Source organism: Sneathiella sp. (genome assembly GCF_029233945.1).
In the GTDB taxonomy this organism is placed as follows: domain Bacteria; phylum Pseudomonadota; class Alphaproteobacteria; order Sneathiellales; family Sneathiellaceae; genus Sneathiella.
In genome coordinates, this window is sequence record NZ_JARGOQ010000004.1 from 1 (window position 1) to 57671 (window position 57671).

General features: G+C 53.7%; 50 protein-coding genes (1 of these 50 running past the window's edge). 26 read left to right on the forward strand and 24 right to left on the reverse strand.

Annotated features, from left to right (window positions below; genetic code table 11):
• Positions 1-26 precede the first annotated feature (26 nt).
• The 3 genes from P1U71_RS02335 to P1U71_RS02345 all read left to right on the forward strand — a co-directional run bounded on the left by P1U71_RS02335 (position 27) and on the right by P1U71_RS02345 (position 4804).
• Complete coding sequence (locus tag P1U71_RS02335; protein ID WP_301103936.1) at positions 27-1244, forward strand: MFS transporter; 1218 nt, start codon at positions 27-29, stop codon at positions 1242-1244.
• 241 nt (positions 1245-1485) lie between these two features.
• A complete protein-coding gene (locus P1U71_RS02340) occupies positions 1486-4113 on the forward strand; it encodes a VWA domain-containing protein (RefSeq protein WP_301103937.1) in 2628 nt (875 codons plus the stop codon).
• A gap of 145 nt (positions 4114-4258) precedes the next feature.
• On the forward strand, positions 4259-4804 hold the full coding sequence (locus tag P1U71_RS02345; RefSeq protein ID WP_301103938.1) for a hypothetical protein: 546 nt from the start codon (positions 4259-4261) through the stop codon (positions 4802-4804).
• A gap of 14 nt (positions 4805-4818) precedes the next feature.
• Here the strand turns inward: P1U71_RS02345 and P1U71_RS02350 are convergent, their stop codons facing one another.
• Positions 4819-6435 carry a helix-turn-helix transcriptional regulator gene (locus P1U71_RS02350; RefSeq protein ID WP_301103939.1) on the reverse strand — a complete coding sequence of 539 codons (1617 nt, stop codon included), beginning with the start codon at positions 6433-6435 and terminating at the stop codon, positions 4819-4821.
• A 205-nt stretch (positions 6436-6640) separates the two neighbouring features.
• Between P1U71_RS02350 and P1U71_RS02355 the strand changes: the two genes are divergently transcribed.
• The 9 genes from P1U71_RS02355 to P1U71_RS02395 all read left to right on the forward strand — a co-directional run bounded on the left by P1U71_RS02355 (position 6641) and on the right by P1U71_RS02395 (position 17472).
• Positions 6641-7993: an ABC transporter substrate-binding protein gene (locus P1U71_RS02355; RefSeq protein WP_301103940.1), complete on the forward strand. Its 1353-nt coding sequence runs from the start codon at positions 6641-6643 to the stop codon at positions 7991-7993.
• 108 nt (positions 7994-8101) lie between these two features.
• Entirely contained in the window at positions 8102-9118 is a 1017-nt protein-coding gene (locus P1U71_RS02360; protein ID WP_301103941.1) for a branched-chain amino acid ABC transporter permease, read from the forward strand.
• Positions 9111-10268: a branched-chain amino acid ABC transporter permease gene (locus tag P1U71_RS02365; RefSeq protein ID WP_301103942.1), complete on the forward strand. Its 1158-nt coding sequence runs from the start codon at positions 9111-9113 to the stop codon at positions 10266-10268. The genes P1U71_RS02360 and P1U71_RS02365 overlap by 8 nt, the downstream gene beginning before the upstream one ends.
• A gap of 11 nt (positions 10269-10279) precedes the next feature.
• Complete coding sequence (locus tag P1U71_RS02370) at positions 10280-11038, forward strand: ABC transporter ATP-binding protein (protein WP_301103943.1); 759 nt, start codon at positions 10280-10282, stop codon at positions 11036-11038.
• Positions 11038-11763: an ABC transporter ATP-binding protein gene (locus P1U71_RS02375; protein WP_301103944.1), complete on the forward strand. Its 726-nt coding sequence runs from the start codon at positions 11038-11040 to the stop codon at positions 11761-11763. The genes P1U71_RS02370 and P1U71_RS02375 overlap by 1 nt, the downstream gene beginning before the upstream one ends.
• 130 nt (positions 11764-11893) lie before the next feature.
• Complete coding sequence (gene acs, locus P1U71_RS02380) at positions 11894-13834, forward strand: acetate--CoA ligase (RefSeq protein ID WP_301103945.1); 1941 nt, start codon at positions 11894-11896, stop codon at positions 13832-13834.
• Between the two features lie 182 nt (positions 13835-14016).
• Positions 14017-14409 carry a response regulator transcription factor gene (locus tag P1U71_RS02385; RefSeq protein ID WP_301103946.1) on the forward strand — a complete coding sequence of 131 codons (393 nt, stop codon included), beginning with the start codon at positions 14017-14019 and terminating at the stop codon, positions 14407-14409.
• A gap of 40 nt (positions 14410-14449) precedes the next feature.
• Positions 14450-14722 carry a hypothetical protein gene (locus tag P1U71_RS02390; RefSeq protein WP_301103947.1) on the forward strand — a complete coding sequence of 91 codons (273 nt, stop codon included), beginning with the start codon at positions 14450-14452 and terminating at the stop codon, positions 14720-14722.
• On the forward strand, positions 14722-17472 hold the full coding sequence (locus tag P1U71_RS02395) for a sensor histidine kinase (RefSeq protein ID WP_301103948.1): 2751 nt from the start codon (positions 14722-14724) through the stop codon (positions 17470-17472). The genes P1U71_RS02390 and P1U71_RS02395 overlap by 1 nt, the downstream gene beginning before the upstream one ends.
• Before the next feature lie 4 nt (positions 17473-17476).
• Here the strand turns inward: P1U71_RS02395 and P1U71_RS02400 are convergent, their stop codons facing one another.
• Positions 17477-18241 (reverse strand): sulfite exporter TauE/SafE family protein, encoded by a 765-nt coding sequence (locus P1U71_RS02400; RefSeq protein ID WP_301103949.1) that lies wholly within the window; start codon positions 18239-18241, stop codon positions 17477-17479.
• Positions 18242-18386: 145 nt separating this feature from the next.
• Between P1U71_RS02400 and P1U71_RS02405 the strand changes: the two genes are divergently transcribed.
• From P1U71_RS02405 to P1U71_RS02420, 4 genes are all read left to right on the forward strand, one after another.
• Positions 18387-19391, forward strand: coding sequence for an NAD(P)-dependent alcohol dehydrogenase (locus P1U71_RS02405; RefSeq protein ID WP_301103950.1), 1005 nt, complete (start codon positions 18387-18389; stop codon positions 19389-19391).
• A gap of 29 nt (positions 19392-19420) precedes the next feature.
• Positions 19421-20266 carry a fumarylacetoacetate hydrolase family protein gene (locus P1U71_RS02410; RefSeq protein ID WP_301103951.1) on the forward strand — a complete coding sequence of 282 codons (846 nt, stop codon included), beginning with the start codon at positions 19421-19423 and terminating at the stop codon, positions 20264-20266.
• Positions 20267-20298: 32 nt separating this feature from the next.
• Positions 20299-21516 (forward strand): serine hydrolase, encoded by a 1218-nt coding sequence (locus tag P1U71_RS02415; RefSeq protein WP_301103952.1) that lies wholly within the window; start codon positions 20299-20301, stop codon positions 21514-21516.
• Between the two features lie 123 nt (positions 21517-21639).
• Positions 21640-22476: a GNAT family N-acyltransferase gene (locus tag P1U71_RS02420; RefSeq protein WP_301103953.1), complete on the forward strand. Its 837-nt coding sequence runs from the start codon at positions 21640-21642 to the stop codon at positions 22474-22476.
• On the opposite strand, the gene P1U71_RS02425 is transcribed toward P1U71_RS02420, so the two are convergent.
• From P1U71_RS02425 to uraH, 11 genes are all read right to left on the reverse strand, one after another.
• Entirely contained in the window at positions 22473-23672 is a 1200-nt protein-coding gene (locus tag P1U71_RS02425) for a urate hydroxylase PuuD (RefSeq protein WP_301103954.1), read from the reverse strand. The two genes, P1U71_RS02420 and P1U71_RS02425, sit on opposite strands and share 4 nt — an antisense overlap.
• A 9-nt stretch (positions 23673-23681) precedes the next feature.
• Positions 23682-24905: a cysteine desulfurase family protein gene (locus P1U71_RS02430; RefSeq protein ID WP_301103955.1), complete on the reverse strand. Its 1224-nt coding sequence runs from the start codon at positions 24903-24905 to the stop codon at positions 23682-23684.
• 3 nt (positions 24906-24908) lie between these two features.
• Positions 24909-25916: an adenosine deaminase gene (locus P1U71_RS02435; RefSeq protein ID WP_301103956.1), complete on the reverse strand. Its 1008-nt coding sequence runs from the start codon at positions 25914-25916 to the stop codon at positions 24909-24911.
• Between the two features lie 86 nt (positions 25917-26002).
• Positions 26003-27079, reverse strand: a complete 1077-nt coding sequence (locus tag P1U71_RS02440) for a BMP family ABC transporter substrate-binding protein (protein ID WP_301103957.1) — start codon at positions 27077-27079, stop codon at positions 26003-26005.
• Between the two features lie 34 nt (positions 27080-27113).
• Positions 27114-28043 carry an ABC transporter permease gene (locus P1U71_RS02445; protein ID WP_301103958.1) on the reverse strand — a complete coding sequence of 310 codons (930 nt, stop codon included), beginning with the start codon at positions 28041-28043 and terminating at the stop codon, positions 27114-27116.
• Positions 28043-29119: an ABC transporter permease gene (locus P1U71_RS02450; RefSeq protein ID WP_301103959.1), complete on the reverse strand. Its 1077-nt coding sequence runs from the start codon at positions 29117-29119 to the stop codon at positions 28043-28045. Before P1U71_RS02450 ends, P1U71_RS02445 begins: the two co-directional genes overlap by 1 nt.
• A complete protein-coding gene (locus P1U71_RS02455; protein ID WP_301103960.1) occupies positions 29109-30662 on the reverse strand; it encodes an ABC transporter ATP-binding protein in 1554 nt (517 codons plus the stop codon). Before P1U71_RS02455 ends, P1U71_RS02450 begins: the two co-directional genes overlap by 11 nt.
• 77 nt (positions 30663-30739) lie before the next feature.
• Positions 30740-31801 carry a xanthine dehydrogenase accessory protein XdhC gene (gene xdhC / locus P1U71_RS02460; RefSeq protein ID WP_301103961.1) on the reverse strand — a complete coding sequence of 354 codons (1062 nt, stop codon included), beginning with the start codon at positions 31799-31801 and terminating at the stop codon, positions 30740-30742.
• Positions 31798-34152 carry a xanthine dehydrogenase molybdopterin binding subunit gene (gene xdhB / locus P1U71_RS02465; protein ID WP_301103962.1) on the reverse strand — a complete coding sequence of 785 codons (2355 nt, stop codon included), beginning with the start codon at positions 34150-34152 and terminating at the stop codon, positions 31798-31800. Before xdhB ends, xdhC begins: the two co-directional genes overlap by 4 nt.
• Positions 34145-35611, reverse strand: a complete 1467-nt coding sequence (gene xdhA / locus P1U71_RS02470) for a xanthine dehydrogenase small subunit (RefSeq protein ID WP_301103963.1) — start codon at positions 35609-35611, stop codon at positions 34145-34147. Before xdhA ends, xdhB begins: the two co-directional genes overlap by 8 nt.
• A gap of 52 nt (positions 35612-35663) precedes the next feature.
• Positions 35664-36017: a hydroxyisourate hydrolase gene (gene uraH / locus P1U71_RS02475; RefSeq protein ID WP_301103964.1), complete on the reverse strand. Its 354-nt coding sequence runs from the start codon at positions 36015-36017 to the stop codon at positions 35664-35666.
• Positions 36018-36180: 163 nt separating this feature from the next.
• Here uraH and P1U71_RS02480 point away from each other — a divergent pair, with 163 nt between their 5' ends.
• From P1U71_RS02480 to P1U71_RS02500, 5 genes are read left to right on the forward strand one after another with little or no spacing between them, the layout of a single operon-like run.
• The gene (locus P1U71_RS02480; RefSeq protein ID WP_301103965.1) at positions 36181-36936 is read left to right on the forward strand and encodes a GntR family transcriptional regulator; all 756 of its coding nucleotides are present in this window, start codon (positions 36181-36183) and stop codon (positions 36934-36936) included.
• Entirely contained in the window at positions 36933-37859 is a 927-nt protein-coding gene (puuE, locus tag P1U71_RS02485) for an allantoinase PuuE (protein ID WP_301103966.1), read from the forward strand. Before P1U71_RS02480 ends, puuE begins: the two co-directional genes overlap by 4 nt.
• Positions 37860-37891: 32 nt before the next feature.
• Positions 37892-38374, forward strand: coding sequence for a 2-oxo-4-hydroxy-4-carboxy-5-ureidoimidazoline decarboxylase (gene uraD, locus P1U71_RS02490; RefSeq protein WP_367281105.1), 483 nt, complete (start codon positions 37892-37894; stop codon positions 38372-38374).
• A 34-nt stretch (positions 38375-38408) separates the two neighbouring features.
• A complete protein-coding gene (gene alc, locus P1U71_RS02495) occupies positions 38409-39422 on the forward strand; it encodes an allantoicase (protein ID WP_301103968.1) in 1014 nt (337 codons plus the stop codon).
• Positions 39419-39907 (forward strand): ureidoglycolate lyase, encoded by a 489-nt coding sequence (locus tag P1U71_RS02500; RefSeq protein ID WP_301103969.1) that lies wholly within the window; start codon positions 39419-39421, stop codon positions 39905-39907. The genes alc and P1U71_RS02500 overlap by 4 nt, the downstream gene beginning before the upstream one ends.
• On the opposite strand, the gene P1U71_RS02505 is transcribed toward P1U71_RS02500, so the two are convergent.
• Positions 39902-40648: a GNAT family N-acetyltransferase gene (locus P1U71_RS02505; RefSeq protein WP_301103970.1), complete on the reverse strand. Its 747-nt coding sequence runs from the start codon at positions 40646-40648 to the stop codon at positions 39902-39904. The two genes, P1U71_RS02500 and P1U71_RS02505, sit on opposite strands and share 6 nt — an antisense overlap.
• Before the next feature lie 86 nt (positions 40649-40734).
• Between P1U71_RS02505 and P1U71_RS02510 the strand changes: the two genes are divergently transcribed.
• Entirely contained in the window at positions 40735-42858 is a 2124-nt protein-coding gene (locus P1U71_RS02510; RefSeq protein WP_301103971.1) for an MMPL family transporter, read from the forward strand.
• The gene (hrpB, locus tag P1U71_RS02515; RefSeq protein WP_301103972.1) at positions 42855-45374 is read left to right on the forward strand and encodes an ATP-dependent helicase HrpB; all 2520 of its coding nucleotides are present in this window, start codon (positions 42855-42857) and stop codon (positions 45372-45374) included. Before P1U71_RS02510 ends, hrpB begins: the two co-directional genes overlap by 4 nt.
• 13 nt (positions 45375-45387) lie before the next feature.
• Here the strand turns inward: hrpB and cobS are convergent, their stop codons facing one another.
• The 4 genes from cobS to cobA are packed head-to-tail and all read right to left on the reverse strand — an operon-like array spanning position 45388 to position 48815.
• Complete coding sequence (gene cobS, locus P1U71_RS02520; RefSeq protein WP_301103973.1) at positions 45388-46176, reverse strand: adenosylcobinamide-GDP ribazoletransferase; 789 nt, start codon at positions 46174-46176, stop codon at positions 45388-45390.
• A gap of 6 nt (positions 46177-46182) precedes the next feature.
• A complete protein-coding gene (gene cobU / locus P1U71_RS02525) occupies positions 46183-46695 on the reverse strand; it encodes a bifunctional adenosylcobinamide kinase/adenosylcobinamide-phosphate guanylyltransferase (RefSeq protein WP_301103974.1) in 513 nt (170 codons plus the stop codon).
• Position 46696: 1 nt separating this feature from the next.
• Positions 46697-48013 (reverse strand): cobyrinate a,c-diamide synthase, encoded by a 1317-nt coding sequence (locus tag P1U71_RS02530; RefSeq protein WP_301103975.1) that lies wholly within the window; start codon positions 48011-48013, stop codon positions 46697-46699.
• 1 nt (position 48014) lies between these two features.
• Positions 48015-48815, reverse strand: a complete 801-nt coding sequence (gene cobA, locus P1U71_RS02535) for a uroporphyrinogen-III C-methyltransferase (RefSeq protein WP_367281104.1) — start codon at positions 48813-48815, stop codon at positions 48015-48017.
• Between the two features lie 69 nt (positions 48816-48884).
• On the opposite strand from cobA, the gene P1U71_RS02540 reads away from it, so the two are divergent.
• Positions 48885-49970, forward strand: a complete 1086-nt coding sequence (locus P1U71_RS02540) for a cobalt-precorrin-5B (C(1))-methyltransferase (RefSeq protein WP_301103977.1) — start codon at positions 48885-48887, stop codon at positions 49968-49970.
• On the forward strand, positions 49963-50703 hold the full coding sequence (locus P1U71_RS02545; RefSeq protein WP_301103978.1) for a cobalt-precorrin-6A reductase: 741 nt from the start codon (positions 49963-49965) through the stop codon (positions 50701-50703). The genes P1U71_RS02540 and P1U71_RS02545 overlap by 8 nt, the downstream gene beginning before the upstream one ends.
• 9 nt (positions 50704-50712) lie before the next feature.
• Here P1U71_RS02545 and cobM read toward each other — a convergent pair whose 3' ends face one another.
• Genes cobM through P1U71_RS02575 form a run of 6 tightly spaced genes read right to left on the reverse strand, consistent with a single transcriptional unit; the run spans position 50713 to position 56858 of the window.
• Positions 50713-51477, reverse strand: a complete 765-nt coding sequence (gene cobM, locus P1U71_RS02550) for a precorrin-4 C(11)-methyltransferase (protein ID WP_301103979.1) — start codon at positions 51475-51477, stop codon at positions 50713-50715.
• Positions 51474-53309: a precorrin-3B C(17)-methyltransferase gene (cobJ, locus tag P1U71_RS02555; RefSeq protein WP_301103980.1), complete on the reverse strand. Its 1836-nt coding sequence runs from the start codon at positions 53307-53309 to the stop codon at positions 51474-51476. The genes cobM and cobJ overlap by 4 nt, the downstream gene beginning before the upstream one ends.
• Entirely contained in the window at positions 53300-54004 is a 705-nt protein-coding gene (gene cobI / locus P1U71_RS02560) for a precorrin-2 C(20)-methyltransferase (RefSeq protein WP_301103981.1), read from the reverse strand. The genes cobJ and cobI overlap by 10 nt, the downstream gene beginning before the upstream one ends.
• Positions 54001-55206 carry a precorrin-6y C5,15-methyltransferase (decarboxylating) subunit CbiE gene (gene cbiE / locus P1U71_RS02565; RefSeq protein WP_301103982.1) on the reverse strand — a complete coding sequence of 402 codons (1206 nt, stop codon included), beginning with the start codon at positions 55204-55206 and terminating at the stop codon, positions 54001-54003. Before cbiE ends, cobI begins: the two co-directional genes overlap by 4 nt.
• On the reverse strand, positions 55203-55838 hold the full coding sequence (locus P1U71_RS02570; protein ID WP_301103983.1) for a precorrin-8X methylmutase: 636 nt from the start codon (positions 55836-55838) through the stop codon (positions 55203-55205). The genes cbiE and P1U71_RS02570 overlap by 4 nt, the downstream gene beginning before the upstream one ends.
• Before the next feature lie 3 nt (positions 55839-55841).
• Positions 55842-56858, reverse strand: a complete 1017-nt coding sequence (locus P1U71_RS02575; protein ID WP_301103984.1) for a sirohydrochlorin chelatase — start codon at positions 56856-56858, stop codon at positions 55842-55844.
• A gap of 61 nt (positions 56859-56919) precedes the next feature.
• Between P1U71_RS02575 and cbiB the strand changes: the two genes are divergently transcribed.
• A protein-coding gene (gene cbiB, locus P1U71_RS02580) for an adenosylcobinamide-phosphate synthase CbiB (RefSeq protein ID WP_301103985.1) crosses the window boundary here: on the forward strand, positions 56920-57671 show its 5' portion. The gene runs 316 nt beyond the window's last position; only the first 752 of its 1068 coding nucleotides appear in the window; the start codon lies at positions 56920-56922; the stop codon falls past the right edge of the window.

The window sequence follows — 57671 nt, forward strand, 5'->3', positions numbered from 1 at the left end:
TCTAATTGCCAACGCCGGTCTTTGTTATGTTGCGTCTTCACGGCACCCTGCCTTTTGTCCGCCAGGAATGGCGGTTCCTACTTTTCGGCTTGTTGTTAGCCTTCTGGTCCGGTCCCGGCCAGACCTATGTCATTTCAGTTATTGGTGGGCATATCCGTGCTGATTTCAACCTCAGCAATGGTGAGTTTGGCACAATCTATACCGTTGCGACCCTTATCTGTGCGGCTATGCTCTGGAAGGCGGGACCGCTTGTTGACCGGCTGCCACTTAGAAGCTTTGTCGTGAAGGTTGGAATCCTCATGGTCGCGGCGACACTGGCGTTTGGATTCATCCAGGGGCCAGTGACGCTTTTCTTTGGCATTATCGCTGTCCGTTTTATGGGGCAGGGAATGATGACGCATATCGCACTTACTTCGATGGCGCGGCGATATGAGGCCGAGCGTGGTCGTGCCGTTGCTATCGCGGGGCTTGGCTTCCCGCTTGGTGAAGCGTTGTTTCCGCCGTTTATCGTTCTGGCGCTTGGCTTTGTTGACTGGCGATTGATCTGGCCGACGATGGCGGTGCTGGCGGCGTTTACACTATTACCCGTTGCCCCCTTTCTGATCCGTCATACCACTCATCAGGATGGCGCCGGGGCCGCCGTCCTTCAGGCAGCGGATGAGGATGCCAAACACTGGACACGCGCGGAAATGCTTCGGGATAAGAGGTTTTATCTCTTGATGCCGACTTCGATGGCGACGGCGGCCATCATTACCGGCCTCTTTTTCCATCAGGTGTATTTTATTGAACTCAAAGGATGGAGTTTTGAGTTCTGGAGCCTGTCATTCGCAGTGTTTGCGCTGGCGTCATTAATTGGCGGCGTGGTTTCAGGATTTCTCGTGGATTTGTTCCGGGCAAAACGGCTCGTCCCGTTTATTCTGTTCCCCATGTCTGTTAGTCTCCTGATCTTTGCCTACGCGCCATCGCAAATATTTGCCATTGTTGTGATGTTTATCCTTGGGATTGGGGTGGGCGGGACAAATCCGGTTCTGTCGTCACTTTGGCCGGAAATTTACGGAACCCGGCATCTTGGCGCTATTCGCGCTGTGGCAACCGTGGTGATGGTTTTTGGCTCCGCGCTCGGGCCTGTGTTCATGGGGGTTGCTCTGGATGCGTCGATACCTCTTACGGCCATTTCCCTCGCCTGCGTCATTATTATTTTGGTTGCTGCGCTTCTCGCTAAATTGGCGCTTCGTCCAAGATAGACCGGCAATATACCGTATATTGCTAATAAAACCCCCCTTGATTTCCCGTTGCGATAATTAAAATTTTATTAATTTTTTCACTTTATCCCCCGTTTAGGGGATGTGGAGAATGCCGCGAGCATAGTAGGTTTTCCCCAGATTTGAGAAAAATAAAGACAAATTAGCCGATTTTGGCTATTTTTTTAACGGGTTAGCTAAATCAGCTTGGCCACGGTAAAGTAAAGTGAGTGGAGTAGGGCAAATGGCGACGTCAAACGGCAACAACGGTAGCGGCTCTGAAAAAGTAACGGGGGCCGAAGTGATGATTGAGGCAACCCCGGGAAAAACAATCAAGTTACCTTTCGAGTCCCTTGCAAATGTTCAGTTTGTTCAGGATGCAGGAAACTTGCTTGTCGTGCCGGTAGATGGCGGAGACACCTATTTGCTGCAGGACTTCTTGACGTTTGGCACCACCGAAAATCCTCCCCAGATTGAGCTGGAGAATGGCGAAATTGTTGAAGTCGGGGAAATTACGCCGCTCGTTCAAGGTTTTTCGCTCGCGGATATAAATCCGGAGGCGGGTGATGAAAACAGTGATGGCGGCGGCGCGAACTTCCGCCCTTTTACCGAAGGTGACATAGGCGATCCTCTCGAAATTGCTGATCTTCTTCCCGGTACGGAGCTTGCTTTCTCTCGCGATGAAATTGAGGAAATTATCGGAGAGAATGAAGATTTCCCCTCAACCTCAACACCAACGGATGATCCGGGCGGGACCGTTATCCTGACCTTTTCGACGCCTGATGGGTCCACTTCCCCTGCGGCAGGCGGCTATGAAGACTGGCAACCCAATCAGAATGTTGGGAACACCACTGAATTACCCATGCAGATGCTGGTCGAGTTTACTCCCGAAACGGACGAGGAATTGACCTCCATAGATATTTCCGGGTTTCCAGATGGGACGCGTTTCTTCGTTGGCGGAACAACGCCAGGTGATGAAGTGGACGTGACCAGCGGAAATTTTTCGGTTCTCGCTGCGGGTGGGATATTGCCATCTATGTATGTGCTGCCGCCGTTAAATAGCGATTCCGATATTATGCTCACTGTCCTTGCCAATTATGTGAATGGCGGTGGTGATACCGGAACGGCAGAAGATGATGGAATTGCCATCGTTGATGCGGTTGCCGATGCTCCCACGTTATCCGGTGGGGATGCCAGCGGCGATGAGAATACGGCAATCTCTATCCCCGAAATTACGGCTGCGCTTCAGGATACGGACGGCTCTGAAACCCTCGCTGTGTCGATGGGCGGTGTTCCGGTGGGTGCAACTCTCTCTGACGGGGTGAACAGTTTCATCGGCGATGGCTCAGACGTAGACATCTCGGGATGGGATCTTGCCGCATTGACCATCACGCCGCCGACGGATGATGATGCGGATTTCTCGCTAACGGTTACGGCGATTGCCACTGAGACAGCAACGGTTGCCGGAGGCGGTGAACTGACCGACGCGAACAACACAGCAAGCAGCAGCTTCACCATTGATGTGACAGTGGGTGATGTCCCGCCGAATGATGACGGTCCGACGGCAGTTGATGACGGCCCAGTGATTAAGGTAGAGCCGACGGATGTTCATGCCGTCATGGTATTAGATACATCCGGGAGTATGGATCCGGCAGAATTGGCGCTTATGAAAGAGGCGGTGATTAATCTGATAGGGACATTGTTCGAGCAGAATCCGGATGGCACGGCGATTACCTTGATCGAATTTAATGATACAGCCGGATTCATAGGGGGTGGAAATTTTACAACGCTGGAATCTGCTCTGGAGGCGCTGGAACCTTTTGGGGTCTGGTACGATGGAGATACTAACTATGAGGCTGCGCTCAACTTAGCGCGCACTGTGGACTTTGTTCCGGGATATGATCAGGAAATTTATTTCATCTCTGATGGACAGCCGACCATTGGCGATACTCAAACTGGTATTGATGACTTTAATAATTGGGTGACGAATGATCTGAACGGGGCCAAGGTATACGCTGTCGGTCTAGGGGAAGGCGCGGAAAACAGTGCTTATTTGGGCCTGATTGATAATACTTCGGAAGATAATAATGGCGGTTCATATCGATATGTGGACGATGCTGAGGATTTATCCTATAGCCTTGAAACTATTGATGCGTGGGTAACAGGTAATGTTTTGGATAACGACATTGAAGGTTCCGACCCGCTCGCGGATATCCCGATCGTCTCTTTTACTTATAATGGCGTGACATATGATCTGTCTCTACCGGTGAATCCAGATAGCTATGTTGAGGGTACCTTTATAGCCATTGATACTGAGTTTGGTGTTTTTGGGATGGATTTTGAATCTGGTTATTTTACATATTCTGTTGAATCCGATGTCGCCGATTTCGAGACTGATGAAATTTCCTATACTATTGTTGATACGGATGGCTCGATGAGCACGGCTGTTATAACGTTTACTATTGCGCCTGATGATGCCTATACAGGGACCGCAGCGGCAGAGGTAATCGATGGCGGCTCTAGTAACGACTATATTGTCGGAGCTGGTGGGGATGACACGCTTTCTGGTGGAGGCGGTGATGACCGGTTTGTCTATCTGAATGCGAGTTCCGATGGGAACGATATAATTACAGATTTTGGTGCTAACGGAGACGCGGATGTTATCGATCTGACGGCGCTATTCGATGAACTCGGTATTGCAGCGGTTGATCGGCCTGATCATGTTAATTTCTCTGAAACAAGCGGCCATACAACGATTACCGTTACGGATGCAGCGGATGCTGAAATTGCCGGGTTCTCGATTATTGTGGAGAATGCGTCGCTTAATAACTCCGACATTACAAATGGGAAAATAGTCGTCGACGAAAGTTAGTTCGTTGCTGACAGGAGGGAAAAGGCCGCATTTTTGCGGCTTTTTTCTTTTGTCGAGCGGCTTAAATGACTGGAAGCCTTGAGTGGCTTGCCCTACTATGCCTCTACCGATGCGGGATTTGGTTGGGTGAAACAGGGGGCGTACATTGACTAGGGTAAAATATTTTCTGATTGTAATGGCAGTTATGATGACGATGCCCGTCATTGCGAGCGCCAAGGATCTGTCCATTTCTGCATTTAGGGGAGACTGGCGGGGAAATGCCATATCGGAAAGCAACATAAGCGTTAATTTCCCGATTACAAGCCGTGATATCGATGTAAGCATCAAGCCGGATGAGAGCGGCGATTTTACCATCACCTGGCGGACTCTTTTGCGCCAGAAAGGGACTCCTGAAAGCCCCAAAGAATCCCTGAAGGAAACTACCCTTACTTTTGTCAAGACAGACAGTCCGAATATGTGGAAGGATAGCAAAGGCGGAGATGTCTACGCCCGCGAAAGCATTTCCTGGGCGCGGTTAAAAAAGCAGACACTAACAGTCTATGTCATGGCGATCAGCGATGCCGGTGATTATGACATGCAAATCTATAAGCGCACCTTGAATGGTGTCAATATGGAGCTTGATTTCACGGCCATTCGCGATGGCGCAATACGACGGACCGCGAAGGGCCGATTGACCCTCAATAATTACTAAACATTGTCGCTGATCTAGAAATCTCCGATACCGGGCGAGATATTGCGTTTTTGCGGCGTAATCTGGCGGGTTTGCGATGGCGGCGGCGCGGCGCGCTGTGCACAGTTCGCTCGCTCGCATAGCCGGCAGGTTATACCGATAGGCATGACTGTTTTGGGGGCTGCCAGATTGAGGCCATCAGCATAAATCACCCGATGTGCTACCGTAATGTCACAGCCAATACTGATGGCATAATGGCGTTTTGGCTGAGCATACCCCAGGCTTGGCTTGGTAACCGTGCGCGCGATGGAGAAAAACCGCTGACCATCGGGCATTTCGGAAATCTGCGGACAAAGCGTGCCGGGTGTTAAAAACGCCGCATGTAAGACCCAACGCGGACAGGAGTTTCCATAACGCGGAATACGCAAGCCCGATGCACTGAAACGTTTAGAGATATTTCCGGCAATGTCACTTCGGATCAAATGGAAGGGAACGCCACTGCTTCCAGGGCGCATCAATGTTGTCAGGCGATGGCAAATCTGTTCGAAGCTGGCGTCAAACTGCTGCTGCATTAGTTCAATATCGTACCGCAGATCCTCGGCCGACTGAAAAAATATGTCATATGGAAAGAGAAAGGCTCCCGCGAAGTAATTTGCAAGCGCCGCGACGCCCTTCTGCTTCGCGGCTTCAGTCGGAAGCTCGGGGGCGTTCACAAGTTCCTGGAAGAGGTCCGTATATTGAAGCTGCCCGCAAAGGAGCGCGAGATGAAATTTAACGCTCGATTGTGGCAGTGATTTCGAGAGGACGAGGGTGTGATCCATTTCATCATACAAAGTTGCCTCGGTATTGTGGCTGTCCCGCGAGGCAAACTCGATCTGAATGCCGTGTTTATCCTGCAGATAGTCCATCATGACAGGGGCCGATAGAAGGTCGTGATCGTTGAAGGATGCACGAAAATCCGCTGCGGCCTGTTCTATCGGGTCAAAATAATTATTCCGGGCCTGAATAAAGTCGGAGACCGCCTCATTTGGCGATGGCGCCCAGGCTTTGCCGGTCAGGCTGCCGTCGCCGACAACGCCAAGCATCTCATTCACTGTATCATTGAGGGCTTCGCTATCTTTCAGCGCGATCTGAAGAAACTCCTTGCGTTCCTTGGAGCCGAGATCATCATTGTCATGCACGATTTCAGTCGATGACATAATTGATGTCACGAGGGTACGCAGCCGAAAGGAGGAACCGGCGAAAAGAAAATCCTGTGAGAGCCGTTCACTTAATAGCTGCAAATCCGTTTGCGCGGTTTTAAACGCGTCATATGTTTTCTTGAATGCTGAGCTGAGCGCAGGCGCATCTGCCGCCATTTCGGCAATCTCTTCGTCTGTAAACTTATCGTCGGTAAAGAGCGGGTCTTTCAGGGCATCCGTGATCTCTCCGATCAGATGACCTTCCTCCTGCGGGGAAAAGACTTGTGGGTCAACCTTCAGGATCTTGCTTAAATGCAGCAGCAATGGAACCGTAATGCTGCGCCGGTTATGCTCCAGTAAATTCAGATAGCTTGCAGAGATGCCAAGGCGGTCCGCCAGTTCCACCTGGGTCAGTTCTTTTTCTTTGCGCAATCGCCGTAACCGATTGCCAAGTAGAGGTGATTTTGCCATCGCGATATTTGAAGCTTTACAAAAATTTACAGATTTACAAAATAAATTAGTAATTATTTACATAAAAAACTGATGTTTTACAAGGTTTTGATGGGAAAAATGGCAAAAATGTGAAATTTTTACAAGACAGGGAGAAGTTTGAGTTTAAAAATATAACACAGGCATCTTGCCCGGGGACGATCCACTAGAATATGGGAGACAATTCATGAGTGATATCAAGAAATCAGGCGTGTCGCGCCGCGGCCTTCTCAAGGCCGGTGCAGTCGGTGGCCTGGTCGCCGCCACTCCAAGCATCTTTGTTAAGAATGCCTGGGCGGAAGAATTCCGTAATAATCCGGAAAATTCAGGGGAGTTAAAGCTTGGCTTTAACGTACCGCAATCAGGTCCTTATGCGGACGAAGGGGCGGATGAGCTTCGCGCCTATATGCTGGCAGTCAAGCATTTGAACGGTGAAGGCGACGGCGGTATGCTGAATACTTTCAAACCATCCATGCTAAGCGGTAATGGTGTTCTGGGCAAGAAGGTGACCTACTCAACCGGTGATACCCAGACGAAGTCTGACGCCGCACGTGCATCGGCAAAACGCATGATCGAGAAAGATGGTGTGTTGATGATTACCGGTGGGTCTTCTTCCGGTGTGGCTGTCGCCGTGCAGTCGCTCTGTCAGGAGCAGGGTATTATTTTTATGGCAGGTTTGACCCATTCCAATGATACAACGGGTAAAGATAAGCGCCGCTATGGCTTCCGTCATTTCTTCAATGCCTATATGTCAGGCGCGGCACTGGCGCCTGTGCTGAACAAGGAATATGGCTCCGAGCGCCGGGCCTATCATTTGACAGCGGACTACACCTGGGGTTGGACGCAAGAAGAATCCATCAAAAACTCGACTGAGGCCCTTGGCTGGGAGACTGTTAATGCGGTCAAGACGCCGGTTGGTGCGGGTGACTTCTCGCAGTACATCACGCCGGTTCTCAATTCGGGCGCGGATGTTCTTATCCTCAACCATTATGGCAAGGATATGATCAACTCGCTCAGCCAGGCAGTCCAGTTCGGGCTGCGGGACAAGCAGGTCAATGGCAAGAACTTCGAGATTGTTGTGCCACTCTTCTCGCGTCTGATGGCACAGGGTGCTGGCGATGCGATCAAGGGTATTCTGGGTACGACGAACTGGAACTGGTCGCTACAGGATGATGGGTCGAAAGCTTTTGTTCAGTCCTTCGGGGCAGAATATGGCGCGCCGCCATCAATGGCGGCTCATACCTGCTATGTTCAGACGTTGCTTTATGCCAATGCCTGTGAAATGGCCGGCACATTCTATCCGCCGGAAGTCATCAAACAGCTTGAGGGCTTCAATTTTGACGGTATGGGCAACGGCCCGACGCTTTATCGTGCAGAAGATCACCAATGCTTCAAGGATGTCCTTGTGGTGCGCGGTAACGAAAACCCGTCAAGTCAGTTCGACCTCCTGAAGGTGGTCGACGTCACCCCGCGGTCTCAGGTCGAGTATGACTGGACAATCTTTGGCGGCGAACTTGGTCCCTACGAAGTAAAGATGTAAAATCTGTTACAGCGCGCGGGTTGGCGTTTGCCGAGAGGGCGCCAACCCGTGTATCTTTGAGGCGGATTAACCCGCAAAAAAATTGCGCGGTTGTTTGGGGTAGATTTCATGGATGCCATTTTTATTCAAATATTGAATGGTCTGGATAAGGGGGCTGCATATGCCCTGATTGCGCTTGGCCTGACATTGGTTTTCGGAACATTGGGAATTGTTAATTTTGCCCATGGCGCATTGTTTATGCTCGGGGCGTTTTGTGCCGTTACCTTTCAGAAGCTTGTTACTCTATCGGTGAAGGTTCGTGACGAGGGCGTAACTGCTTTCGTTGCCTATAAGGAGCAACCCTATCTCGAAACTTGGTTTGGCGATACGGGCCGGATAATTATTGATTACTCTGTGCCGCTCTCTATTCTGCTCGCCATCCCGTTCATGCTACTGGTCGGCTATGTTATGGAGCGGGGCCTGATCAAGCATTTCTATAAACGCCCCCATGCAGAGCAGATCCTTGTTACCTTCGGCCTTGCCATCGTTATTCAGGAAATCATCAAGGCATATTTCGGCGCTAATCCAATACCTCAGCCTGCTCCTGAAATTTTGGCCGGCAGCGCGAATGTCGGCGCATGGGTCGGATTAGGTAACAATCTCGTCTATCCATGGTGGCGCCTTATTTATCTTTGTTTTTCCGGATTGATAATTTTTTCCGTGTTCGCATTTTTGCAATTCACCACATATGGCATGGTCGTGCGTGCCGGTATGCGTGATCGGGAGACTGTCGGGCTTCTCGGCATTAATATCGAGAGGCGCTTTACCGTTGTTTTTGCGATCGCCGCCATCGTCGCAGGTGTCGCCGGAGTGATGTATACGCCTATCTTGCCGCCTGATTACCATCTCGGCATGGATTTTCTGGTGCTCTCCTTCGTTGTTGTTGTGGTGGGCGGTATGGGCTCACTCGGCGGGGCAGTGCTGGCCGGGTTTTTGCTGGGCATTGTTCAATCTTTCGCCTCAATGAATGAAGTGAAGGAGATTTTTCCCGGGATCGACCAGATTATTCTATATCTCGTCGCTGTTGTAATTTTGCTGGTGTTGCCACGTGGCCTTATGGGCCGGGCTGGAGTGATGGATGACTAATACCAAGAAGCCGCTTCTTAATGACACTTTTGTTGTGATCATTTTTGCCGCCGCCATCTTGGCGATGCCGATCTGGCTTGATCCCATTGGTGGCAACTATCCGGATCTGCTGCAGAAATTTGCCATCTACGGTATTTTTGCCATTGGCTTTAACATCCTCTTTGGATTGACCGGATATCTCTCTTTCGGTCACGCGGCCTTTCTCGGTGTCGGATCCTATGCCGCCGTCTGGTCGTTCAAGCTGCTGACCATGAACGTTCTCCCGGCTGTGATTTTCGGTGTTGTGTTTGCTGGAATACTGGCGGCCATCATCGGCTTTCTGAGTTTGCGCCGGACGGGGATTTACTTCTCGATCCTCACGCTGGCTTTCGCCCAGATGTCTTATAATCTTGCCTATTCAGTGCTGACGCCGATTACTAACGGGGAAACGGGACTGCAACTAGCCCGTTCTGATCCGCGCATCCTTGACAGCCTGTTTTCAGATGGTTCAGTAGGAGCAGGGCTTCCGAGTACGGATCTCTTCGGCGAGACGATGAGTGGCTATCCCGGCTTTTATTTCTGCGCTGTTCTACTCATTATCTGTTTCTATATATCCATGCGGATTTTCCGATCTCCCTTCGGACTGATGCTGAAAGGGATCAAATCAAACCAGAACAGGATGAGATATACGGGTCTGAACACGCGCCCCTATATGCTGACGGCGTTTATCATATCGGGCATGTATGCGGGGCTGGCGGGCAGCCTGCTCGCCGTCACCGACCCTCTGGCGGGGGCTGAGAGAATGCAGTGGACGGCTTCGGGCGAAGTTGTGCTGATGACGATCCTTGGCGGTGCGGGTACGCTTGTCGGGCCAATGCTGGGCGCGGGTTTGATCAAGTATTTTGAGAATATCTTCTCCTCCTTCGATGATAATGTGCTTACGCAGGCTTTCTCCTTCTTGCCTGACAGTGTTGTTGATTTTGTCGTGCCTGTCGTCGGTCTTTTCGTTGGCAGTGGCTGGCATCTGACATTGGGATTATTGTTTATGATCATCGTGATTTTCCTGCCTGGCGGCCTGGTGGAAGGTTTCCGTCGTATCTTCAATTATTTCAGGTCTGGTGGGAAAACAAAGCCACAGTCCGTAGAAGCGCATAATCAGGCTGGCGAGTAAGAGGGTAAATCATGGGCGATCTCGTTCTTCATCTGGACAATATCAATAAAAGCTTTGGCGGGCTCAGCGCTCTTTCCGATGTTAATCTGCATGTGGAGGAAGGAACGACGCATGCGATCATCGGTCCGAACGGCGCAGGTAAGTCGACGCTATTGAATGTTTGTATCGGCCGACTGAAGCCGGATACGGGTAAAGTGACTTTTGCGGGCGAAGTTCTGACCGGCAGACAGCCCCATGAGATTGCCCAGCTTGGCGTTGCGCGGGTTTTTCAAACGCCGGAGATTTTTCAGGAAATGACACTGATTGAGAATGTCATGATTCCGGCTCTTTCCCATCGCGATGGCGCGTTCCGGCTAAACGCTGCTGAACTGTTGAGCCGCCAAGGGGAGGTTCGTGATGAGGCAGAACATATCCTTGAGGATGTTGGTCTAAAAGACATGATGATGGTCGAGGCGGGTAGCCTCAGCCGTGGTGATAAACGCAGGTTGGAGCTTGGTATGTGCCTTATCTTAAGGCCACGGCTTCTATTGCTCGATGAGCCGACTGCGGGCATGGCGCGCCATGATACCAACCAGACGATCGAGCTTTTAAAGAAGATCAAGTCACGCGGTATGACGAAGGTGATTATCGAACATGATATGCATGTTGTCTTCAGCCTGGCGGACAAGGTCAGCGTACTGGCGCGGGGGCAGATCATCGCCGGCGGCGATCCGCAGAGCGTAAGAGAGGACCCAAAGGTCAAGGAAGCGTATTTGGGAGGGGCTCAATAATGTCTGAGACTTCAGAGAAAATGCCCTATTTCAGCGTCAAGGATGTTCATGCCTATTATGGCGAGTCCTATATCGTGCAAGGAGTCTCCTTCGATGTTGAAGAAGGGGATATCGTTGCTTTGCTCGGCCGGAATGGGGCAGGGAAAACGTCCACTCTGAGGGCGCTTGCCCGGGTGGACAGTCCTGCGTTGAAGCGCGGTGAAATATATCTCAATGGTGAAGCAATCCATTCGCTAAAAGCCTACCAGGCAGCGCAGGCAGGTATTCAGCTTGTGCCCGAGGATCGGCGTATAATTGGCGGATTAACGGTGGAGGAGAATCTCGAACTTGCACAGGTGGCGGAACCAAAGGGGTGGGAGATAGAGCGTATCTACGACCATTTTCCGCGTCTTGGTGAACGGCGAAGCCAGGATGCTGTCACCATGTCTGGCGGGGAGCAGCAAATGCTGGCCGTCGCAAGGGCGCTTGCTCGGGATGTGAAACTGCTGTTCCTGGATGAGCCCTATGAGGGGCTTGCGCCGGTTATAGTTCAGGAAATTGAGAAAATCCTGCTTGAAGTTAAAAAGCTCGGGATTACGACCATTATTGTTGAGCAAAATGCTGTTGCGGCACTGCAGCTTGCCGACAAGGCGCTCATCCTGGATATGGGCCAGATTGCCTTCCGCGGCACGGCACAGCAGGTTCTGGACGATCAGGAATTGCGGCATGAGTATCTCGCAATCTGAACGCGGGTATTCAGAATTTTCCGACTTTTAGGTTGTATTTAGATGGAGACGGACGCATAAATGCCCTGTCGATTACTGCCGAATTCGAAACACTGAAAAATCTGTATGTTGGGTGAAAGGACTTAGAAGGATGTCAGCAAAGGATCTATATCCCGTACCTCAGGAACTTGCGAAAACTGCTTGGGCCGACAAGACGAGTTATCAGGCGATGTATCGCGCATCGGTTGAAGATCCCGTCGCCTTCTGGGGCGAGCATGGAAAGCGGATAGACTGGATCAAGCCCTATACGAAAGTAAAAGATGTCTCTTTTGCCAAGGATGATCTGCATATTAAATGGTTCCATGACGGGACATTGAACGTTAGCTACAACTGCCTCGATCGTCATCTGGAAAAACGGGGCGACAGCCCGGCCATTATCTGGGAAGGGGATGATCCGAATGACGATAAAACCCTGACCTACCGCGAACTGCATGCTGAGGTATGTAAGTTCTCAAACGTACTGAAGGCGCAAGGAATCAAGAAGGGCGATCGCGTCACCCTCTATATGCCGATGATCGTCGAAGCGGCAGTCGCCATGCTTGCCTGCACACGCATCGGCGCGATCCATTCCATTGTGTTTGGCGGATTTTCGCCGGATGCTCTGGCCGGGCGAATCCGGGACTGTAAGTCCAACTGTGTGATTACCGCCGACGAAGGGGTTCGCGGCGGGCGGCCAATCCCTCTCAAAGCCAATACAGACGCAGCGCTGGCGGAATGCCCGGACTGCACGACCTGTATTGTCGTCAAGCGCACCGGCGGAGATGTCAAATGGGTTGAAGGCCGCGACGTTTGGTATCACGCGGAAATGGACAAGGTTGATGCGGACTGTCCGCCTGAGGAAATGAACGCGGAAGACCCGCTATTCATTCTGTACACCTCCGGCTCGACAGGCCAGCCAAAGGGTGTGCTGCATACCACCGGCGGCTACATTGTCTATGCGGCGATGACCCACCGCTATGTATTCGACTATCATGATGGCGATATTTACTGGTGCACGGCCGATGTCGGCTGGGTGACGGGGCATAGCTACATCGTTTATGGGCCGCTCGCCAATGGCGCGACGACATTGATGTTTGAAGGTGTGCCTAATTATCCAACTGTCTCGCGCTTTTGGGAAGTATGCGATAAGCATAAGGTCAATATCTTTTATACAGCTCCGACGGCGATCCGTGCATTGATGCGCGACGGCGATGAGCCCGTCAAGAAAACATCGCGCAAGTCGCTGCGTCTTTTGGGATCGGTCGGGGAGCCTATCAACCCGGAAGCCTGGCGCTGGTACAATGACGTTGTCGGGGAGGGGAGATGCCCGATTGTTGATACCTGGTGGCAGACGGAAACGGGCGGTATTCTGATCTCGCCTCTGCCGGGCGCAACAGACCTGAAGCCGGGCTCTGCGACCCTTCCATTCTTTGGAATTGAACCACTTATGGTCGATGGTGATGGCGCTGTTTTGGAGGGGCCCTGCGAGGGCATGCTCTGTATCAAGGATAGCTGGCCCGGCCAGATGCGGACAGTATACGGCGATCATGATCGCTTTATTCAGACCTATTTTTCGAATTTCGATGGACTTTATTTCACGGGTGATGGCGCAAGAAGGGATGACGATGGATATTATTGGATCACCGGCCGCGTTGACGATGTGATCAATGTGTCCGGCCACAGGATGGGAACCGCCGAGGTGGAAAGCGCCCTTGTGGCCCACGAACTTGTGGCCGAAGCCGCCGTTGTCGGATATCCGCATGATATCAAGGGACAGGGCATTTATGCCTATGTCACTTTGACATCGGGGATTGAACCATCGGAGGAATTGCGCGCTGAACTGGTCAAGTGGGTTCGCCATGAAATTGGTCCAATTGCCACACCGGATCTGATCCAGTGGGCGCCGGGATTGCCAAAAACGCGCTCGGGCAAGATTATGCGGCGTATACTGCGTAAAGTGGCTGAAAACGACTACGGTAGCCTCGGGGATACCTCGACATTGGCTGAACCCGCGGTCGTTGAGGATCTGATCGAAAACAGGATGAATAAGTAAGGCCATGCATGCCAAAAAGCCCCTGCAAGATTGATCAATGACAATATCCTAACTAATGGAGTATTATGGGTCTGCAGGGAACCGAAGAGCGAGGTTGCTGATATAAGAGAGCTTCTCCAGAAGCCGGGTAATGTCGTCAATCTCTGTCAGTTCTCGGGATTATCGAGGGAGCATACGGCAGCATGACACATACAGTGCTTGTGGTGGAGGACGAGCCGAATATTGTTTTGTCCTTACAGTTTATTCTAAGGCAGGCCGGATTCACAGTACGGGTGGCGCGGGATGGAGATCAGGCATTGCGTGCCATAGAGGACTATGTGCCCGATCTGGTGATACTGGACATTATGTTGCCCAAGCAGGATGGGTTCTCGGTTTGTGAAGCTATTCGCGCCAATGATGCCTGTGTAAATGTGAAAATCATCATGCTATCGGCAAAGAGCCGGGAGGCGGATAAGGAACGGGCTATTGCGCTTGGCGCGGATGAATTCGTGACGAAGCCGTTCTCCACTCGCGCGCTCGGAAAAATGGTGAAGGAAATTGTTGCTCCGGTGAATTCGTCCCTGCATGCCAAATAGGCGTGAAAGTCGGATGGGCCTATAAGACGGATTTAGTCAGATGATAAGAACAGGACGTAAAAAAGAATGGTCGGTTCTTCTGTTTGTCGCCTGTCTTGTTGCCTTCATGCCTCCCGTCATCGCCCTGTTTGACATTCCTTTTCGTGTATTCGGCATTCCTCTCAGCTTTTTATTCTTGTTTGGGATCTGGGCTTTCGCCATCGCCATGACGGCGCTGGGCGCTAGGCGGGGCCCGGAAAAGGCTATCGGGCCACCTGAGGCCGAACGAGGCGGCGGGGCCAGCACGCCTGACACCGTCCAAGGAAAACAATAATGTCTGGCGGGCTGGTACTGACTGTCTCCATTTTGTATCTGGGTCTCCTGTTCGCCATTGCCCAGTTTGTCGATCTGCAATCCGCCAAGGGCCGTCAGCTCACCAGAAATCCGTTTATCTATACTTTGTCAATCGGCGTTTTCTGCACCTCATGGACATTCTATGGCAGTGTCGGGCTGGCGGCGACGCAAGGCCTGGACTTCCTGCCCATATATCTTGGCCCGACACTCGTTTTTATCCTCTGGTCTGTCGTCTGGGTTAAGATTGTTCGTATTTGCAAAGTGCATCGAATTACCTCGATCGCCGACTTTATCGCGTCGCGCTACGGCAAGCAGGCGCGATTGGGCGGGCTTGTCACGATTATCGCGGTGGTTGGCACGATGCCATACATCTCGTTGCAGCTCAAATCCATCGCAACCAGCTTTCGAATTCTTGTCAGCTCATCGGAGACAGCACTGCTGCATGCACCGAATGAGCCTATTTTCTTCATCGATACAACCTTGATTGTGGCCATTGCGCTGGCACTTTTCGCTATCCTTTTCGGAACGCGCCATATCGACGCGAGCGAGCATCATGAGGGGCTGGTAGCCGCAATCGCATTTGAGTCTGTGGTGAAGCTGGTTACGTTCCTTGCCGTAGGATTCTTTGTGACGTTTGGGCTCTACAACGGATTTTCAGACCTCTTTTCAACCGCCGCAGATAGAGGGTTGGATACGCTCTTCACTGTTTCCGCCGATAATGATTACAGTGTTTGGATGACGATGACGATGCTCTCCATGGCGGCCATTATCTGTTTGCCGAGACAGTTTTATATGACGGCTGTCGAAAATCCCGATGAAGCTTTCCTCCGTAAGGCGACCTGGCTGTTTCCACTCTATCTTCTGGTGATCAATATATTCGTGTTGCCGATTGCGCTCGCAGGCCGTCTGTCTTTTGAGGGTGTCTCCGCCGATGCGGATATGTTCATGCTCACCGTGCCGCTGTTTCATGATCAGGCGTTCCTCGCGTTGATTGCCTTTATCGGGGGATTATCGGCGGCGACATCAATGGTGATTGTCGCCTCGATCGCGCTGGCGACGATGGTCTGTAATGATCTTATTATGCCGCTATTGCTCCGTTGGCGCGGTCTCAACATCAACAAGAATGATGACTTAACGGGGCTTCTGCTCACGATCCGGCGGGTGAGTATTCTTCTGATCTTGATCCTTGGCTATGCCTATTACCTGATTGCGAGCGAGTCATATTCCCTCGTGACCATCGGGCTTGTCTCATTTGCCGCGGCGGCGCAATTCGCACCCGCCATCATCGGGGGTATTTTCTGGAAAGGAGCGTCGTATCGGGGGGCTATGACGGGCTTGGCGCTCGGTTTTGTCGTCTGGCTCTATACGCTTCTCCTTCCCTCATTCGCACAGTCAGGATGGCTGCCGATAAGCTTCATTGAGCAAGGGCCATATGGCCTTACGTTGCTGAAACCATATGCACTGTTCGGCATGGAGGGGTTTGATCGCCTGACCCATGCCCTGTTCTGGAGCATGCTTGTCAATATAGGCGCCTACTGGATTGTCTCGCTTCTCTCGCACCAGACGGCTATCGAGCGTATTCAGGGAACCCTGTTTGTCGATGTGTTCGGCCATACGGATGATGAACGTGATAGCCGCTATTGGCGCGGCTCGGCTACGGTTGCCGATTTGCAGCAGCTTGTTGGCCGGTTTGTCGGTGTTCAGCGGGCGGCGCAGGCGTTTGCTGATTTTGCCGCTGAGCGGGACATAAACCTGCGCAAAAGTCACTCGGCCGATGCCGCTCTGCTCGACTTTGCCGAGAAGATGTTGGCGGGGGCAATCGGTTCTGCAACGGCGCGTGTGATGGTCGGTTCCGTGGTCAAGGGGGAAATTGTTGGTCTTGATGAAGTGTATCGAATTTTGGATGAAACCAGCCAGGTCATTGAATACAGCCATCGGCTGGAGCAAAAATCAGCTGAGTTGGAACAGGCAACGGCGCTGCTTCGCAACGCCAATGAGCGGCTGAAGGAACTGGATTCTCTGAAGGATCATTTTCTTTCTATGGTCAGCCATGAGCTTCGGACACCCCTGACATCACTCCGAGCCTTTGGGGAGATTCTGATCGATAACCCGGAAGTCTCACCGGAGGAACGGGAACGCTTCCTGAATGTCATTATCAAGGAAAGTTCTCGCCTGACCCGGCTAATTGACCAGCTTCTTGACCTTGCCCGCATGGAGGCGGGGCAGATGGATTGGTCGCTGGATACAGTTGATATCGCCGCCACAATACGCGAGGCAATGGCAACGCTTGCCGGCCTTATCAAGGAAAATGAAGTTGAGGTGGAAACGCGCATTCCTGAAAATCTTCCGATGGTGAGGGCGGATCGGGATCAGCTTATTCAGGTGGTTATCAATCTGGTGTCAAACGCCATTAAGTTTTGTGACAAGGAAAAGGGCCATATTGCCCTCAGCGTTTCCGTCGAAGATGACATGCTGGAAGTAAGCGTTGCGGACAATGGAAAGGGGATCCCCATTGATATGATGGAACGGATTTTCGAAAAGTTCCATCAGTCGATTGGCCGGGATGAAGACAAACCACAAGGATCAGGTCTTGGTCTTGCTATCTGCCGGGAGATTGTATCCTTCCTTGGTGGTCATATCTGGGTCACAAACATAGAGAAGAGTGGGGCAACCTTCGCCTTTACAGTTCCTCGTGCCGATCGTCAGGATGTCAGGCTCTCTGCCGAATAGGGGATTAGCTATATGCCCTGTAGATCATGGCAATACCAATAAACGTGACCAGCCCCAGAACAATTTTCTTGAAGGTCTTCTGATCGATAAGGTGTCGTATCTTTGTGCCCAGCCACATCCCCGCAAACAGCGGGCCGAGGCCAATCAGGCTATAGGTAATGTCCGTGGGATTTAGAAAGTTCATGCTTTGCAGGCTGAGCAGCAGGAAGATACTGCCGCCAAAAAGCATGACACTGACCGCGGCAACGAACTTTTCCTTTTCCAGGCCAAGCGCGATAAAGAAGAAAACGGGTAGCGTTCCAAAAAGCGTTGTAATGCCACCGATTATACCTGCGGCGAGGCCCACCGTCGGTCCGGATAACTTTTCATGCGTGCCGAGAAAAGAAAAGGAAATGCCAAAATATTCAAGCCCGGAAATGAGGATCAAAAAGCTGCCGACAGCGATCAGAAGATATTTCGTATCCACGGTCGAAAGCATAAAGACACCAATCGGCAATCCGATAAACAGCCCCAGCAGCAGTAGCCAGTGCCGGGCAATTGATGCCTTGATCTGTCCGGACATGATCATCTGAACAGAGTTGGTGATGACCATCGGTAAGGTCATGATGGCGACAGCAGATGGAAGGTTTATAAAAAAAACAATAATAGGCACTGCAATCGTCGGCAGGCCAAAGGCAGAAATGCCCTTTACGACACCTCCGAGCGCAAAGGCAACGCACACAACGAGTAAATGGAAAAGATTGAATTCGGGGAGATATTGGGTGATCATGGTGGGGCCGCATTCAGAAAAAAACTCCAGCCAGGACGGGAAAATGACCCTGACACTCTTAGAAAACTATGGACCATAAAAAGACACCGCCGCCAACCACTTTATTCAATTGTCGATGATATAAACTCATGTTCGGAGAAGCATATTGAAAGTCTGGGTAATAAACGCAGAGGGTGGCATCGACGGCCTTCAAATGATCGATCGGGATATTCCGAAACCCGGCCCTGGCGAAATTCTGGTGCGCCTGAAGGCGAATTCCATCAACTATCGGGATTTGTCGACCATCAAGAATGCAGCCGCGCGGGGCATAGCAGGAGAACGAATTCCCAATTCGGATGGCGCAGGTATTGTTGAAGACGTTGGCCCGGGCGGGACCGCTTTCAAGAAAAGCGATCGTGTCGTTGGCACCTTTTTTCAAGACTGGCTCAGCGGGAGCATTCATGAGGGCGTAATGGCGAGCGCGCTGGGCGGCCCCATCGACGGGTTGTTGTGCGAATATGCGTTGCTAGAAGAGCGGGGCGCGCTCCACATGCCGGATCATCTTTCCTTTGAAGAGGCGGCGACATTGCCATGTGCGGGCCTGACCGCCTGGCATTGCCTGATAGAGGGCGGCGGCGCGCGCGCCGGGCAGACGGTTCTCCTGCTCGGGACAGGAGGCGTGTCGATTTTTGCGCAGCAAATTGCCAAAGCTTCGGGTATCCGGACGATCCTTACCTCCAGCAGTGACGAAAAACTTGATCGGGCCAAGGCTCTCGGTGCGGATGTGTTGATCAACTACCGGGATTGCCCAAACTGGGAAGAGAAGGTGATGGAGGCAACCGATGGTCGGGGCGTTGATCTGGTGGTTGAGGTTGGCGGCGCGGGAACACTTGAAAAATCAATTGCCTCTGTGCGGGTTGGCGGCCGCATTTCATTAGTGGGCATCCTGACCGGCGGGCAGATGGACCCAACCTCCATCATGCGGAAATCCATCACACTTCAGGGGATTTATGTCGGCCCCCGTGATATGTTCGAGCGGTTTAATGCGGCTCTGCTACAGAATGACATTCATCCCGTCATCGATGCCTCGGTCGAATTTGCGGATGCGAAAGAAGCCTACCGGATGATGGAAAAGGCAGGCCATTTCGGCAAGATTGTTGTAACCATTTAATTGCGCAGAGAACGCAACAGGAGAGTTTAATGAAGCTAGTCAGATATGGCGAAAATGGTGCGGAAAAGCCCGGTATTCTCGATGAACAGGGCAATATCAGGGATCTGTCCACTGTCATTCCGGATATTGCAGGCGATGTCCTGACCGATGAGGGGCTTGCGAAGCTGAAAGCGCTGGATTTGAACGCCTTGCCAATGGTGCAAGGTAACCTGCGAATTGGCGCTTGCGTCGGAAGCATCGGAAAATTTGCCTGTATCGGGCTTAATTATTCCGATCATGCGGCCGAAGCGGGCCAGCCGGTCCCGAGTGAGCCAATTCTCTTTATGAAAGCGACATCGGCGGTCTGCGGGCCGAATGATGATGTCGAGATCCCGCGCAGCTCACAGAAAACGGACTGGGAAGTTGAGCTTGCGGTCGTCATCGGCAAGCGGGCCAAATATGTGACGGAGGAGGAGGCTCTTGACCATGTCGCCGGTTATTGTGTGGCAAACGATGTGTCCGAGCGGGAGTTTCAGTCCGAGCGCGGCGGTCAATGGACGAAGGGGAAAAGCCACGATACCTTCGGTCCTCTCGGTCCGTGGTTGGTGACGCGCGACGAAGTACCGGATCCGCAGGTGCTTAATCTCTGGCTGGACGTGGATGGTGTCCGGCAGCAAGATGGCACCACTGCAACCATGATATTTAGTGTCGCCAAAATTATTTCCTATCTCAGCCAGTTTATGACCCTGAATGTTGGGGATGTTATCTCCACCGGAACGCCTCCTGGCGTTGGCATGGGAAAGAAGCCAAATCCTGTATTCCTCAAACCCGGACAGGAAATGAAACTCGGCGTAGAAGGCCTTGGCGTGCAGCAGCAGACAACTGTTCAAGCATAATTAATTGAAACTCAGGAAAAGGAACGCATGTCGTGAAACCCGTTCATCAACCCGAAAGTCTTGGCTTCGAGCCCAAGCGTCTTGAGTATATTACCGATTGGATGAATAGATATGTCGTCGGCGGAAAGCTCGCTGGGGCGCAAACGCTAATCGCCCGAAGCGGTAAAATCGCCTATTCGAAATCTGTTGGCCAAGCAGATCGAGAAAATGATACTCCCTGGCAGGATGACACGATGGCGCGGTTCTATTCGATGACCAAGCCGATCACGTCGGTTGCCCTGATGATGCTGTATGAAAAGGGGTTGTTCCATCTGGACGATCCGCTGGAAAAATTCATCCCGGCTTTCAAGGATATGCAGGTTCTAAGGCCACAGGCACGCAGTATTGACGATACAGAACCGGCGACCAGCAAAATAACGGTTCACAATCTGCTGACCCATATGTCCGGCATGACCTACGGGTTTAATGAAGGCGTCCTCGGCAAGCATTATGAGGCCAGCAAGATGGACTTCGGAACGACGCGGGGCAGCCTGGAAAGTCAAATTCAGCAGCTGTCGGAAATGCCGCTGCAGTTCAATCCGGGCAGCCGCTGGAACTACGGGGTGTCGACCGATGTCATTGGCCGCCTGGTAGAGATTATCTCGGGGCAGGATCTAAAATCGTATTTCCATGAGCATATTTTCAAACCGCTTGGAATGGTGGATACGGATTTCGGAATACCGGAAGAGAAAATCGGTCGCTATGCCACCGCCTATGGCGCGGATGAGGCAGGGGCCATGATGGTACTCGATCCGCCGGAAAAAAGTGCATTCCGGATGGAAAAGGTCGCCTGTTATTCCGGTGGCGGAGGGCTGATCTCTACGGCATCGGATTATCTCAAATTCGCCGAGATGCTTCGGTGCCGCGGCGCTTATGACGGTGGGCAGCTTCTGGGGCCGCGCACGGTGGATTTCATGATGGAAAACCATCTGGATGGCGATCTGGCGCAGTATGGCCAGGCGGTTTTCTCCGAAGTTTCCTTTGTGGGTGTTGGTTTCGGTCTTGGCGGATGGGTCATGTTGGACCCACCCTTGTCACAGATGATGGGCTCCCCCGGCGATTTTGGCTGGGGTGGTATGGCAAGTACCGTCTTCTGGGTTGACCCGATGGAAGATATGACGGTTTTGTTCCTGACTCAGTTCATACCGAGCAGTTATTACCCGCTGCGCAAGGAACTCAGGGCGCTGGTTTATCAAGCGATGGTGGATTGATGCCGGAGTGTCGTAATTCTGACATAAAATAGCAAATTTTACGTCACTGATCGGACATCTACCTGCAACAATCATTTGAGATGTTCTCCTTTAGTCTCTCGTAAGAGTATTTAGGAGTTTGTCTTGGAACCGTTACGATTTAACAATCTGGAACTTCGTTTGGCCCACAGCGTCGCTGATCTGGACGCGGCGCAGGCATTGCGCTATCGCATTTTTTATGAAGAAATGGGCGCTCAGCCGTCATCGCTATGTCAGGAACAATCCCGGGATGTAGATCGGTACGATGAGTTTTGCGATCATCTGCTCGTAATCGATCTTGAAAAGGGGACAGAGGCGGTCCCTTATGTTGTTGGTACATATCGCTTCCTCCGCAGTAGCGTTGCGCAAAAGCACGGCGGCTTCTACTCGGAATCGGAATTTGATCTCTGCAATCTTAAGGTTTTTCCCGGCGAGATCATGGAACTCGGTCGCTCTTGCATCGATGCGGCCTATCGCCGTCGCGGGGCGATGCAGCTTCTCTGGCGCGGCATCGCGGCCTATATTCATATTCACGATGTTCAGATCATGTTTGGCTGTGGCAGCATCCATGGCACAGATCTGAAAGAGCAAGCGCGGGTGCTTTCCTATCTGCATCATTTCCACAAAGCACCGGGACATCTTCGCCCTCGGGCGCTGGAAGAGCACTACATCCCGATGAAGATGTTGAAGCGCAAGGAAGTGGATATTGAGCTGGCGCAGCGTGAACTGCCGCCGCTTTTGAAAGGCTACCTGCGCCTCGGGGGCTATATCGGCGATGGCGCGGTGATTGATCATCAGTTCAATACCATCGACGTATGTGTCATCGTGGAAACGGAAAATGTGACGAGCAAATATATCCGTCACTTTTCACGGGACAGACGGGAAAAGAAAAAGGTGCTGGCCCCTGTGGCAACGGGAAATCCGGTTCAGATTTATTCCTAATCCGTTGACGCACCCTGTGAAATCCACCAGCCGAGAATCTTTCGCTCCTCATCCGTCATCTGGGTGAGGTTGCCAAGCGGCATGGTTTTTGTGTCAATGGTCTGCTGTTTGATGCGGGTTTTCTCCCGGGCGATTTGTGCGGGCGTTTCAAGCCGGACACCTTTGGGCGGGCTTTCGAAATCCGTATTCGAAGGCTTGGCGGCGTGGCAACTGGTGCAACGCTCATGAACAATGGCCTCAACCGTTGAGAAGGATATCTTTTCGGTTGGGACGCCTTCCGGTTTTGGCGCAGCCGCATAGGCAATGGCAAAGAAAAGAACGAAGGCAATAGGCAGGAGGATGAACCCCTGTTTTGCACGGCCCTGATTTTTCATATTGAAAAAATGCCGGACCAGTATTCCGACAAGGGAGATCCCCGCCAGTAACAACCAACCATAGGAGTTGCCGTAAGTCATCGGGTAATGATTGCTGATCATGATGAACAGGACAGGCAGGGTGAAATAGTTGTTATGCAGCGATCTCTGCTTCGCCCGGAGGCCGTAGACAGGATCGGGGGCCTCTCCTTTTTTCGCGGCAGAAACAAGGGCAGTCTGTCCCGGAATGATAATCATCAGGACATTCGCGACCATGATCGTGCCCATAATCGCGCCGATATGGATATAGGCACCACGGCCGCTGAATACCTGCGATAGTCCAAAGGCCGCAAGGGTAAGTAAGGCGAACAGGACAAGGCCGAAAACCATCTGATTGTTGATCAACGGGGACTTGCAAAGCTGATCATAGATGATCCAGCCCCCGGCAATGGAGCCAACCCCGATCAGGATGGCCGCATCCGTGGAAATATCTGCAACGCTCCTGTCGATGAGATAGATATCCGCCCCGAAGTAATAGAGGATTGTCAGCAGGATAAATCCGCTGATCCAGGTGAAATAGGCCTCATATTTGAACCAGTGAAGCGTTTGTGGAATTTCAGGAGGTGCCAGACGATATTTTTGCACTTCGTAAAACCCGCCCCCATGCACGGCCCAAAGCTCGCCGCCCACGCCTGCCTTGTCCTTGTACCCGTCTTTCTCCGGTGGGGTGAGATTCATATCGAGCCAGACAAAATAGAAAGACGCCCCGATCCAGGCGATGCCGGTGATCATATGGATCCAGCGGATGGCGAGTTGAAACCATTCCATAAATTCAAACTCCATCAACTCCCCCTATGACATTCCGTTGCGATGTTTACGGGTCTCATGATTTCCATCCGTTCTGTCATCGGCGCGAAGGCGTAAGTATGCGGCAACGATCTGATCGGCGGCATAATCTATCTCGACCGCAGTCGTGGGTCGCCCGATCCCGAGCCGGACCGCCCTGGCGATCTCGATGGAGTTTCGGCCCATCGCCTTCAAGACATGGGATGGCTCCCCTGACATTGAACTGCAGGCCGATCCCGTACTGAGCGCTAGATCGGGTAACTCATACAGCAGGTCTTCCGCCTCGATACCTTCGAAAGTAATGCTGAGGCAGCCTGGTATATGCGGCGCCTCCTCACCGTTTATCTCAACGGGATTTCCCAACCCGGATTTGAGGCGCTGTGTCAGCATTGCGCGAAGGTTTTGGAGATGATCCCGTTCATCCGATCGATTTTCGTTGATTACTCGGCACGCCTCCCCGAGCCCAACGCAAAGAGCCGTAGGGAGCGTGCCCGGACGGATCGATCGTTGCTGCGCTCCTCCGCGCATGAGCGGTGCTATATCCGTTCCCTCCCGCACATAAAGTGCGCCAACGCCCATTGGGCCATAGAGCTTATGACCGGACAGGCTGAGGAGAGAGATATTCTGCTCGGCAACGTCTATGCTCTCTGTGGTGAGGGTCTGAACTGCATCCGTATGAAAGAGAATGCTTCGTTCGGCGCATATCTGGCCAATGGCGGAAATATTCTGACAGACGCCGGTTTCGTTATTGGCAGCCATAACCGACACCAAGATTGTCTCCGGCTGTATGGCGGACGTCAACTCACCGAGGTCGATCAATCCGTTCTTATCGACCTGCAGCAAAGTCACCTCGATGCCTTCATGCGTTGCGAGATAATCAAGTGGTTGCAGGATCGATTCATGTTCCGTCTGAACGGAAATAATATGGCGCGGCCCTGTGTGAGCGCGCGCAATACCCAGAAGCGCAAGATTGTTGGCTTCTGTCGCGCCAGACGTAAAAATGATTTCAGGCGGCCGCGCGTTGATCAGGGTCGCTATATGACCTTGTGCTTTATCAATCGCGTGCCGTGCCCGATGCCCGAAGCGGTGGGTGCTGCTATGTGGGTTGCCGATGTATTCTTGCAGGCAGTCTGCCATGACCTTCTCCACCCGATGGTCAAGCGGTGTGGAGGCCTGGTAATCCAGATAGATGGGACGGGTTGGCGAACCTGATATCGTCTGGTTGGCCATGGTTCAGGCTCCATACGCCTCAAGCCGGTCAAGCATGGCTCGTTTTTCGTCGTTGCTGCAGAAGCTTGCTTCGAACCCATTGCGAGCGAGAGTGAGAATCTCTGTTTTTGTTAGCTGGAGGCTTTCTGCGATGGCTTCGTAGTTTTCGTTTATATAACCGCCGAAATAGGCGGGATCATCGGAATTGACAGTCGCTTTCAGGCCATGCGCCAGCATTTTCTTTATGGGATGTGCACGCATATCCTTGACCCCGGCAAGTTTGTAATTTGATAGCGGGCAGACCGTGAGGGCAATTTGGCTCTCCGCCAACCGCGTCACCAGTGCCGCATCTTCCAGTGCACGATTACCATGGTCCAGCCGATCAACCTTCAGCAGATTGAGGGCTTCGGAGACATATTCCGGCGGCCCTTCTTCTCCGGCATGAGCCACGGCAAGAAATCCTTCCGCTTTTGCCTTTTCGAAAACGCGCGCAAATTTGGACGGGGGATGCCCCATCTCTGATGAATCAAGTCCGACGGCGATGATCCGGTCCCGATAGGGAAGCGCCTCGGCAAGGGTGGCAAATGCGGCGTCTTCGCTTAGGTGCCGTAGAAAGCACATGATCAGCTTTGAGGTGATGCCGTATTTTTCAAGCCCGTCGTTCAGTGCCCGGGTGATGCCATCGATGACCGTTGCGAAAGGAACACCGCGATCCGTATGGCCTTGCGGATCAAAGAATATCTCCACATGGATGACATTCTGTTCCTGCATTTTTGTGAGATAAGCAAACGTCAGGTCATAAAAATCCTGCTCTTTCAGCAAGACACTCATGCCCTGATAATAAATATCCAGAAAATCCTGCAAATTCGAGAATTGATAGGCAGCACGGACTTCCTCTACCGTTGCGAATGGGATCTCTACCTTGTTGCGCCTGGCGAGTGCAAACATCAGTTCCGGCTCCAGACTGCCCTCTATATGAAGATGCAGTTCAGCTTTCGGCATGTTCCGAATGAATTTTCTCAGGTCATCCATGGATGGATCCATTCAAATCATATAGTGATGATATACCCCCGCCGAGGTTGTCAATTCCGGCGGAGATATGCGCTTGATGACTCAGTTTATTTTGGTAGCTGTCCTTCGACGCCTTCTACATACCAGTTCATGCCGAGAAGGACACCATCGTCAAGTGCCTCGCCGTCCTTCGCACCGACCGAGCCATCCTGTTTGTTAAAGGGACCGGTGAAGGGCAATACAGAGCCATCCTCAATACCTTTTCGTGTTTCTTCCGCCAACGCAACAACGTCAGCAGGAATAGCGTTGTTATAGGGGGCGAGTTCGACCATTCCGGATTTGAGGCCACCCCAAGTGTCCTCAGACTTCCAGCTTCCGTCGAGGACCGCTTTTGTCCGCGCGACATAATATCCGTCCCAGTTATCGATGATGGCGGTAAGTTGAGCCTTGGGGGCGAATTTCGTCATATCCGAAGCCTGACCCACGGCCCAGACACCGCGGCTTTCGGCAACCTGAAGAGGAGCGGGGCTATCCGTGTGCTGTAGGATGATATCGGCACCCTGATCGATAAGGGCCTTGGCCGCATCGCCTTCCTTGCCCGGATCGTACCAGGTATTCACCCAGGCAACCTTCACCGTAACATCAGGATTAACGCTGCGGGCGGCAAGGGTCATCGCATTGATACCACGAACCACTTCCGGGATCGGGAAGGAACCGATATATCCGATGACGTTTGATTTCGTCATTTTTCCGGCAATTTTTCCGACGACATAGCGACCTTCATAAAACCGCGAGGAATAGGTGCTGACGTTGTCCGCCCGCTTGTAGCCGGTGGCATGCTCGAACTTTACATCCGGGAACTGCTTGGCGACTTTCAGAGTTGGGTTCATGAAGCCAAAGGAGGTTGTGAAAATCAGCTTATAGCCGTCTGCCGCCATTTGCCGGATGACCGGCTCGCTGCTTGATTCCTTGACGCTTTCGACATAGGTCGTTTTGACTTTGTCGCCGAATTCATTCTGAACAGCCTGCCGACCTAATTCATGGCGATAGGTCCAGCCGTGATCGCCAATCGGGCCGACATAGATAAAGCCGACTTTGTCTTCTGCTGACGCCGTTCCACCCATAAGCAATCCACCAGCCAATGCGATGGCGCCAATGAGGCCTGAGAGTTGTTTTCGTGTCATTACTTTCTCCTTCTTAAACAGAAAATTTCCGGGCTCATGCCGCCGGATGAAAAATCTTGCCTATGCAAGCTGGTGCATGTTTTCGAATTCGGGATTCATCTTTCGATATCAGGACGAGCACTAATATGGTCGCCAGATACGGCAACATCGAAAGGACTTGTGAGGGTACGTTAAGTCCGGCGGCCTGTGCGTGCAACTGTAAAATGGTAATGCCACCAAACATATAGGCGCCGACCAGTACCAAACCTGGCTTCCATGTTGCAAAGACGATAAGCGCGAGGGCAATCCAGCCTCGCCCCGCTGTCATGTTCTCTGCCCACATCGGCGTGTAGGCAAGTGATAGATAAGCGCCGCCAATGCCCGACATAGCCCCGCCGAACATAACCGCCAGATAGCGGATCGCAATCACCGGATAGCCGATTGAATGCGCCGCGTCATGGGAATCACCGACGGCACGCAAAACGAGACCAGCCTTTGTCTTATAAAGAAACCAGCTGACAATCGCGACCATGGCAAATGATAGATAGACCAAGGCATCCTGCGCAAATAGGATGGGTCCGATGAACGGCAAGTCGGATAAACCGGCAATGTTGAGCTTGGAGAGTGCGGTAACAGGTTCGCCGACAAACTCCTGTCCCATCAACGCGCTTAAACCCACACCAAAGAGGGTGAGGGCGAGGCCGGTCGCCACCTGGTTCGCCATGAGCGAGAGGGTGAGAACGCCGAAAAGGAACGCCATCACGGCACCGGCGAAAGCCGCCGCGCAGACAGCCAGAAAGTAATTCCCTGTTACGAGGGCGGCGATAAATCCGCTGACGGCGCCAACCAGCATCATCCCTTCAACCCCGAGGTTGAGCACTCCCGATTTTTCCGTCACGAGTTCACCGATTCCAGCGAAAACAAGTGGGGTCGCCGCCGTAATAACGGTGAGGATAACCGGCACCATCCAATCAAATCCGCTCATTATGACGTCGCCTTTCTTGCAATATTCAGACGGAACCGATAGTGGACGAGCACATCGCAGGCGAGCAGGAAAAAGAGCACCATCCCCTGAAACACGCCGGTGACGGCAACCGGTAAGCCAAGATTAATCTGCGCGGTTTCACCGCCAAGATAGGTAAGTGCCATCAGCAAACCCGCAAAGAAGATGCCGACAGGATGAAGCCGCCCGAGGAAGGCCACGATAATTGCCGTGAAGCCGTATCCCGGCGAGATGGAGGGAACGACCTGATCGATGGGGCCACTTACCTCCGACAGGCCGGCAATGCCCGAAAGCGCGCCGGCGAAAAGAAGGGTGAACCAGATGATTTTCTTCTGGCTGAAACCGGCATATCCCCCAGCGCGCGGGGCTTCGCCGATAACTTTCACCTGAAAGCCAATGAGGGTGCGTGCCATCATGATCCAGGCCCCGAAAACAGCAAGCAATGCTAAAAGGGTTCCGAAATGCATTCTTGTGCCCGGTATCAGTATGGGCATATCCGCGCTGTCACTGAAGGTCTGGGATTCAGGGAAATTGAAGCCCGCGGGGTCCCGCCATGGTCCGTGGATCAACAGGGAAAGAAGCAGCAGCGCCACATAAACCAGCATCAGGCTGGTCAGGATTTCATTGGCGTTAAAGCGGGTTTTAAAGAACGCCGGGATGGCGGCCCAGGCGGCGCCCCCCAAGGCTCCCATAATAATCATCGCAGGGAGTAGAAAAATGCTGTCAGTTTCGGGAAAATAGATAAAGAGGCTACTGCCCGCGATAGCCCCCATCGTGAGTTGCCCCTCCGCGCCGATATTCCAGACATTGGCGCGAAAGCCGACTGACAACCCGATAGCGCATAATATCAGCGGTGTTGCCTTGACGAATAGCTCGGAGAATTCATATTCCGTATCAAGCGGGGCAATGAAGAACTGATACAGCGCCTCGATCGGATTGACCCCAAGCGATTCAAACAGCACGATACTGGTCAGCACCGTCAGGACAAGGGCAATGACCGGGGTTAAATAGACCATCGACTTGGAGTATTCGGCCCTTTTCTCGATTTTAAGCAACATCGGAGACCCCTCCAGCTTCACCCATACCTTGGGTGCCTCCCATCAGGAGCCCGATTTCCTCGATTGTTATTTCGCTCAATTCCCGCCCAACGGACAGGCGGCCTTCCGCAATGACCGCGATGCGGTCGCTTATCGCGAAGAGTTCATCAAGGTCCTGACTGACGACAAGCACCGCCGCGCCATTCTCGGCAAGATCAATGAGCGTCTGGTGGATGAAGGCCGCAGCCCCGGCATCAACACCCCAGGTCGGATGGGCGACAATGATAACATTAGGCTTTTGCAGCACCTCGCGGCCGACAATGAATTTCTGTAGATTTCCACCCGAAAGGCTGTTGGCCGTATGATATATGCCAGGCGTGCGCACATCGAATTTCTGCACGATATCCGAAGCATAATCCGACGTGCCGCCGTTGTTGATAAAGCCACCGTTCAACAGAGACATGCGACGAAATCCACTTAAGAAGGCGTTTTCCGTCAGCATCATTTCCGGCACCGAGCCGTGGCCCAATCTGTCTTCCGGCACGAAGGCAAGGCCGAGATCGCGCCGCGAGTTCGGACCGAGTTGGCCGACAGCTTTATCATCCAACGTAATGGTCTCCGCATCACGGCTTGTTGTTTCTCCACTCAAGGCCGCGAGAAGTTCAATCTGGCCATTCCCGGCAACACCCGCGATACCCAGAATTTCGCCGCCGCGAACATCGAAGTTAATGGCGCTGAGGTTGATACCGAATTCCACATCGGCGTCGATTGAGAGGTTGCGGACCTTCAGCCGCACCCGACCGCCCTTTGATGTTTCATGATGTTCCGGCGCCTGCAGGTTAGTGCCGATCATCATCTCCGCGAGGCTCTTGGCGGTTTCCTGAGTAGGATCGCATTCGCTGATATATTTGCCGCCCCGCAGGATGGTCGCCTTGTGACAGAGCGCTTTTATTTCATCAAGCTTGTGACTGATGTAAAGAATGGAGACCCCTTCATCAGACAAGCGACGAAGGGTCTCAAACATCTTCTCGGCCTCCTGCGGGGTCAGGACCGAGGTTGGCTCATCCATAATCAGGAGTTTTGGCTTTTGCAGGAGGCACCGGACGATCTCGATGCGCTGTTTCTCACCGACCGACAGCGTATGGACTTGCCGGTTTGGCTCTAGCGGCAATCCGTAACTGTTGGAAACTTGAACAATATCCCGTTCGAGTACTTTCATATCCTGACGGCCCGACATGCCGAGTGCGATATTCTCGGTGACGGTCATTGCCTCGAACAGGGAGAAATGTTGAAAAACCATCCCGATGCCGGTTTTCCGGGCGCTGTGGGGATTGGCAATGGCGACAGGAGTGCCTGCCCAGATAATGTCGCCGTCATCCGCCTGAAGAACACCGTAAATAATTTTGACAAGTGTACTTTTCCCCGCGCCATTCTCCCCGAGCAGCGCGTGAATTTCCCCCGGCATGATTTTAAGATCGATATGATCATTGGCAAGGCATCCGGGATAGGCCTTAGTTATGCCGCGCAATTCAAGCTGCGGTACTGCCCCCTCTGTTTCATTCATTCTACTATCCCCGAAATTGCAGCCTCTCCTTCATCATAGTCATATCTTCTGTCGCCGTTGTCATCAGGTAAAGCTTTTCAAATTGAGTTACTGACCTTGTCCCAGCGGCGCGGCGCGCTTCGGCTCTTTGCCTGCTGATGGCGGCGTAAAATATCTGCGACGATACCAAGTGCTATTTCTGCCGGACGCTTTCCACCGAGTTCGGGCAATCCGATTGGGCAGGTAATGCGGGAAATCACCAACGGGTCGAATCCTCTTGTCGCCAGTCGCTTTTCAAATTTGGATTTTTTGGTTTTTGAGCCGATCAGCCCGATAAAGGCGGCATCCTCTTTTGCTGTCAGCAGCCGATCACAGATTTCTAGATCAAGCTGATGACTATGAGTCATGACCAGGAAATAGCTGCCCACAGGACAGCCTGCGATGGCACTGACTTCACTAGCCGTGACAACTTTCTGCACATTCTTCGGGATATCAACCGGAAATTCCGATGCGCGGGAATCAACCCATATGATCCGGCAGGGAAGGGGGGAGAGCGTGGTAATCACCGCTCGTCCGACATGACCGGCCCCGAAAACCGTGACGTGAAATTCCGTATCATGAAGAGACTGTACGAGAGTGAACACGCTGCTGGAGGATTGATCACTCTCAATAATTTCCGAGGCAGATGTGGTAAGGCAGCGTTCAATAGCTGCCTGAACCGGTTTGTTGAGATATGTCAGGCTGTCCTCTTCGGAAATCACCTGCAGACGGCATCCGGCCTCTGACCAATGGAACAGAAGAGCCAGATTCTTTTGTGAATTACTTAACCGGTTAAATATTGATGAAGTCTCGCCTTTCCGAAACTTGTGCAGCAATAACTCAACATAACCTCCACAGCATTGTGCAAGTTCCGGCCCGAGCGGTAGTTCATGTATTTCCGACGATCTGTTTTCGTCCTGAAGAAGCTCTCGCGCTTTCTCGATGGCCTGATATTCAAGTCGTCCGCCACCAATTGTACCAACACATTTTGTTGTCGTGATCAGCATATTCGCGCCGGTATCACGCGGGGTTGATCCCTTGGCCCGGCCGACAGTCACCAGTACGGCGGGGCTGTCCTGATCCGCATCAAAGGTACCTGCCATGTCGGTCCAGTTGTTCATTGCGCCGCCTCCGTTAGATTGTCGGCGCGCGCCGTTTCGGATATTTTCTGGACCGCCATCAAAACCCTTTCCGGCGTTGCCGGTGCATCCAAGCTCGGATAATGGCGATAATCGGCGACGCTGGAAATCGCATCGGCAATCGCATTAAAGGCAGAGATGGCGAGTATCAGGGGCGGCTCTCCCACCGCTTTCGAGCGGAAGATGGTTTCCTCGACATTCTCGCCCCGCTCAAAAATCTTCATGTTGAAGGTTGCGGGGCGGTCGCTGCAGGTCGGAATTTTGTAGGTGGACGGCGCATGGGTTTTGAGGATGCCCTTGTCGTCATAATATAGCTCCTCCGTTGTCAGCCAACCCATCCCCTGGATATAACCGCCTTCAATCTGACCAAGATCAATGGCCGGGTTTAGGCTCTTGCCGGCATCATGAAGGATATCGACAGCGGTAACTCTATTCTCTCCCGTCAGGGTGTCTATCATCACTTCAGAGACAGCCGCGCCATAGGTAAAATAATAGAACGGGCGACCGGTCAGAGTTTCGGCATCATAGTGAATTTTCGGCGTGCGATAATATCCGGTCGCGGAGAGAGAAATCCGGCTCATATAGGCCAGATGAACCAGATCCCGGAAAGCAACCACCTGCTTTCCGATGCGGATGCGATTTGGCAGGAAGGCAACATCCGACGGTTTCGCGCCGTAATATTCCGCCGCGAATTTTGTGAGCCGTTCCTTAATGTTAATGGCTGCCGCCTCTGCGGCCTTTCCATTGATATCCGCGCCGGATGACGCCGCTGTGGGCGAGGTGTTCGGGACCTTATCCGTCCGTGTTGCGGTAATCTTCACCCGCTCAATATCGATTTGAAGAACCTCGGCGACAACTTGCGCGACCTTGATATAAAGGCCCTGCCCCATTTCCGTCCCGCCGTGATTTATCATCACGCTACCATCGGTATAAACATGCAGCAATGCGCCGGCCTGATTGAGATGAGTGGCGGTGAAGGAGATGCCGAACTTCACCGGGGTAAGGGCAATCCCCTTCTTGAGATAGGGGCTGGTTTTATTAAAGGTCCGGATGGCCTTGCGGCGCGCGATATAGTCAGAACTTTGCTCTAGTTCGGTAATGATCTCCGCTGCGATATTATCCTCGACCGTCATCTGATACGGCGTCACATTGCGCGATTTTTTGCCATAGAGGTTGGCTTTTCGCACCTCGAGCGGGTCCTTGTCGAGATAGCAGGCGATGGCGTCCATCATCCGCTCCGGTGCGAGCACGCCCTGCGGCCCGCCGAAGCCACGAAAGGCGGTATTGGAAGTTGTGTGTGTCTTGCAGCGATGAGAGATAATTGTTACATTTTTAAAATAGTAGCAATTATCCGCATGAAACATCGTCCGGTCATTGATGGAGGCGGATAGGTCCGCGGACCGACCACAGCGGGAGGCAAAGATAAATTCCGCGCCACTGACCCGCCCATCATCATCGAAACCCATTTCGACATTGGCAACAAAGTCGTGTCGCTTGCCGGTCATAATCATGTCATCGTCCCGATCAAGACGTATTTTTGCAGGTCGGCCCGTCAATTTAACCGCAAGGCCAGCGATGGCCGCGAACCAGGCTCCTTGCGTTTCTTTCCCTCCAAAACCGCCGCCCATACGCCGCACTTCAACTGTGACGGCGTGATCGGGGATGTCCAGGAACTTAGCAACATTATGCTGAATTTCTGTTGGATGCTGGGTGGAGGAATAAACAAAGATATCCTCGTCCTCCCCCGGCAGGGCGAGGGCAATATGCCCTTCCAGATAGAAGTGATCCTGTCCGCCGATTTCAAATCGCTGCGTTAGGCGGTGTTTTGCCGCCTTTATCGCCGCAGCCGCATCGCCGCGTCGGATCTCCCGTGTTGGCAGGACAAAGGATTTGGCCGCCATTGCCTGTTCAACGGTAATAATCGCCGGAAGTTCTTCATACTCAATAATGGCGAGCCTTGCCGCAGCGCGCGCCTGCTCCAACGTCTCCGCTGCAACGGCGAACAGCGATTGCCCCGCATATTCGACGACATCCTCGGCGAAGACTGGATCGTCGCCTGCAATGGGGGAGGCGTCATTATTTCCCGGCACATCTTCCGCTGTCAGGACGGCAACGACTCCCTGCGCCAGACGGACCGCAGCGACATCCAGCTTCAAAAGCTTGGCATGTGCCTTCTCGCTTTGGGCGATATATAGATGAAGCAGGTCTTTTGGTTCCGGTATGTCATCAATGTAGAGCGCCTCTCCGGCCACCTGCTTGGCAGCGCTGTCATGAGGGCGAGAGGAGTGAACCGAGCCCCTTATCGTATTTCGGCTGAGCGGAGGATTACGCATAGGCAAATCCTCGCTCTCCGACGAGCCGCGTTGGGACGTCGGGAGTTGTCGTTTCGATATAGAATTTGCGGAGCAGGTTTTGCGCTATGAGCATCCTGTAATGTTCGCTTGCCCGCATGTCAGAGAGGGGCTGGTAATCCTCTGTCATGCAGGATAGCGCGGTTGAAATCGTCTCCTCGTTCCAGACTTCTCCGATAATTGATTTTTCCGTGGCGCGGGCACGTTTCGGGGTGCCCGCCATGCCGCCGTAGCAAATACGGATGTCTTCGACGATATCTCCCTTTAGGATGAGATTGAAGGCAGCGCAAACGGCTGAGATATCCTGATCGAACCGCTTGGAGATTTTGTAGGTTGCGAACTTTGCATCCGCCTTGGGGTGTGGGAGGGCAACGGTCTCGACAAATTCCCCGGGTTTCAAATCCTGCTTGCCATAATCGATGAAGAATTCCTCAAGCGGAATGTTCCGCACACCGTCTTTCGAGCGTAAATGCAGTGTTGCTTCCAAAGCGATCAGGGCGGGTGGGGTGTCTCCGATTGGAGAGCCGTTGGCGATATTGCCGCCGATGGTGCCACTGTTACGGATCTGGGTGGACGCGATACGGCGGATCAGTTCCCCAAAATCAGGATACAACTCCGCAAGAGGAGCCCAGGCGGCGCTATAGGTCACACCGGCCCCTATTTTCAGGCTGTTTTCCTGTGTTTCGATGCGTTTCAGTTCCTTGATCTGGCCAAGATAGATAACCGTCGCCAACTCACGATGTTGTTTGGTGACCCAAAGCCCAACATCTGTAGCACCGGCGAGAAGGGTCGCCTCCGGATGGCTTGCGAGAGCATCGGTCAGTTCGCCAACCGACTTCGGCGCAAAATAGTGCCGGTCTTGCCATGTCAAATGGAGCCCTGCGTCCTCACCTAGCGCGTGAAGGAGGGAGGCTGTTTGCGTTTCGCGGGCATGGAACTGATCTTTGCCATTGGACTGAGCAATCGTTAAGGCCGCGTCGACTATGGTGCCGTAGCCTGTGCAGCGACAGAGATTGCCCGCCAAAACATCATTGATATGGGATCTGTCGGCTTTGGGCTCTGAATGCATCTCAGCAAAAAGAGACATGATAAAGCCCGGCGTGCAGAAGCCGCATTGTGTTCCGTTGGCGTCCACGAGAGCCCTCTGCACCGGATGCAGCTCCCCCTCTTTTTCCCTAAGATCTTCAACGGTGATAAGTTCCTTGCCGTCGAGAGTGGGCAGGAATTGAATGCAGGCATTGACGGCCTGATATTTTATTCTTCCGTCCGTCAACTCGCCAAGTACGACCGTGCAGGCGCCGCAATCCCCTTCGGCGCAGCCTTCTTTCGTGCCGGTCAGCGCTTTATCATAGCGAAGATAGTTGAGCACCGTCATTGTCGGATCGATATTCTCCATCTCGACGATTTTTCCCCGGTGAACATATCTTATCTTTTGGCGCATGGGGATTGTCCGTTCGTGCATTTCGTCATTATATCATATCTTTCCATCGACCTTAACTTCCCCGGTACGTGGAGTAACCAAAAGGGGAAATTAGAAGAGGAACATGATAATGCTCCGTCGTGTCCGCAATACCGAAACGCAAAACCACCTCATCGAGAAATTTAGGCTCCGGCAGGGCGAGGCCGTTGCCGTCGAAATACTGCCCTGCATGGAAAAGAAGCTCGTACTGGCCTGGTGAAAATGCATCCCCCTCAAGTAAGGGTTCGTCACATCGCCCGTCGGCATTCGTGTGGGCGGTTTTGACTAGTAACCATTCATTGTCCGTCTGGCGGAAAAGATCGATCCGAATTCCCTTTCCGGGCGCGCCGGAGGCCGTATCCAAAACATGCGTCGTCAGTTTGCCCATGGGGTCCTTCAAAGAATGGCCTTTGCCCCGCTCCTCCGCGAAGACAGTCAAAATCTTGCATCACACAATTTGGATTGTCCACATAATTTATTATTTTTGTATACAATATTTTTCTATATTGTATAAATATCGTGAGGGAATTTAAGATATTTAAGGAAATAGCATGAGCCGGACTGCCCCAACAGCCGCTTTGAATGAAGGCGAAAGCGACTCTCGCAAAACTTCTCAGAATGATCGTATTTATGAGGAGATGCTGGCGGCAATTCTTGAGCAAAGACTTGCCCCCGGCACCAAGCTTTCGGAGGATACATTGGGTGAAATATTCGGTGTTAGCCGGACAGTGATCCGCACGGTCCTGCAGCGCCTTGCCCATGAACAGATTGTTCGAATTCAGCCCAATCGGGGGGCGTTTGTCTCTGAGCCTACCCCAGAGGAGGCGCGGGAGGTGCTGCAGGCCAGACGCCTGATTGAAGAGGGAATTGTGCGCAAGGCCGTTCGTAACCAGACACTCGCGGATATAAAAAACCTGAAGAAATCCGTTGCGTCAGAACGCCTCAGCCTTGAGACGGGAGACCATGAGGCATGGGTTCGATTGTCGGGCGATTTCCATTTGAAGCTTGCTGAAATTGCGGGCAATCAAACGCTGACGGCTTTTTTGCGGGAGCTTGTCTCGCGGACATCTCTGATCATCGTGCAATACCAGAAAGGCACCCTTTCGCCCTGTAGCTGCGATGAACATACGGAAATTATCGAGGCCATTGCTGCTGGAGATGAGGATCGTGCAATTGAGCTTATGAATGCCCATTTACAAGCGTGCGAGGATCAGCTTAACCTTCAGGGAAGCGACGCCAAGGCTGATCTTTATTCGATCTTTGCCAAACCCGCAAAGCTGGAGGAAAAATCCGGGAGCGTAATTTGAGTGAGGGGCGAAAATACCCGCGAGATCTGATTGGCTATGGGGAGACCCCACCTGATCCAAAATGGCCGGGGAAGGCACGCATCGCCGTTCAGTTCGTCCTGAATTATGAAGAGGGCGGGGAGAACTGCATCCTGCATGGGGATGATGCTTCGGAATCTTTCCTATCCGAGATTATTGGCGCCGTTCCTCTTCCCGGAAAACGGCATATCAGTATGGAATCGCTCTATGAATATGGGAGCCGTGCCGGTGTCTGGCGGCTGCTGAAGCTTTTCGAAAAACATGATATTCCCCTGACTATTTTCGGGGTTGCCATGGCACTGGAGCGAAATCCGGATGTGACCCGTGCTTTCGTCGATCTTGGTCATGAAATATGCAGCCATGGCTACCGCTGGATCAATTACCAGGAGGTACCGGAGGTGGTTGAGCGCGCGCATATGCAAAAGGCAATCGAGATTATCGAACGAATGACGGGCGAGCGCCCCCTTGGATGGTATACCGGCAGGACCAGCCCGAATACGCGCCGCCTTGTCGCGGAAGAAGGCGGCTTTCTCTATGATGCCGATGCTTATGACGATGATCTGCCCTACTGGAATAATGAGTTTGACAGGCATCAACTGATAATTCCCTACACACTCGATGCGAATGATATGCGCTTTGCGTCTTTGCAGGGGTTTAACAGCGGGGATCAGTTCTACGCCTATCTGAAGGACAGCTTTGACACGCTCTATGAGGAGGGGGAAACGAGTCCTAAAATGATGTCCGTCGGATTGCATTGCCGTCTTGTGGGGCGTCCGGGGCGGATCGCGGCGCTTAAACGGTTTATTGAGTACGCGCGCGGGCATGACGATGTCTGGTTCTGTCGCCGGATCGATATCGCCCGGCACTGGCATGAGCACCATCCGCCTCTCCAGCAGAAGAAGTAGCCATGCCCAAATCGAGAACGCTTATTAATAAAATGAACAATGTTCAGTTTATGGAAATTTTTGGCGGTATCTATGAGCATTCACCATGGGTGGCAGAGCGTGCCTGGAATGCGGGCATTAGTGAGAAGCACGATAAAATTGACGAATTGGCAACTCTGATGGCGCGGATGGTGGAGGAGGCAAGTGAGAGTGAAAAACGCGCTCTCATCGAAGCGCATCCGGATCTTGCGGGCAAGGCCGCCAAGCAGGGCGAACTGACCGCCGCTTCTACCTCTGAGCAGGTCGGCGCCGGTCTTGACAGCTGTACCGCCGAGGAGTTTGCTGCATTTCAGGAGTATAATACAGCATATAAGGAAAAGTTCGGTTTTCCCTTTATCATGGCGGTGAAGAACAGAGACCGCCATGAAATCCTTGCTGGGTTTGAAGAGCGGCTTCAAAATTCGCCGGAAGAGGAGTTCGCAAGGGCGCTTGCGGAAATCGACAAGATTGCCAGATTTCGTTTGGCTGAGTTATAGACTGAATATCCCCGGATCGTTTATGGAGAAATGAATGAGTTCACCCACCGCAAATACTGACGGCTTCGTCCGAAAATATATCGACCTTGCGTCATCACGTCTCGGGGCGGAGGTAACCTTTGCGACGGATGATTTCTTCGCTGATAAGGCCCGGCTAATTGATCCGGCACCGCCCGTGTTCATCGCCGATAAGTATGATGAAAACGGCAAATGGATGGATGGCTGGGAAAGCCGTCGCAAGCGCGAAGAGGGATATGATCATTGTATCATTCGTCTTGGGCTGCCCGGTGTCCTTCACGGCGTTGATATCGATACCAGTCATTTTACGGGAAATTTCCCTCCCTCGGCCTCAATCGATGCCTGCCTGGTGGAGGGGGAGCCGGGGCCGGATACGGAATGGATGGAGATCCTTCCCGCCGTTGGTTTGAAGGGTGACAGTCATCATCTCCATGCAATTCCAGATTCCCGGACCTGGAGCCATCTACGGCTGAATATCTATCCCGATGGCGGAATTGCCCGGCTTCGCGTCTATGGTCAGGTGCAGTGCAATTGGGATAAGCGCGACCCGGATGAGATGGTTGACCTTGCGGCGCTGGTCAATGGCGGACGCGGCATTGCGGCGAGTGATGAACATTACGGCACGCCGTCGCAAATTCTCGCGCCGGGGCGCGGGATCAATATGGGCGATGGTTGGGAGACCCGCCGCCGGCGGGAGCCGGGCAATGACTGGGCGTTGATCTCGCTGGGTCATCCGGGCGTCATTTCTAAAATCGACGTCGATACCGCGCATTTCAAGGGAAATTACCCCGACCGCTGTTCAATACAGGCAGCCCTTGTCGCAGGTGGAACGGAGGAGTCTCTCGTCACGCAAAGCATGTTCTGGAAAACGCTGCTGCCGGAGCAGAAACTTGAAATGGATGCACTCCACAGCTTCGAAAAAGAGGTGGCTGATATCGGCCTCGTAAGTCATATCCGGCTTAACATCATTCCCGATGGCGGGATTAGCCGGTTGCGGTTGTTCGGGCGGATCAGCCGAGGCGTAAAATGACCCTCAAAATAGAGCCGCTGACAAGAAAGGCCTTTGCATCCTTCGGCGATGTGATCGAGACAGATGGCGCGGAAAATTTTATCATCAATAACGGATCAACGATCCGGTTTCATGATCTCGCTAAGATAGAGACAGATGAAGACGGGCGGGTTCTGGTGAATATCTTCCGGGCGACCCCGCTCGACTACCCCCTTAACATCCGTCTGGTAGAGCGACACCCGAAAGGAAGTCAGGCCTTTGTCCCGCTCAACAATCGGCCCTACCTGGTTCTGGTTGCGCCGAAGGGGGAAGTGGTTCTATCGGGAGAATTGAGGGTGTTTCGGGCGGAAGGGCATCAGGGTGTCAATTACCATGCGGGCACCTGGCATCATCCCGTGCTGGCATTGGAAGACGTCAGCGATTTTCTGGTGATCGACCGGGCCGGACCCGGGGCGAATTGCGACGAGATCCATTTTGACGATCCGGATATGATCCTCGCCTTATAGCTTGCTCCGGTAGTGGTACTGATAGAGCACCTCACGAAAACCGATACGGTTCCAGAATTCCCGCCCGGTTTCGTTCTCCGTCACGACCTGAAGATAGGCTTCTCTCACGCCGGATTTCTTTGCCATATGGAGCATATGCCAGGCAATGCGCGCGCCAAACCCGCGCCGTCGAAAGTCCGGGTGGGTCGCAAATTCAAAAAGCCCGAGGAAGTCTGGCGATTGAACGCCCATGCCACAGGCGACAATTTCTTTTCCACGCAGAATGGCCAGCGCCTGAATGTCGAGATCGATAAGGGAGAGCATCTCGCGAAAGACAGCCTGCTTCGCGGCATCCTGCCCGGTAAGTGCGGCGACCCCCCGCAACCAGAATTCTGATCTGGCGTCATATGTGATGATATCCTCATCGGAATCGGCGGTGATCGCGTCATCGATTGTCTGCACGCGCACTTCTGTTTCGCCAAAGAAGCCATAATTCCGCTCCGCTAACATGCCATCCAGCTTTTCATCCGAAAGCGGTGTCAAGCGGAAGTGGCAGGGCTGCCCTTCCTGTGCATAGGCGGCTTCGCAATGCTCAATTTTCTCTGCCAGCGGTAGTTCCCCGCGCGATACAACATTGACCGAATTTGCGCGGCGTGTATGGTTCCGGGCGAAACGCAAATGCCAGCCATCATAGATTTCGGTTTGAAGCGCAGGGATGGCGGATAGGGAATGGGCTTCTATTTCGGCGATCCGGTGTAACATAAGGTGTCATTAAAAATTGTTTGGGTTGATATTCCTTAAGGGCCGGGAATAATTGCCTATACTGCCACAGGAGCAATGGTCTGCCCATGGGTTCTTTTTTTAAGCCGCTGAAAAATCGCCTGATGGCGGCTTGCGTCCTGTCGATGATCCTGATTGCGGTGTTGTTTTTGCGGTTTGTCGATCTGCGGCCCGAGGTCTCTCCCGATTTCTTTTTTGGCTCTAACGATCCTGAACTGGCGCAGTCCACGGCCATTCATGAGCTGTTTCCATCCGATGAATTCCTGATTATCAGCGTTGCGGGCCGGGAGATCTTCTCCCCCCGTTACTATGACCGATTGTCGAGTTTTTCGGGCGATATTGAAAAGATTGTCGGGATCAGCCGTGTGATCAGCGTTGCCACCGGCCCGGAAGATGTAAGGGCGGCGAGGGACAGCCCGTTCTGGCAACCATTGCTGATCAGCGAGGATAACCGTGCGACATTGGTAATTGCCTTTGTTGATACAAATTCTCCCCAAAGCATGATTGAAGAGGTTGAGGCGGCAGCCGCGCTTTTTGACGACGGAGAGGCGTTTCATGTTCGTCTTTCCGGTATGCCCTATATTGTCGAGCAAATCCGCCGCAGTCTGACGCATGATCTGCAAATCTTCAGTGCCGCATCGCTTGTTATCTTTGCAGCTATCCTGCTGATAGTTTTCCGCTCTCCGGTGATCGCCCTCGGCGCCTGCGCAAGCGGTATTACCGCGATCTTTCTGACCTTGCTGATATTGGAGGGATTGGATCAGTCCATCGGGATCCTGACCGCCAATCTTGCCATCATTGTCTTTGTGCTGGTTCAGTCTCAGGCGATTTATCTGACAGCGAACTGGCGGCAAGTGCGTGATCTGGGGGAGGTTGCTGCGGTAAGGCAGGCCGTTTCGCAGACATTCCGTGCGTCCTTCTGGTGCATGGTGACGACGCTGCTCGGCTTTGCCGCGCTCCTCAATGTTGCGGCGGAGCCATTGCGACAGCTGGGGGCCGGAGGGATTGTTGGGGCCATCGCCGCGCTTATCTGCTGTTATCTGCTTTATCCCGTCTTTTTGCTCTTCGCGGTGCGGCGAGTGGATAAAAAGGTCACGACGAAGAACAGTGATACAAATGCGCGCTTGGGGTTCGTTCGGTACGGGAGTGCTCTCTGTCTTATCCTGATTGCTGCTGCCTCGCTGCCGGGTCTTGCCCGGCTCAATACCGACCCGAGCCTTCTCACTTATTTTGAAAAAGATGGCGATCTTTATGAAGGGCTGGCGTTTGTTGATCAAAACGGTGGCAGTAGCCCTCTCAAACTGGTTGTCCGCTTGAAGGATGGCGGGAGGCTCGATACTGAAATCGGTTATGAGGCCATGTGGAACCTGCATAACGAATTGCTCGCGGAGGAAAATGTTGGCACAATCATTTCCCTGCCGGCGCTTCTGGCGGAAGCAAATTCACACCCGCTTGCCTTCCTGTTGCCATGGCGGGAAATTGTGAGCCTTTTGTCGCTTGGCATTAACGATAATGTTGCCGATAATTTCCTGAATGAAGACCGGGATCAGACGCTCTTTCTGCTCCGTATGAAAGAAACGGGACGAGAAGAACCGCGTAATGCTGTCATGCAGCGCCTTCAGGAAGTGGTCAATGCCGTCGGGTTTGAGGTCACGCTTACCGGCGGGGTTTATATGCTGCAGGGGCGTCTCTCCGATCTTGTGGCACGCAGCCTTCTCACCGGAACATCAATGTTGCTTTTACTGTTCGGGCTGATTGCCTGGCTGGTGAGCCGGAATTGGCGGATGGCGCTGGCAATGACCCTGACGGCGGCACTTATTCCCGTGACGGTGCTGGGTGGGGCGGGCTGGTTCGATGTGCCGGTGGATATCATCTCCGCCCCGGCCGTCAGCGTGTGCTTTGGTATTGCGGTGGATGCCTTGATCCATCTGGCGCTGGCGCTCCGGCGGGGCGGGTATCCTAAAAAGGGCTTAGGCGCGATCGCTCGGGCCATGCGGGAGCAATCCGTTGGGATTATTACGTCGAGCGGTATAATCGCCATCGGGTTCCTGATCTTCTCCATTTCTGCCTTTCCGCCAACTGCCCGCTTCGGCGGTGAGATTGTGATTGGAGCGCTTTTTGCGGGCGCAGCGACGCTCACCCTTTTTCCTGTGCTGACAAGAGTTTTCATTCCGGCGTCGAGGACAGCATGAGTATTGATTTTGCAAAAGTGGGCCTGCCGGTCGTCGATATCCTGACAGACCTTGCGTCGGTGCTTGCGAATGCGCCGTCGGCTATTCTGGAGGCGGCGCCGGGCGCGGGTAAAACAACGCTGGTGCCCCTCTATCTGTTGCAGGAAGGGCTGCTCGGGAGCCAAAAAATCATCATGCTTGAACCGCGCCGCCTTGCCGCCCGCGCCGCCGCCCGCCGAATGGCCGACCTGCTGGGCGAGGAGGTGGGGCAAACGGTAGGCTACCGCGTGCGCCTCGATAGCAAGATCAGCCGTCAGACACGGATTGAAGTTGTGACGGAAGGAATCCTGACCCGCCGATTACAATCCGATCCCGAGCTGGAGGGCGTCGGGCTGATCATATTTGATGAGTTTCATGAGCGTAGCCTACAGACCGATCTCGGCCTTGCGCTTGCGCGTCAGGTGCAGGAAATCCTGCGGGATGACCTGAAGATACTGCTGATGTCCGCAACGATAGAAGGTGATCGTCTCTCTGAAGCCTTGGGCGGCGCACCGATGGTCCGGAGTGAGGGACGTCAGTTTCCGGTCGAGACACGATTTTTGGATCGACCCGCGAACAAACGGATCGAACACACTGTGGCAGCCATGATTGAGCAGGCAATGCAGCAGGATGAGGGGGATATTCTTGCCTTTCTTCCCGGTGCGGGGGAGATCAAGCGGACAGAGAAGCTGTTGTTTGGATCGGCCAAACTAAAAGAGACGTTAATTCTGCCCCTCTTTGGCAACTTACCTGCATGGGAGCAGGACCGCGCCATTCTGCCGGATCCGAATGGGAAGCGGAAAATTGTCTTGTCGACGGATATCTCTGAGACCAGCCTCACCATTGAGGGTGTGAAAATTGTCATCGACGCTGGTCTGGCGCGCAATCCTGTCTTCGATCCGAATAGCGGTATGACAACGCTGGTAACCCGGCGGGTCAGCCGCGCGTCCGCCGATCAGCGCCGGGGCAGGGCCGGCCGGTTGGGGCCCGGTATTTGCTATCGGCTTTGGACAGTGGCAGAGGATCGCGGGCTTATCGACTATGCGCCACCCGAAATTATGACTGCGGATTTGAGTTCCCTCGTTCTGGAGCTTGCCAATTGGGGTGTTCAGGACGCGACGGCGCTGTCCTGGATGGATGCGCCGCCGCCGGGCCCCTGGGCGCAAGGGCGAGACTTGTTGCAAGTCCTTGCCGCCCTTGACGAGGATGGAAAAATCACCAAACTGGGGAAGGAAATTGTGAAACTCCCTCTCCATCCCCGCCTTGCAGCTATGCTGTTGCGTGCGGGAGAGGTCGGCGCGCAGGCACTGGCGGCGGATATCGCCGCGCTGCTCTCGGAAAGGGATATCTTGCGGCGCGACCCGGAGTTTTCTAATTCCGATATTCGAGTGCGCTTTGAAATTCTCGAGGAGGTAAGGAAAGGTCCCGCGAAAAGAGGAACCTTTGGGTCAGTCCAACAAGTCTTACGTGTCAGCAGGGACCTGTCCCGCAGGCTCTCAATCAAGGATGCCGGAACGAACATCAGCTTCGCAGGGCAATTGCTTGCCTTCGCCTATCCCGATCGGATTGGTGAATTGCGGGAGGGGAGTGAGGTGCAATATCGTCTTTCCGGTGGACGAGGGGCCAGGCTCACGGAGAATGACAGGCTCAAGGGAGAGCCCTATCTTGTCGTCGCTGATCTGGACGGGAAAGGGCGGGATGCGCGGATTGATCTCGCCGCGCCCATTACTTCCGTGGATATTGAGGCGAATTTTGCTGATCAGATAACCTCCTGCCGACGTGTTTACTGGGATGAAAAGAAAGAGCGGGTCATCGCGGTAGAAGAGCGAAAGCTGAGGGCGCTGGTGCTGGAAAGCCGCCGTATCAATAACCCGGCGCCGGGGGAAATTGCTGTGGCTCTAATGGAGGCCATTCGGGGCAGGGAATTGAGAGCGCTTCCGTGGGATACAGAAAGTCTGTCATTTATCGATCGCGTCAATTTCGCGCGGCATCATGATCCGGATGGTGACTGGCCGGATCTGTCCATTGCGGAACTGGAGAAAACGCTGGAAGACTGGCTCTTGCCCTATCTTGCTGGCCTGATGTCTCTCGCGGATATTCAACGGTTGAACCTCGCGGATATTCTTAAAAACTCCCTGAGCTGGGATCAGGGGGCGTATCTCGACAGTTTTGCCCCGGTGACGATCAGGGTGCCGAGCGGTTCCCATATCCGACTTGATTATTCCAATCCGGAAACGCCGGTTCTCGCCGTCCGCCTGCAGGAGGTATTCGGCCTGAGTGATGTGCCAAAGCTGGCAGAGGGGCGCGTTGCCGTCTCCGTTCACTTGCTTTCTCCGGCGCGGCGGCCGGTTCAGATCACGCAGGACCTGGCGAGTTTCTGGCATAATACCTATGCAGAGGTGAAGAAGGATCTGAAGGGCCGTTATCCGAAGCATTACTGGCCGGACGATCCGATGCGGGCCGAAGCAACCCATCGTGTGAAGCCTCGCAAATCATGAGCGGTGATATGGATCAGAGGGCGGCGAGGCAGGCGACAAGAATAAAGATTTCTGACACTTGTTGAATGGCACCGAGAACGTCGCCTGTCTGTCCTCCAATCTGACGCTTTGCAATCAGCCCCATCAAGCAGGCCCCAACTATTCCGGACATGAGGGCAATAGCGCCAAGCTGCGGCCCCAAAATAAGGATGACGATGAGAATGCAGATAGCTGTGGAGACAAGTGGTGCCATCACATCAGGGCGTCCTGCGCCGTGCCCGAGCCCGTCTTTTCGCGCGGCGGGCATAAGATAGAGCGCCCAGGTCATCAGACCCCGGCTGAGGGCGGCGGCCACTACCAAGAAGGCAAAGCCGAAGAGCGGGTCAGACATACTGCCAAGTACGGCTATTTTCAGGCTAATAACAACGATTAGACCCGCAACCGCATAAGTGCCGACGCGGCTGTCCCGCATGATCGCGAGCTTTTTCTCCTTGTCGGCGCCCCCACCGAAACCGTCCGCGACATCGCTGATCGCATCCTCGTGCAGGGCGCCAGTGATGATGATTTGTGCGGCCACGGCCAGAATGGCGGAAACATGAAGCGGTAGTCCCATAAAGGCCGAAAGGACATAAACCGTGCCCGAAACGCCGCCGACAATCAGACCGATCAGTGCGAAGGCGCGGCAGGCGGTCTTAAGGGCAGACATATCAAAAGTAAATCCCGGCTGGATCGGCAGGCGCGTGAGAAAGACTAGCGCCACCGTAAAATCCTGTACCCAGCCGCCTTTATAGGCCTTGCGATTATTGGATTGAGAGTCGGTCATGTCAGCCTACTTCAGTTTCTGCGAAAGCCCGGCGGTTATAAAATATACCTCATCGGCGATTTCCGCTATCTGTTGATGAAGCCGTCCTGCATGATCCCGGAAGGCGCGGGCAAGGGTATTGTCGGGAACGATGCCTTGTCCGACTTCATTCGAGACGAGAATCACCGGGCCGGGAAGAGTTCCCAAAGTTGCAGTGAGTTTCTTGAATTCCTCTTCAATGGGCTGATCGCCCGTCATCAGATTACTGAGCCAGAGGGTGAGGCAATCCACAAGAATGACCCGGTCTTCTGCTGAATGATCCTCCAATGTGCCCTGAAGCTTGACCGGTTCTTCCACCGTATCCCAACCGCTTCCCCGATCCTCCTGATGTTGTGCAATGCGGCGCTCCATCTCTTGATCGAAGGCCTCTGCCGTCGCGAGATAAAGGCGCGACAGACCGCTTTCAATTGCCAGGTTTTCGGCAAAGCGGCTTTTGCCGGATCGGGCGCCACCAAGGACTAGAGTGATTTTACCGCGCATCTTACCTCCGATCGATCAGATGAATGAAGGAACCGGCAACTGACCCAACTACCGCCCCGGCGGCCCCGAGGCCTTTGCCCGTTGCATCCGAAATATCAAATAGGGAAGGCGTGACTCCTGCTTTGGTAAGCGCGGCGTAATGGAACTCATGGGCAGTAAAATTATCATTTGAATTCCCAAGAAAGCATTTTGAGTTAAGCCGCGCATTACGATAGCCGAGATGAAGCTTCGGCACTGCAAAGGAAGTTTCAATGGGCAATAACCCCAGCATCCTGTGGCTATCGCCATTTCTGTCCATGAGCGCCTCACCAAGGACCATAAAGCCACCGCATTCCCCATACACCGGTTTATTCTCCGACGCAGTGGCACGCACACCCGCCATAAAATTCTCCGATGCGGCGAGCGTCTCGCCGTAAAGCTCGGGATATCCACCTGGCAAGAAAACAGCATCCGACAATTGTTCCGGTGCCTCATCTGCAAGGGGGGAGAAAAAAGAGATTTCCGCCCCCGATTGTCGCCACCCCGCCAGAATATGGGGATAGGTAAAGGCAAAAGCATCATCCTCCGCAATTGCAATCCGTTGCGCCAGCGGTGGGATGAAAGAGGTTAAGCTGTCTTTCATTGAAGCATTAGGTTTTGCGATTTGACTCAATGCTACAAGATCGCAGCTGGCCTCAACAATATCTGCGGCCGTTTCCAGAAATATCTCAAGGTCCGGTTTTTCGCGCGCCTGAACAAGGCCCAGATGGCGATGATCGAGGGCAAGGCTCGCCGATTTTGGAATAAAGCCGAGCGCCGGGATGCCTGCCTCTGCCGCTGCGGATTTTAGAAGATCGACATGGCCCGGGCCGCCTACCTTGTTGAAAATCACGCCGGAGAGAGAGACGCCCATTTTGTAGCGATCAAAACCTTGGAGGAGGGCAGCAGCGCTTGCCCCTTGACCCTTGGCATCCACCACAAGAATAACCGGAATATCCCAATCAGCGGCGACATCGGCTGTGGAGCCGGTACCATCGCGTGCACCATCGAAGAGGCCCATCACGCCTTCCCCGATTACCAGCTCCTTGTCCCGCATGATGTGATCGAGAATGGCAACCTGGCTTTCCTGTCGCATCGCCCAGGGATCGAGGTTGAGGCAGGGGGCACCGCTTGCATATGTGTGAAATACCGGATCGATATAATCAGGGCCGACCTTGAACGACCTGATAGTCACGCCCCGTCTCTGGAATGCCCGTAACAATGCCAATGTAACAGTTGTCTTGCCTGAGCCAGAGGCGGGCGCGGCAATCAGCAAGGCGGGGGCGTTCACGGGCGCCATATCAGGTTCCGTCAATTCCGGCGGTGTACCGGCTGTACCAGTCAAGTTGCGGTCGAAGGCTTACAACCTCGCCGACGACAATCAGGGCCGGAGGCTTGAGGCCGCTTTTCTCCACATCTGTTGCGGCGGTCTCCAGAGTGGAGACGATAACTTCCTGATCCTCCGTCGTAGCCTTGAAGATGACAGCGACGGGTTCCTCCTTCGGGCGGCCAAAGTCGATTAATCGCTCGGTGATCGTGGCGATATGCTTTAGCCCCATATAGATGACGATTACGGGGGAGCCCTTCGCGATATGTTCCCAATTTACATTCGGCACTTCGCCGCTTGCATCATGGCCGGTGAGGAATGTTACAGCGGAATTGGTTTCCCGGTGGGTGAGGGGAATGCCCGCATAGGCAAGGCCGCCGACGCCAGATGAAATGCCCGGAATCACGCGGAACGGGATATTATGGGCTGCCAGCATCAGAGCCTCTTCTCCGCCGCGCCCGAAGATATAGGGGTCTCCTCCTTTCAGGCGCAGCACCTTTTTCCCTTCTCTTGCGAGGGTTATTAGTCGCTCGGTAATATCTTTCTGCTTCGGCGAGGGCTTGCCGCCGCGTTTGCCTGCATATTCGAGAATAGTATCCGGTCCGGTCAGGCTCAGGATATCCTGCCCGACAAGGGCATCATAGACCAGCACGTCCGCCTGACGCAGCGCTTCATATCCATAGAGGGTCAGTAGCCCTGCATCGCCGGGACCGGCACCAACCAGCCAGACCGAACCCGGCTCGAACGCGGGCAATTTGCTCAAAATTTCTTCCATATCTTTCTTTTACACATCTATTCTTAAGACGCCTAGCCATCAGTGTGACCGGGGCCTATAAATGTATCCATGATAGAGAAAACCGCAAAGGAACTGCGATACGGCTGGACAACCGGCGCCTGCGCAACGGCCGCAACGAAGGCGGCGTTGACGGCATTATTTGGCGGTGAATTTCCGGATCCGGTGACAATCACGCTGCCACGTGGGCAGAAACCGGCCTTTGCCCTCGCAACGGAAGAAAGGGGCGCAGATTTTGTCTGTGTCAGCATTATCAAAGACGCAGGCGATGATCCGGATGTCACGCATCTGGCGCGGGTCATTTCGACAGTCCGGCGGGGCGAGGTGGGTGCGGGGATTCGCTTTCTCGCGGGCGATGGCGTGGGGACTGTCACAAAGAACGGGTTGCCCATATCCGTTGGCGAAGCGGCCATAAACCCCGTGCCACGGCAGATGATGCAAGAGGTGGTGGCAGAGGTAGCCGGAAAATATAACGAACCTCAGGATATCGATATCGAGATCAGCGTTGAGAATGGTGAGGAGCTGGCACGCAGCACGATGAACGGCCGCCTTGGCGTTATCGGCGGGCTCTCAATTCTGGGAACAACCGGCATTGTGGTGCCTTATTCCTGCGCTTCCTGGATCGCGTCCATCCACCGCGGCATTGACGTTGCGCGCGCGAATAACCTTACGCATCTTGCCGCGAGTACGGGCTCAACCTCCGAAAAGGCGGTGGCGGAAATCTATCATCTTCCCGAAACCGCCCTTCTGGATATGGGTGACTTTGCGGGCGGCGTTCTGAAATACCTGAGAAAACATCCTGTGCCGCGCCTGACAATTGCTGGCGGCTTCGCCAAGATCACCAAGCTTGCGTTGGGACATATGGATCTTCATTCCGGGCGTAGCCGCGTTGATTTCAGCTGGTTGGCCGATCAATTGGCGGCCCTCGGGGCGGATGCGGATTTGGTCGCCGCGACAAAGGAGGCGAATACCGCGATGCAGGTCCTTCAATATGCCGAGAGAGCGAACCTCCCGCTTGCGGATCATGTGGCGCAAAAAGCGCAGGACGTTGCGATGAAGATTGCCGGTGATAAGGTCACCATCAATGTGTTGATTTTCGATCGATCTGGCAATCTGGCGGGACGGAGCGATGACTGAGGTGAGGAAAGTTCTTCTTCTCGGGGGGACGGACGAGGCGGTAAGGCTGAACGGTGCCCTTGCAAAGCATCCCGGTGTTGAACTGGTCACATCCCTCGCCGGACGTACAAGAAACCCGGCGCGGCTCGCCGGAGAGACAGTTGTTGGCGGTTTCGGCGGGAAGCAGGGCCTCAAGGATTTTATATTAGCGCGGCGGATCGACATTGTGATCGATGCAAGCCATCCCTTCGCGGACAGAATAACGCAGAACGCTGCGGCCGCCTGCTCCGAGGTCGGTATTAGCTATATACGGCTTCAACGCCCGGAGTGGGATTGTCAACCGGAGGATCACTGGATCTCGGTTGTCAGTGTGGAGCAGGCCGCCAAAAAATTGGCTGATTATAATCGTATTTTTCTTACCGTCGGGCGGCAGGAGCTTGCGCCGTTCGAAAGGACTGCAGATAAGTTTTTTCTGGTGCGTAGTATCGAGAAAGCCGACTTTAACCCGGCGCAAGGCGAGGTGTCTTTTGTCCAGGGGCGAGGGCCCTTTTCGATAGAAGATGAGCTCGGCCTGCTTCGTAAAGAGCGGATCGATCTTCTCGTCAGCAAGAACAGCGGCGGACCAGCGACTTACGCGAAAATCGAGGCGGCAAGACGCCTCGGCATTCCCGTTGTCATGGTCGAGCGACCGGCGCTGCCCGACTGCATCCGCTTTTCGGATGTCGCGGCATTACTCGCATATTTGGGCTTATAGAGCGCTATTTCACGCTTTTCGTTTCGGCCGGAGAACATGCACATGATCCGCGTGATAGAGGGCGCTGTCGCGATATCCCTTTGCCTCCAGCACACGGCCGACAATGATCAAGGCGGTGCGGGTGATTTTTGACGTGCGGACTTTCTCCTGAATATCGGCAAGCGTGCCCCGAATGATCTGCTCATCCGGCCAGCTTGCCCGAAAGACCACGGCAACCGGGCAATCTTCCCCATAATGGGGAATGAGTTCCGCCGTTACATTGCGAAGGTTTCGAACGGAGAGATGAATGGCGAGTGTTGCGCCGGATGCCCCAAGCGTCGCCAAATCCTCCCGGTTTGGCATGGCCGTCGCCTTCATGGAGGTGCGGGTCAGGATCACGGTCTGGCTTACTTCCGGCAAGGTAAACTCGGTCTTAAGCGCGGCGGCCGCGGCGGCGAAGGCGGGCACACCAGGTGTGATGGTGTAGTCGATGCCAAGGTCATCAAGGCGGCGCATCTGCTCCCCGATGGCGCCGTATAGGCTGGGGTCTCCCGAATGCACGCGCGCAACATCAAGGCCTTTGTCATTGGCCTTGGTCATTTCATTGATAATCTCACCGAGGGTGAGAGACGCAGTATCAACGATAAGCGCGTCCTCCGGCGCATGGGTGAGGATTTCCTCCGGCACCAGCGATCCTGCATAAAGGCAAACCGGGCAACTCGCGATCAGGTCGCGGCCGCGCAAGGTGATGAGGTCTGCGGCTCCCGGTCCAGCGCCAATAAAATGAACTGTCATGTCTCTGTTCCTGTTTTTACCTGTTTGTGCGCTGATTTTCCGCTATATCCACGCGGGGTGTAGACCCAGTTTTTTGTGTCTGAATTTGTGGTGGTAATGCGGCTTTCGCTTGAACCCACCATGACGAGTGTCAGCATATCAATCCTCTCCGGATCGAGATCACTCAAGGTCACGAATGATACATTTTCTGTCTCCCGGCCCAGATTGCGCGCGATGATGACCGGCGTATCCATCGGGCGATGTTCAAGCAGAATTTTTTTCGCGGCATGAAGCTGCGTCCGCCTTTTCATGGAGACGGGGTTATAAAATGAAATGACGAAATCGCCTTCTGCGGCGGCTGTAATTCGCTTTTCAATCACTTCCCAAGGGGTGAGCAGATCAGAGAGCGAGATCGTGCAAAAATCATGTCCCAGAGGTGCCCCCGCCCGTGCCGCCGCCGCCTGCAATGCGGAAATACCGGGCGTGACCTCGATATCGAGGCGGTTCCAGTTCGGTTTTCCCTCCCGATCAATCAGCTCGAATACGAGGGTTGCCATGGCATAGATGCCGATATCGCCGGAAGAAATGAGCGCGACATTTTTACCTTCAGCAGCAAGATCAAGCGCTGCGCGGACCCGCTTTTCCTCTTCGCCGAGACCAAAGTCGTGGCGTGTCTTGCCATCAATACTATGGCCCAAAAGGTCGAGATAGAGGCCATAAGCGACAAGATCGGTCGCGTCCTCAATCAGGCGACTTGCTTCCGGGGTGCGCCAGGGTTCCTGTCCCGGGCCAATCCCGATTACGGAGAGTTTCCCCTGCATCCGCCCCGTCTTGCCGGTATCTATCGGAGCGGAGGATTCAGCAACGGCACAGGTCGCTCTTTGTGACTTTTCCTTCGGGATGATCAGATTTCCTTCCGGTCCGGCTGCGGCGAGCGCCGCTCCCTCACTGACGCCATAGCAGCCGACTTCCTTGAAGACAATGTCGGATGGTGTCGCAAGGCGAGGGGTCTCCGCCGCCAACTCTGCTGCTGTGAAAAATCGTGCCTGCAGGCCGAAATGGGCAGCCACGGCATGAACGGCCGGTTCGTCTGATTTCAAGTCAATCGAACAGACGGCGCCCACGGCAAGCGGACTTATCCCCGAAGTAGAGAGTATCTCTTTTACCAAATCAATCAGATGGGCGGGCGGGGTGTTTCTCTCGCAACCCACACCAAGCGCCAGTGTTTTCGGGTGATAGAGCAGTCTTTCGCCACTTCCATGTCCGGCTTTCTGGGTGATCTCAATCGCAAGCGTCCCGTTTTCTGCGAAGGGTAAATTGGATGCACTCAGCCAGTCATGTGCGCCCTGCAATCGTATTTTCTCGCCGCTTAAGAGCCGCGCCATAAACTCCTTAACATGTTGCGGGTTGGCAAGAGCCAGATCACTCAGTGGCGCATCCAAAGCGATGTCGAAATGAATATCGCTGGCCGTTGTAATCGCAGCATGCGCATCCAGCTTTTCCGCTATTTCCCGGGCCAATCCGTTGGCGCCGTGATGCCCCCCTAGAAGCGGCACGATATTGCTCCCGTCATCGGCAATGGCAACGACCGGCGGCTCGATCAACTTGTTTCGCAGGATAGGGGCGAGGCAGCGGATCAGAATGGCGGCAGCGCAAATGCCAATAATCGGCGTGCCTGCACGAAATAGCTCCTGCAGATGGGCTGCGGTTTGTGTAAAAGTGAGATCGGCTTCCTCTGTCCGCCCGGCAAGTCCATGAATAAGTGCTTCGGGATAGGCGCTTTGGATGCGGTCCGCTGTCTCACGGCCACTTTCATTCAGGAGAATTATGGCAATCGGGGGTGTCATTTCCATGCCTGCCCCCGCTTGTGAATAAGGATCATCGAGAAATAGGGGGCGGCGTCCTCCGGCACGTCAGAGAGGGGGAGGATTTTCTCTGTCTCCATCGTCGCGCGCTCGATATAGCGGGCATTATCCGCGAGCCCGAGTTCGGTTATCACCTCGCGAACGCGGGAAAAATGCCGCCCGACTTTCATGATCGCGGCGCTGTCGGTATCACGGAGGCGGTCTCGCAATATCTCGGAAGGAAGCGGTGCCGGCAGCACGGTCAGGATATCATTTCGTGCCGAAAGCGGCGACTGCAGGGCTGTGGCGCAGGCGGTCAGGGAAGAGACGCCCGGGATTACCTCAACGGGGAATTTTTCGGCAACGCGGCCGAATAGATACATGAAAGAACCATAGAAAAACGGATCGCCTTCACAAAGGACAACAACATTCTCCCCTTTGTCGAGATATTCGCTGAGTTCGTCCGCCGCTGTGTCGTAGGCCGCCTGCGCTGGTGCCCGCTCGACCGTCATAGGAATGCGTACGGCGATTTCTGTTTTTGGCTCGTTCAGATGTGGTGCGATGATCGCCCGGGCGAGGCTGTCGCCATCTTCCAACGCCGGATAGGCAAGCACCTTTGTTGCCTGTAACAGCTTGAGCGCTTTCAGCGTGATAAGGTCCGGATCACCGGGGCCAATCCCGAGACCGTAGAGAGTTCCTGTCATTCTTTTACCAATCGTATTTGCGTAACCTGGCGAAAGGGCTTCCAACTTGTGAAGTCACCAATCTTTTCCGCGCGTGAAATATTAAGCCGTGTTAGCGTGCCGCCATGCTGGTCGTGGATATCAAAAAGGCGTTGTTCGCCTTCGATGGTGACCGCGTTTGATACCAGTCGTCCACCTTGTTTAAGGGATGTCCAGCAGGCCTCAAAAACATTGTCCCGGCTCAGACCACCGCCAATAAAGATCGCATCCGGCGTACTGAGATCTGCGAGAGCTTCGGGCGCACTTCCCTTGATGAGCTTTAGCTGGGGTACGCCGAGTTTCCGGCAGTTTGCCTCGATCAGGGATTGGCGATCATCGCGTGGTTCTATTGCGATGGCACGGTTTGCCGGATGGCACCGCATCCACTCAACGGCGATGGAGCCGGACCCTGCGCCCACATCCCAGAGAAGTTCCCCCGGAAAAGGGCCTAAGGCGGAAAGCGTCGCGGCGCGAATTTCCTGCTTTGTGATCTGTCCGTCATGGTTGAACGCGTGATCGGGAAGACCGGACGTTCTTGAATAGAGTTGCGCAGCGACATCGGACGGGCATTGAAGGGCGATCGTGTTCAGATCGCGAAAGGTTCTTGTGGCGAAGTCTTGGGCGGTTCCATGATGGATTTTTTCCGCGGTTCCGCCCATATGTTCCAGTACGGACATCTCCGTTTTTTCCATGCCCAATGATTTGAGAAGCTCCGCGACATCGGACGGCGTTTTGCCGGTATCAGAGAGGGCGAGAATATTACTTCCCGGCGCAAGGTGCGGGATGAGTAACTCAAGTGGCCTTCCGTGCAGAGTGATCTGTTCTGTCCGTGATAAGTCCCAACCGAGGCGAGCGGCCGCGAGGCTGAAAGCTGAGAGGGCGGGGAAAACCGCCAGCTCCTCTGCGGGCAGTCTTTTCGCGAAGGTCACGCCGATGCCGTAATGCATGGGGTCGCCCGTTGCGAGAATGCAGATTTTTTCACCGCGCCGCGCCATGATTTCTTCAACCAGCACCATCAGCGGGCTTGACCATGATTTCCGCTCCCGTCCGTCATCGGGCAGCATTGCAAGATGCCGCTCCCCGCCAACCAGCAGGGTTGCGCTTTCAATCGCCTGCCGGGCTGTGGGGGGGGTATTCTCCAACCCCTCTTCACCAATTCCGATAATGCTGAGCCAGGCTGTCATGCGCGTTCCTGTGCGAGGCTGGCAAAAGCGTTCAGAGCAGCAGCGGCCATGGCGCTTCCGCCCTTTCGCCCGCGTAGAGTTATGTACGGCACGCCGAGACGGCTCTCAACCATGGTCTGCTTTGACTCAGCGGCGCCCACAAAGCCCACAGGAAAGGCAAGAATAGCAGCGGGCTTCGGTGCGCCCTGTTCGATTCGCTCAAGGAGGTGGAAAAGCGCCGTCGGGGCATTGCCAAAGACAGCGACAGCGTTTTCGAGCCGATCAAGCCAGAGATCAACCGCCGCGGCGGACCGGGTTGTCTTTCTCTTCGCGGCCATGTCCGGTGTATCCGGATTGTTCAACGTGCAGATGATTTCATTTCCGGCGGGCAGAAACCGGCGAATAATACCATGGGTCACCATTTCACAGTCACAAAATACCGGTGCGCCCGCGCGAAGTGCTGAAACGGCTGCCGTGGTGATTTCTGGGTGATAGGCAAGGTCCGGCAATATTTCTGGCATGCCGCAGGCGTGAATGATGCGTGTGGCCACCGCTTGCATATCTGCATCAAAGCCTGAGAAATCAGCTTCACGTTTTATCGTCGCGAAGGATTCCTCATAGATTGCCGCCGGATCGCGCAAGTAGTCATACATGGCTCAACTGCCGCTCTTCTTCATGCTAACCGGGCCCAGCGGGTGATCGGCATGGGGATAGGGATGATGGGCATGGTCATGCGAATGGTCGTCATGCCCATGATGATGGCTATGATCATGCCCGTGATCATGTGTATGGCCGCCTGTGCCAATCCCCTCCACATGATGGTGATGACTTTCCTGTTTGAGGCCGACTTCATCCTCGAACCCGAGGGCCTGTTCGCGATATTTGCACATGCCGCAGTTCATATTGTTCTGCCCGTTCAGAATTTCTTCGACCCGATCGGCGAAACAGTCAAGCACCAGCGGATGATCATTGAGATAGGGCGCCTTGATGAATTCGATGTCCGGATGAGCCGCAGCGACTTTATCCGTATAGTCATAGATGCGATTGACGAGGACGCCGGTAAAGAGGAAATAAGGAAACACGACGATCCGCTTGTAGCCAAGCCGAGCGGCATGTTCCAATCCCGGTTCTACCAGCGGGAAAGTGACGCCCGAATAAACCGTCTCGCCCCAGCCGAAGCCCAGCCCCTCCCAAAGAAGCCGCATGACTTTCGTGACATTGGAGTTGGCATCCGGGTCCGATGCGCCGCGCCCGACGACGACAAGTATGGTTTCATGCATGGCCACATCATCTTTGGCAGTAGCGAGCGCTTCCTTAATACGTTCCCCAGCCGCTCGGATCATTTTGAGATCAATGCCAAGCTCCCGCCCGTAGGAAATGATCAAGCCGTCATGCTCGGCGGCATACCGGTTAAGGACGGAGGGGATATCATTCTTCGCATGCCCGGCGGCAAACAGCATGCCTGGAACCGCGAGAATGTTGTCATGACCATTCTCCCGGAGCTTATCCAGACCATCGCGAATGATGGGCGTTGCAAATTCAAGGAAGCCGGATTCCACCTGATATTGGGGCAGGCGGGCGGCAATCCCTTCCGCGACGGACGCGAATTCACTCACCGCTCCCGCGTCGCGGCTACCATGGCCACAGACCATTACGCCAATTTTTTCCGTCATATCAAGCTCCAGTCTCTGCGCGGCTCAAATGCCGTGCCGGGGTTAGTTGTAGGGGGCAGCCTTGGCCGGGGTCAACAATTTCAGGATTGACGCGCCCGAATGCCCATATCATGTTGCGCCGATGTCCAGCATATTGTTCACATCCAGTTCTGCTTTTTTCACACCGCCGCTGATTATTCTGCTGGCGCTGATTATCGATGTGCTGGCGGGCGACCCAAAATGGCTGTATCGGGTTATCCCGCATCCAGTCGTTCTGCTGGGTAAGTTGATCGCAGTGCTGGAAACCCGCACCAATAAAAGCGGAGATAGTAGCTGGCTGCAATTTAGATGGGGCGTGCAATGCAGTGTGATTGTCATTACTGTTGCGGCTCTCGTGGGATATACAATCGCTACAGTCTGTCAGATTTCCCCGGCGGGTATGATCCTGCTGGCGGTATTGGCGAGCAGTCTGATCGCCTGGCGTGGGCTCTACACGCATGTTCGTGATGTGATGGTTAGCCTGGATAACAGCCTTGAAGAGGGGCGGGTGGCCATCGCACATATCGTCGGACGTGACCCGGAAGGTCTTGATGAGAGCGCCATTTCGCGAGCGGCTATCGAATCGCTTGCCGAGAATTTCTCCGACGGAACAGTGGCGCCTGTTTTCTGGTTTGCCTTTCTGGGGCTTCCCGGACTCTGCGCCTATAAGGCGATCAACACTCTCGACAGCATGATCGGGCATCATAACGAGAGATATGAATTTTTTGGCAGGGCCGCCGCGCGGATCGATGACGCGGTCAATTATATTCCGGCGCGGCTGACCGCCTTCCTGAT

What these genes read in the sequence shown, in the direction of transcription:
- P1U71_RS02335 (WP_301103936.1), top strand. Translation starts at nt 27, where the DNA reads ATGTTGCGTCTTCACGGCACCCTGCCTTTTGTCCGCCAGGAATGGCGG.
- P1U71_RS02340 (WP_301103937.1), top strand. Translation starts at nt 1,486, where the DNA reads ATGGCGACGTCAAACGGCAACAACGGTAGCGGCTCTGAAAAAGTAACG.
- P1U71_RS02350 (WP_301103939.1), bottom strand. Translation starts at nt 6,435, where the DNA reads ATGGCAAAATCACCTCTACTTGGCAATCGGTTACGGCGATTGCGCAAA.
- P1U71_RS02355 (WP_301103940.1), top strand. Translation starts at nt 6,641, where the DNA reads ATGAGTGATATCAAGAAATCAGGCGTGTCGCGCCGCGGCCTTCTCAAG.
- P1U71_RS02360 (WP_301103941.1), top strand. Translation starts at nt 8,102, where the DNA reads ATGGATGCCATTTTTATTCAAATATTGAATGGTCTGGATAAGGGGGCT.
- P1U71_RS02365 (WP_301103942.1), top strand. Translation starts at nt 9,111, where the DNA reads ATGACTAATACCAAGAAGCCGCTTCTTAATGACACTTTTGTTGTGATC.
- P1U71_RS02370 (WP_301103943.1), top strand. Translation starts at nt 10,280, where the DNA reads ATGGGCGATCTCGTTCTTCATCTGGACAATATCAATAAAAGCTTTGGC.
- P1U71_RS02375 (WP_301103944.1), top strand. Translation starts at nt 11,038, where the DNA reads ATGTCTGAGACTTCAGAGAAAATGCCCTATTTCAGCGTCAAGGATGTT.
- acs (WP_301103945.1), top strand. Translation starts at nt 11,894, where the DNA reads ATGTCAGCAAAGGATCTATATCCCGTACCTCAGGAACTTGCGAAAACT.
- P1U71_RS02385 (WP_301103946.1), top strand. Translation starts at nt 14,017, where the DNA reads ATGACACATACAGTGCTTGTGGTGGAGGACGAGCCGAATATTGTTTTG.
- P1U71_RS02390 (WP_301103947.1), top strand. Translation starts at nt 14,450, where the DNA reads ATGATAAGAACAGGACGTAAAAAAGAATGGTCGGTTCTTCTGTTTGTC.
- P1U71_RS02395 (WP_301103948.1), top strand. Translation starts at nt 14,722, where the DNA reads ATGTCTGGCGGGCTGGTACTGACTGTCTCCATTTTGTATCTGGGTCTC.
- P1U71_RS02400 (WP_301103949.1), bottom strand. Translation starts at nt 18,241, where the DNA reads ATGATCACCCAATATCTCCCCGAATTCAATCTTTTCCATTTACTCGTT.
- P1U71_RS02410 (WP_301103951.1), top strand. Translation starts at nt 19,421, where the DNA reads ATGAAGCTAGTCAGATATGGCGAAAATGGTGCGGAAAAGCCCGGTATT.
- P1U71_RS02425 (WP_301103954.1), bottom strand. Translation starts at nt 23,672, where the DNA reads ATGGAGTTTGAATTTATGGAATGGTTTCAACTCGCCATCCGCTGGATC.
- P1U71_RS02430 (WP_301103955.1), bottom strand. Translation starts at nt 24,905, where the DNA reads ATGGCCAACCAGACGATATCAGGTTCGCCAACCCGTCCCATCTATCTG.
- P1U71_RS02435 (WP_301103956.1), bottom strand. Translation starts at nt 25,916, where the DNA reads ATGGATGACCTGAGAAAATTCATTCGGAACATGCCGAAAGCTGAACTG.
- P1U71_RS02440 (WP_301103957.1), bottom strand. Translation starts at nt 27,079, where the DNA reads ATGACACGAAAACAACTCTCAGGCCTCATTGGCGCCATCGCATTGGCT.
- P1U71_RS02445 (WP_301103958.1), bottom strand. Translation starts at nt 28,043, where the DNA reads ATGAGCGGATTTGATTGGATGGTGCCGGTTATCCTCACCGTTATTACG.
- P1U71_RS02450 (WP_301103959.1), bottom strand. Translation starts at nt 29,119, where the DNA reads ATGTTGCTTAAAATCGAGAAAAGGGCCGAATACTCCAAGTCGATGGTC.
- P1U71_RS02455 (WP_301103960.1), bottom strand. Translation starts at nt 30,662, where the DNA reads ATGAATGAAACAGAGGGGGCAGTACCGCAGCTTGAATTGCGCGGCATA.
- xdhC (WP_301103961.1), bottom strand. Translation starts at nt 31,801, where the DNA reads ATGAACAACTGGACCGACATGGCAGGTACCTTTGATGCGGATCAGGAC.
- xdhB (WP_301103962.1), bottom strand. Translation starts at nt 34,152, where the DNA reads ATGCGTAATCCTCCGCTCAGCCGAAATACGATAAGGGGCTCGGTTCAC.
- xdhA (WP_301103963.1), bottom strand. Translation starts at nt 35,611, where the DNA reads ATGCGCCAAAAGATAAGATATGTTCACCGGGGAAAAATCGTCGAGATG.
- uraH (WP_301103964.1), bottom strand. Translation starts at nt 36,017, where the DNA reads ATGGGCAAACTGACGACGCATGTTTTGGATACGGCCTCCGGCGCGCCC.
- P1U71_RS02480 (WP_301103965.1), top strand. Translation starts at nt 36,181, where the DNA reads ATGAGCCGGACTGCCCCAACAGCCGCTTTGAATGAAGGCGAAAGCGAC.
- uraD (WP_367281105.1), top strand. Translation starts at nt 37,892, where the DNA reads ATGAACAATGTTCAGTTTATGGAAATTTTTGGCGGTATCTATGAGCAT.
- alc (WP_301103968.1), top strand. Translation starts at nt 38,409, where the DNA reads ATGAGTTCACCCACCGCAAATACTGACGGCTTCGTCCGAAAATATATC.
- P1U71_RS02500 (WP_301103969.1), top strand. Translation starts at nt 39,419, where the DNA reads ATGACCCTCAAAATAGAGCCGCTGACAAGAAAGGCCTTTGCATCCTTC.
- P1U71_RS02505 (WP_301103970.1), bottom strand. Translation starts at nt 40,648, where the DNA reads ATGTTACACCGGATCGCCGAAATAGAAGCCCATTCCCTATCCGCCATC.
- P1U71_RS02510 (WP_301103971.1), top strand. Translation starts at nt 40,735, where the DNA reads ATGGGTTCTTTTTTTAAGCCGCTGAAAAATCGCCTGATGGCGGCTTGC.
- hrpB (WP_301103972.1), top strand. Translation starts at nt 42,855, where the DNA reads ATGAGTATTGATTTTGCAAAAGTGGGCCTGCCGGTCGTCGATATCCTG.
- cobS (WP_301103973.1), bottom strand. Translation starts at nt 46,176, where the DNA reads ATGACCGACTCTCAATCCAATAATCGCAAGGCCTATAAAGGCGGCTGG.
- cobU (WP_301103974.1), bottom strand. Translation starts at nt 46,695, where the DNA reads ATGCGCGGTAAAATCACTCTAGTCCTTGGTGGCGCCCGATCCGGCAAA.
- P1U71_RS02530 (WP_301103975.1), bottom strand. Translation starts at nt 48,013, where the DNA reads ATGGCGCCCGTGAACGCCCCCGCCTTGCTGATTGCCGCGCCCGCCTCT.
- cobA (WP_367281104.1), bottom strand. Translation starts at nt 48,815, where the DNA reads ATGGAAGAAATTTTGAGCAAATTGCCCGCGTTCGAGCCGGGTTCGGTC.
- P1U71_RS02540 (WP_301103977.1), top strand. Translation starts at nt 48,885, where the DNA reads ATGATAGAGAAAACCGCAAAGGAACTGCGATACGGCTGGACAACCGGC.
- P1U71_RS02545 (WP_301103978.1), top strand. Translation starts at nt 49,963, where the DNA reads ATGACTGAGGTGAGGAAAGTTCTTCTTCTCGGGGGGACGGACGAGGCG.
- cobM (WP_301103979.1), bottom strand. Translation starts at nt 51,477, where the DNA reads ATGACAGTTCATTTTATTGGCGCTGGACCGGGAGCCGCAGACCTCATC.
- cobJ (WP_301103980.1), bottom strand. Translation starts at nt 53,309, where the DNA reads ATGGAAATGACACCCCCGATTGCCATAATTCTCCTGAATGAAAGTGGC.
- cobI (WP_301103981.1), bottom strand. Translation starts at nt 54,004, where the DNA reads ATGACAGGAACTCTCTACGGTCTCGGGATTGGCCCCGGTGATCCGGAC.
- cbiE (WP_301103982.1), bottom strand. Translation starts at nt 55,206, where the DNA reads ATGACAGCCTGGCTCAGCATTATCGGAATTGGTGAAGAGGGGTTGGAG.
- P1U71_RS02570 (WP_301103983.1), bottom strand. Translation starts at nt 55,838, where the DNA reads ATGTATGACTACTTGCGCGATCCGGCGGCAATCTATGAGGAATCCTTC.
- P1U71_RS02575 (WP_301103984.1), bottom strand. Translation starts at nt 56,858, where the DNA reads ATGACGGAAAAAATTGGCGTAATGGTCTGTGGCCATGGTAGCCGCGAC.